This is a genomic window from Peteryoungia aggregata LMG 23059 (genome assembly GCF_030814435.1).
Taxonomy (GTDB): domain Bacteria; phylum Pseudomonadota; class Alphaproteobacteria; order Rhizobiales; family Rhizobiaceae; genus Allorhizobium; species Allorhizobium aggregatum.
Genome location: NZ_JAUSUW010000008.1, coordinates 171,434 through 213,344 on the forward strand (window position 1 = coordinate 171,434; position 41,911 = coordinate 213,344).

Below are 41,911 nucleotides of genomic sequence, written 5' to 3' on the forward strand. Positions count from 1 at the left end.
GAAGATCGTTTCTCCCTAAAGGTCAACGGCGACACGACCGGCTGGCGCCAGGCCGTGAGCGTGACGCCGGAAGGTTATGTACGCCACGACCAGCGACCGCTCGCCCGCGCCGCTCTGGCCCCGGCCACCCTCACCCCGGTCAATGGCAGCTTCACTGGCTTTGATCTTCTGCATCTGTCGGGTGGCGATGTGACCCTGGGAGCCCCCCTGCCCTCCGGCAACGGCCGTCCTCTGGTGGTATCGGCCTCGGGCCATTACCTGCTGTCACTCACGGTCTGCGCCATCAGCACCGCCAGCCACGCCGTTTATGTCAGCCGCAATGGCGCTTCAGACATCGCAAGCCATGTCGGTGGAGCCGGCACATCCAGCACCTCCGCTCTGGTCTGGCTCGACGCCGGCGACACGCTGACGCTACGCCATCAGGGCACGAGCCAGTTGGAATTCGGCTTCGGCAAGACAGAAATCAGCCTCGCCCTTCTATGATCTGATGCAGACATGACAAGGGCGCCGCAACGACGGCGGCGCCCTCTTCGGATGGGTCAGGTGGTCTTTCGATTAGAGCAACCGATAGCGACAGGCGCGGGCAACAGCCTGCATGCGGTTGACAGCTTCCAGCTTTCGCATGGCGCTCTTCAGGTAACTGACGACCGTATGGCTGGAGATTTCAAGAATGATGGCGATCTCGTCGCTGCTCTTGCCGGCGGCCGACCAGCGAAGACACTCCACCTCCCGCGCAGAAAGCTTCTCCTTCGGCCCGAGCCGCGGCACCAGCGCCTCGACGCCGGCATCAAGCAATTCCATCGCACTCAATTGCAGCATCGCAATTTCCTGGCGCTCAGGGGCCGTGTCGCGCCCTGAAAACACAAGTACATACTGCGTCTGGTTCCGGTCGTTGAGGCTGAAAACCAGCGATGCCGCGACATCGAACTGCTGGAAGATCGGCGCAAGTTGCAAACGCACTTCCGACCCGGCAGTCCCGAGGAATGGATTGTCACGCGTAAACAGCGGCAGGATAGACTGCTTCAGCCGGGCAACGAGCTGGCTGCCGGCATAGACTTCGGCTGCCTCATAGGCGAGCCGCAACTCGTCGGGCCAGGTGCAGGCGATCAGATTCGACGAGAATTCTGGGCTGTCCGCTTTGGGAAAGCGGGCCAGAAGACAGTGTCGGAACCCAAAGCTGCGCCCGAGATCGAAGAGGTCACGACCCCACGGCCCCGCGGCGAGCGCTTCGCTCTGAAAAACGGCATCACCGTCACCAAGACCGTGACCACGCGTCACATCAGTTGGCCTGAACATAAAACTCCTTTCGACCGGACATTTGTCCGATCGGGATCTGAATGTCTGTGAACATTGAATCGTTCCATGGTGGAACGGGTATCAGCTGGGCCTGTCGCCGATCTTGCGGCTCTAAAGAGAACCGGGTTGCACGACATTTCCACATCCGGACGAGGAAACAACCCCGGCCCGGGCATGCATTTGCGCCCAGATGCCACAGTTCTCAGGGCCGCACCAGTCACGGACCTCGCATAACTCCTATGCAAATGCCGCAAGTTTACTCAAGTTGCATCAAAAATAGCGAATCCCGGAGCGGCTGCGTCGCGAAAATTATTATCAAATGCTTACAATGGGCTTAGGCAAATTTTAAAGCATCGGTCCTAGTATGCGGGTGTGTGGTCTTGAGTTTGTATAGAGAGTCCAATGACCGAAATGATCCGCCCACGAGTGAAATATGTCATCGGCCCCGATGGCAGCCCCCTGACGATTGCCGATCTTCCGCCGGCCAATACGCGCCGCTGGGTGATCCGCCGCAAGGCTGAGGTTGTCGCAGCTGTGCGTGGTGGCCTGTTGAGCCTGGAAGAAGCCTGCGAACGTTATACACTGACCGTCGAGGAATTCCTGTCCTGGCAGTCGTCCATCAATGACCACGGCCTGCCGGGCCTGCGTACCACCCGCATCCAGCAGTATCGCCATTAGTTCCTTTGGTGCCGGCTGCCCGGCACGATAAGCCTTTTTGTAAAAGACCCATCCTGAACCGGCACGGCCCAGCCTGCCGGTTTCATGCATTCTGGGGGCGGGACGTCCTGCCGAGGGCACGCAAGGCGACAACGCCGAGGCTGGATCCCGCATAAAACCAGAGGCCCGGTTGCGTGAACGCCTGCGCCAGGCCACTCGTCTTTGTCGCGAAGATCACGATGGCGACCAGAAGCACGTCCATCATCGACCACTTCGACAGGACAGGCACCAGGCGATCAAGAAAACCCGTCTGCGCAACACCATCTCCTGCCACCTGCTCGGCGGCAACGAGCACAAGCTTGGCGAGCGGAAAGGCGATGGAGACGGTTGCGACAAGCACAGCAAGTGCCCCATCCCCGCCAGTCCACAGCGACAGGATCACCTCGAGCAGCGAGGCATCGGTTGAGAAGACGTAGAAGCTCTCGAAGCGCATGAGGGGCAGCGTTACGCCGAGCGCGAAGGATGCAGACGCGCAAGTGAGGAGGAACGCCTTCAACCAGACCAGCAACGAGGTTCCCCTTGCAGTTTCGAACGGTGCGTGTCCGGGCAGCGCCGTTGCCGGTTCGCAGAAGCAGATGTTAATCAGAAGCACCGAAACACGGCAACAGGAGGCGGCGATGCAGATCACCAGTGAGGAAGCAGGGTCCGGCGGACGATACACCGGTCGTGTCGAAGGCATCCCGGAACCGGCGATCATGACCTTCTCCCGCGCCTCCCCCACACTGATCATCATCGATCACACCGAAGTTCCGGGCGCGATGCGCGGGACCGGCGCGGGTCAGGCCCTGGCCGAGCACGCGGTCGCCGAAGCCCGCAGAGGCGGCTGGAAGATCATTCCTCTCTGCCCGTTCATGAAGGCCCAGATGGACCGTCACCCCGATTGGAACGACGCCCGCCAGTGATGATGGCGCGCCGTGAGCAGGCGCGCAAACGAACGAAGGCGGACGCAGAGCAACCCGCGACCGCCTTCTTCTTCGAAATCTCAACCAGTCTGAATAGCGCTATTCAGGCCCGGACACGCATCTGGCCATCACGCTCTTCGAGAGCCGCAGCCTTCTGGTATTCCGCTTCAGCCTCTTCCAGCGCCAGTTCTGCCGCTTCCTGCTGGACCTTCAATTCCCGAATCGAGACCTGAAGATTGTCCGCGCGCTGGCGAGCCGCCTTGGCGAAGGTGGGATAGGCGAAATGATTGGGATCAGAGATGCCCGATTTCTTTTCCTCGATGCCGATCTGAGCCTCAAGCTCCTTCGCCATCCGTTCGAACTCCGACATCATAGACTGCAACTGCTGCAATTGCCGACGCTTTTCGGTGACCTGAAAACCCTTCAGGCGTACCAGGCTCTCACGCGACTTCATACGCAATACTCCCGTGATGCGAGACCCCCGCCACACTTGCTACTCAACACGCCCGCCACCGATTCGTCCAAAAAAAGTCCGCGGCGTTAACAAAAAGCTACCTTTGGTAACCTTTCGTTTACGGGCATCGTTAATGATAAGGACGATCACTTAAGGGTCAGTAAATGCCAGAGCCCGAAAAGAGCTCCTGACAATGATGAGTCAAATGAATCGGTTACAGGGGTTTCCTGAGGCGCTGATTCAGGTGTGGCGATGACCGAAACACATGAAGAATCAGGAGACTGATATCTTTGCTTAATGAATTCGATACACCTTGCCAGAGGGAATCAGAATTTGTTAACCAATTGGTGGCAGCCTTCAAATCAGGCAACGACTGGATCCGTATCGCGTAGGGGGCCATCTTGACCTTTCGGCGGCGGTAAAGGGGATAAATATGCGGGTTCTACTCATTGAAGACGATAGCGCGACGGCGCAGAGCATCGAACTGATGCTCAAGTCGGAGAGCTTTAACGTCTACACTACCGATCTCGGCGAAGAAGGTGTCGATCTCGGAAAGCTCTACGACTACGACATCATTCTGCTCGACCTGAACCTGCCCGACATGTCCGGTTACGAGGTGCTGCGTACCCTTCGCCTGTCCAAGGTGAAGACGCCGATCCTGATCCTATCCGGCATGGCAGGCATCGAAGACAAGGTGCGAGGCCTCGGCTTTGGCGCCGACGACTACATGACGAAGCCGTTCCACAAGGACGAGCTCGTTGCCCGCATTCATGCGATCGTCCGCCGCTCGAAGGGCCATGCCCAGTCGATCATCATCACCGGCGAACTGATCGTGAACCTGGATGCCAAGACGGTTGAAGTTGGTGGCCAGCGTGTTCACCTGACCGGCAAGGAATACCAGATGCTGGAGCTGCTTTCGCTCCGCAAGGGTACGACACTGACCAAGGAAATGTTCCTGAACCATCTCTATGGTGGCATGGACGAGCCGGAACTGAAGATCATCGACGTGTTCATCTGCAAGCTGCGCAAGAAGCTCGCAAATGCCGCCGGTGGCGCAAACTACATCGAAACCGTCTGGGGCCGCGGCTACGTGCTGCGTGAGCCGGATGGCGCAGAATACATGGAAACGGCATAAGCCTTTTCCCAATCCCCTTGCCGGAGGCCCGCGTTCATGACGCGGGCCTTTTGCTTTTGGAGCTTCAACTGCCACCCGGGCGCCCGGAATGCGGCCACGAAAAAAGGCGGCACCGATGGCACCGCCTTTCAGATATTTGCTTGAGTTATTTGGCAGATCAGGCGGCGATCGCCTTGTCACCGAAAGTCTTGGTGAGGATCTCGCGATCGAAGGGCTTCAGCAGGAATTCGTTCGCACCGGCGCGCTTGCCCGCCATCATCACCTTCAGCTCGGCCTCGACGACGCAATAGTAGATCTGCACGGATTTGCCTTCCGGCAAAGCCCGCACGTTCGAGATGAGGTCCAGGGCATCGGACATGCCGGCATCAACGATCATCACATGCGGCAGTTCTCGTTCGCATCGCGTGAGAGCCTCGCGTCCGGAACCCGCTTCCGTAACCTGATAGCCAATCTCGGCGAGGATCTTCTTGCCGACCTTGCGAACGATGTCCGAGCTGTCTGCGATCATCAGGCGCTTCATGGTCGACTCCTCTCCCCTCTCAGGGGGATCTTTACGTGTCCCCATGATAGGGGTGCTCGCCTAAGGAAAAGTTACCGAATACTGCAGTCTCCCGTCCCGGTTCGGGACGAATCAGGCCGCAAGTTCGGCCGTGAAGGCGATTTCGCCTTCGCTCGGCACGCATTTCAGCTCCATGCCGCACTCGTCCGCGAGCAGCACGGTGTAATACGGCTGGATCGTATGAGCATCGACCGCCTCTTCGAGATGGCCGGAGAGGATCTCCTGGTATTTCGGCGGAACACGCAGCATGCGACCCTTGGCCACGATCTTGAACTTTGCATCCGTCTCCGGATTCTCCAGGGAAATGTCGAGCGAGCCGCCCCGCGGAATGGCGCCATAGGCGACGAGGAACAGATTGAGCAGCAACTTGACCCGGTTCTTGGCGATGATCGCCCGCGGACCGCTCCACGTCACCTCGGTCTTCTTTTCGGCCTGAGCGAAATCTTTCGCGGCCTTCTCGGCCTCGCCGGTATCGATGGAGGCGCCCACCGATCCGGATGCCCCGAAGGCCAGGCGGGCGAATTTCAGCCGGACGGAGGCGTTGAGCGCGCTGGTGCGGATCAGATCCATCGCATCCGCGTCTGCGCCGCCTTCATCGAGCAGCTCGAGGCCATTGTTGATCGCACCGACGGGCGAGATCACGTCATGGCAGACGCGGCTGCAGAGCAGCGCCGCGAGATCGGGACCTGCAAGCGTGAGGTTGGGGTTCTTCGCCATGGTCGTCTCCAGAAGATGTGGACCCTCAGCGCAACAGGCGGACGCACGTCCGCAGGCCGCGACTTGGTCGGATGCCGTTCGGCCATAATGACACCATATTTGGTAAACCGATTATTAAGACGATGCCCGCTAGGTTTAATTACCCCCAAGGAAGACGCCGAATCCGTCGGCTTCGCATTCAGGAGGCACCATGAACCCCTCGTCCAATCGCTCCCTGCCGGTTCTCCGGTCGCTGTTCCTGGCATTGCTGGCCATGGTCGGCCTTGCCCTCACCGAGCGCCCGGCCGAGGCCGCCGGAGAATATTCGATCCAGGAAGTTGTCGATGCCGGACATGGATTTTTCGGCGAGACGAGCGGCGCTCTAGCCAAGGTGATCGAACAGGCCTTTGAGCAGCACGGCCTGCCGAACGGCTACATCCTCGGCCAGGAAGGCTCCGGAGCCCTGATCGCCGGCCTTACCTATGGGGAAGGCACGCTCTACACCAAGAATGTCGGCCAGCACGACGTCTTCTGGCAAGGCCCCTCGCTTGGCATCGACTACGGCGGCAACGGCACCCGGACGATGATGCTGGTCTACGACCTCCCCGATGTCGACACGCTCTATGCCCGCTATGGCGGCGTCAGCGGTTCGGCCTATATCGTCGCCGGCGTCGGCATGACAGTGCTCAAGAGCCGCGACGTGATCCTGGTGCCGATCCGCACCGGCCTCGGCGCCCGCCTCGGCGTCAATGTCGGTTATCTGAAACTGACCCGCGCGCCCACCTGGAACCCCTTCTGAGGCTGCGCAGCTCCGGTCCTCAGGCTCACACAAGCTCGATCTGGTCTGTCGTTAGCCATATTGGTTGATGGCCCCCGCCGGACCGGGCGTTTGGCTTGCCGGGGGACCTGCGCCATGCTTAACTATCTGCTAATGCTTCCTGACTTGCTGTGGCGCGACCGTGATTGAATATGCCCTGATTTTCGGAATGGGATTTATGGCTGCGGCCCTGCTGGTGATGCTGATCGCCCCGGCGGTGCATCAGCGGGTCGTTCTCTATACGGAGAACAGGCTGAAAGCGACAATGCCGCTCAGTCCGCAGGAGATCCGCGCCCAGAAGGACATGGTGCGCGCACTTTATGCCGCCGAGAACGCCAGAACCCAGCATGAACTGACCCGTGAGCGGGAGAAGTCGATCGGCCTCAAGCTGCAAAACGAAATGCTCGGCAGCGAGGCAGCGCGCCTCGTCTCCGACAGCAAGGAACTGAAGATCCAGATCGAGGAGATGAGCACCGAAGCGGCCGATCTGCGCTCGAAGCTCCGTCGTGGCGACGTGGAGATCACCGCAATTCGCGAAACCTTGAAGCGGGTGGAAATCGCTGCTGCGGCCAAGGATGTCGAATTGGAGGACCGCGCCCACCGTATCGGACGACTGGCGAGCGATATTGACCACATGCGCATCGAGGCGATGAGCCGTGACACCGAAATCGACACGCTGAAGACCCGCATACAGGGCATGCGGGACGAGCGCGAGGAGTTGCGCCGCGAGAACAAGCTCCTGGCCAAACGCGCCAAGGATGCCGAAATGCGCCTGACCCAGGAGGAGCACAAGGTTTTGCGGCTTGAGGACATCCTCGCCCGTGACGCCGCTGAACGAGCCGATGCCGGTTCGCTGCTCGAGCGCCGCACACGCGAACTTGCCGACATCCGCGCCAAGCTGAAGGCAGCGAATGCGCAATTGCGCAATGTCCAGCGCGCGCTGCGGGAAGCGGGCATCGCCCTGCCCGAAACGAAAGACACAGCCATGGCAGAAGACCAGATCGCCAACTCCAACCTGGCCACCGATCCGGACGCTCTGGAAAACGACATCCGCCGCAGCCAGACAGTGCTGACCGAACGTCTGCTGAAAGCCAAGGCATCGACCGAGGATGATGCGTTGCGTGAGGAACTGGGCGATATCGCCGCCAAGATGATCGTCCTGACGGCCGTTCGGGAAGGCGAGCGGTCAGTCATCGGCGATATCGTTGCCGGACAGAAATCGGGAGACAGGCCGAAGAGCCTCGTCGATCGCGTCCTCGCCATGGAACCGTCAATCGGCCGCGCTTCGGGCATGGCAACGCCGGCTGAGTAAGGCAAACGATCAGCTTACAAGAGTTTGAAACGGGGCAAAGCGCAGAGCGTCAGCCGAGCCGCCCCATGGCGCGGGCAATGGCATAGAGCGCGATCCCGCTTGCGGTGCCGACATTCAGACTATCAAGCCCCGGCGCCTGTGCGATGCGCGCCGAGCGGAAACGATCAAGGATCGCTGCCGGGAGCCCCTCACCCTCCGTGCCCATGACCAGAGCCACGCGCCGTCCCGGAGCGATGGCGCCGATCTCCACCGTGCCAGAAGGCGAGAGCGCCCAGATCTCGAAACCAGCCTCCGCGAGGGTGCGGAGAACCTCCTCGGCGCCGCCCTGGCGTGCATACGGCACCGCCAGCACCGCGCCGACGGACACACGCAGCGCCTTGCGATACAGCGGGTCACAACACGTCTCGTCGAGCAGGACCGCATCGGCGGTAAAGCCGGCGGCATTACGGAAGAGCGCGCCGATATTGTCGTGATTGGAAATGCCACAGCCGACCAGCACAAGCGCGCTTTCCGGCAACGCGGCAATCAGCTGGGCGAGATCGGGCGGCGCAGCACGGCTGCCGAGCGCCAGCACCCCGCGATGCAGATGAAAGCCCGCAATCGCATCCAGCACGGCGGCCTCCGCCACATAGACGGGCAGATCATCCGGAAACTGCCCGATCAGATCGGAAAGGCCAGCCACTCGGTTCTTCAGGAGCAGGAGCTTTTCGGCACGGACCGCACCACCACTGCCATGCGCCTTGGCAAGCATCGACAGCACCACCGTGCCCTCGGCAATGAACTGGCCCTGGCGGCCGGTCAGGTCGCGCTCGCGGATCGCCGTGAACTCGGCGATCCTGACATCGGCGGGATCGGTGATCTCGATAAGGCGACCGGGCTCCACGGCCTGCCTCAGTTGCCGGCCAGCGTCACGTCGGCGATGATGCGTCCGAGCGCGAGATCGAAAACGAGCGCCTTGCGTTCGCCAGCAGCCGTTTCGCCATAGATCAGCATCTGGCTGCCCGAGAGCGAGGTCTGGAGGACGCGGAAGCCGGTCGGCAGATTGGCAGTCAGGCTGAGCGGCTGGTCGGACGGAACGGCGAAGGACGACGACGTCGTCGCGGCCACAGGTTCGGCGCCACCCTCATCGCGGGTCAGCTTGTAGAAGATCGACACCAGCACGGCGAGGAAGAGTACCGCCATGATGCCGCCCGAGATCAGCTGCAGCTTGACCATCTTGCGGCGAACGCCTTCCATGACCGGATCAAGCGGCTTGTCTTCCTGGTTCTCGTCGTCGATATGCGCCATCGCTGCTGCCGTTTCCCATCGTGTTCGCCCTGATCCCGACGCTTTCCCCGAGGCGAACGAACCGGAGAAAATCGCCGGGCGAACCGGCTGTCGATTGTCGAAGCCCCCGGTCTGTGCCAAATGGCAGCGACAAGGGCCGCAGCATCGGCCGCCGTGAGACGGGATGACATGATGACCGACCCCTTTAACGAAGCCGCCGCAGCAAGGAAAGAGCTGATTGCCGAGGACGATGCCTCAGGCCGCATCGACGCCTGGCTGACGGCAGCCCTCGGGGCCGAGTTCTCGCGCAATCGCGTCAAGGCGCTGATCGAACAGGGCGCGGTGCAGCTGAACGGCGCGCCGCTGGATTCTCCCAACCGCAAGATCAAGCCGGGCGACACTGTAGTCATCGACCTCCCCGAGCCCGAGGACCCTCAGCCGAAGGGCGAGGACATCCCGCTTGAGGTCCTCTACGAAGACAAGGACCTGATTGTCATCGCCAAGCCGCCGGGCCTGGTCGTCCATCCGGGAGCCGGCAACTGGAACGGCACGCTGGTCAATGCGCTGATCTATCATTGCGGCGACAGCCTCTCAGGCATCGGCGGCGTAAAGCGCCCCGGCATCGTCCACCGTCTCGACAAGGATACGTCGGGTGTCATGGTCGTCGCCAAGAACGATATCGCCCACCGCCATCTCGCCGACCAGTTTGCCGACCATGGCCGCACGGGCCCGCTGGAGCGCGCCTACCGCGCCGTGGTCTGGGGTCGCCCGCGCTCACTCGCCGGCACGATCGATGCGGCGCTGGGCCGCTCCGGCGCCGACCGCACCAAGCGCACGGTCAAGCGCGAGGACACCGACGACGCCCGCGAGGCGATCACCCACTACACCGTGCTCGAACGCTACGGCGAAAAGCCCGACGCCACCTGCCTCGCCTCGCTGGTAGAATGCCGCCTGGAAACCGGTCGCACCCACCAGATCCGCGTCCACATGGCCCATATCGGCAACCCGCTGGTCGGTGACCAGGAATACGGCGCCGCCTTCAAGACCAAGGCGAATCTCTTGCCTGAGGACGCCAAGCGCGCCGTCAACAAGTTCCACCGCCAGGCCCTGCACGCCTACCTCCTCGCCTTCGAGCACCCGACCACGGGCAAGACAATGCGCTTCGAGGCCCCCATCCCGGCGGACCTTCAGAAGGTCATTGATGCGCTGAAGGGCATGTGAGAGCACACTTCTGGTGCCGAAGCGTGGAGCCGGGGCGCGAGTATCGGCTTGCCAACCATGCAGAGCTGCTGTTGATTGGCATTCAAATGGCACGCATGCGGACTATCCAGAAGGACATTCACCGATGAGCTGGCGCATGCCGTCTGAAACCGCACGCCATGATCGGACCTGGATGGCCTTTCCCCGGGAGGGCACCACGCTTGGCAGTGGGGATGCGTGGAAAGAGACGGGCTACGCAGCGTGGACGGCAGTCGCGCACAGCGTCGCCGAATTCGAACCCGTCACCATGATTGTCGACCCATCCGAACGAGAACGCGCCCACCGAATGCTCGGCAGCCATATCGAGCAGGTCGAGATGCCGCTTGACGAGTTCTGGATGCGTGATTTCGGCCCGACCTTCGTGCTCGACGACGAACGCCCAACTGTCCTGGGTGCCGTCGACTGGGTCTTCAACGGTTGGGGCGATCACGGCTGGTCAGAGTGGAAGCAGTCGGCGGAGATCGCGCGGATGGTTACCGCCCATTGCGGTGCTGAACTTGTATCCAGCCTGCTGGTCAATGAGGGTGGCGGCATCCATGTCGATGGAGAGGGAACCGTGCTCGTGACCGATACGGTACAGCTCGATCCCCGCCGCAATCCCTATGCCGACAAGTCCCGCGTTGAAGCGGAACTTGCCCGCACGATCGGGGCATCCAAGGCAATCTGGCTGCCGCGAGGGCTGACCCGCGACTATCAACCCTTCGGCACCTCCGGCCATGTGGACATCGTCGCCACCATTGCCGCCCCGGGCTTGCTGCTGGTGCATCGACAGCCCAATGCAGACCATCCCGACCACGCGGTGATGAAGGAGTTGCGCGCCCATCTTGCCGGCACGACGGATGCCCAAGGGCGCAAATGGACGATTCTCGACCTCGATGCGCCAACAGAGATCCGCGATGAGGATGGTTTCGTCGACTACAGCTATGTCAATCATCTCGTCGTCAATGACGGCGTGATCGCCTGCGGTTTTGGCGACGAGAAGGCCGATGCTGCCGCCCGCGCCGTACTGGAACAGGCCTATCCCGGTCGCCGCGTAGTGACCGTCGATTCGCGCGCCATCTTCGCACGCGGCGGCGGCGTTCACTGCATCACCCAGCAGCAACCAGCTCTTCGGGGCGGAACCACAAGCGCGGCGTAGCGTTTTCGAACAACGTAAGCCTGACGCATCTCCGAAGCCATGCCCGTATTGACACTCCGTCACCGTGCTGCATGGGAACACATCCCTTGTATCGCCGTTTTGCCATACTTATCTGTTAGCTGGATTTCTGTGGGGAAGTGAGATCCACGGAGATCGGGCTCGCCGTTGCTTTGGGAGCTCAGAAGGAAAAGGGGTGCTTTATGGCCCGCAATACGCTGCCGACCATCACTGCCGGAGAAGCCGGCCTCAATCGTTATCTCGACGAAATCCGCAAGTTCCCGATGCTGGAGCCGCAGGAAGAATACATGCTCGCCAAGCGTTACGCAGAGCATGGTGACCGCGACGCCGCCCACCGCCTCGTCACAAGCCATCTGCGCCTCGTGGCGAAGATTGCCATGGGTTATCGCGGCTACGGCCTGCCGATCGGCGAAGTCGTGTCCGAAGGCAATGTCGGCCTGATGCAGGCCGTGAAGAAATTCGACCCCGAACGCGGTTTCCGCCTGGCGACCTATGCCATGTGGTGGATCAAGGCCTCGATCCAGGAATACATCCTGCGCTCCTGGTCGCTGGTGAAGATGGGCACGACCGCCAACCAGAAGCGCCTGTTCTTCAACCTGCGTCGCCTCAAGGGCAAGATCCAGGCGATCGAAGAAGGCGACCTGAAGCCCGACCAGGTCACCGAAATCGCGACCAAGCTGAAGGTGTCCGAGGAAGAGGTCATCTCGATGAACCGCCGCCTCTCCGGTGACGCTTCGCTGAACGCGCCCTTGCGCGCCGCCGAAGGCGAGAGCGGTCAATGGCAGGATTGGCTCGTCGACGACCATGACAGCCAGGAAGACGTTCTGATCGAGCAGGATGAACTGGAGACCCGCCGCAGCATGCTGAAGCGGGCGATGAGCGTCCTCAACGACCGCGAACGCCGCATCTTCGAGGCTCGTCGCCTGGCCGAGGATCCTGTGACGCTGGAAGAGCTCTCGGCCGAGTTCGACATCAGCCGCGAACGCGTCCGCCAGATCGAGGTCCGCGCCTTCGAAAAGGTCCAGGAAGCCGTTCAGAAGGACGCTCTGGAGCGCGCCAAGGCGCTGCGGGTCGTCGAAGCCTGATGGCGTCCAAGAACTTATAGAAGTGATGCAGAGCCGTCCGGAAAACCGGGCGGCTTTCTCGTTCGGGGTCTGGCTGGCGCCGCCGCCGCGACTATTCCGCAGCCAGTTGCTGCCGCGAAAACACGAAGAGCCCCAGACCGGCAAGAACCAGCCCCCAGGTGATCAGCACCGCAAGCCCCAGCATCGCCGGCACTGCGGCCCCGCCCGCCAGCAGCCAGTCCCTGAGCGCCTGCGCGGCATAACTCGGGAAGGGCATGCGGTCGGCATCAGCGCCGAGATAAAGCTGAAGCAGCGTCGAACCGATCGCCAGCAGGAACGCCGGGATGACGGCGGCAATCATCGAGCGGAAGACGATAACGAGCGCTGCAACCAGCGCCGCGAGCACTGAGAGTTCCAGGAATGCGATCCCGAATGCCACCACCAGCGTGATCAACGAGCCCGCGCCAACCTCAAGGGCTTGGCCCTGCAGAATGGCAAACAGCACACTCAGCACCATGTCGCCGACCACGGCCAGCAGGAGACCGAACGCCAGCCAGACAAGGCAGATCAGCAGCTTTGCGGCAAAGAGATGCGACCGCGCATGCCTGGGCACCAGCAACCTCCAGGTCGCGTATCGATACTCAAGGAAAAACACCGAGGCGATCCCAAGGGCAAAGAGCAGATGTCCGAGCGAGTTCCCGGACAGGCTGAGACTCTTCGCCGCCGAAAGGAAGACGTCGACATTCCCAGACTGCCGCCCCAGACGCAGATAGACGAAGCCAGCGATGACCAGCTTCACCAACAACGCAACAAGCGGTACGGCCAGGAAGCCCCAGAAGAGGGTGCCCGGCTGTCGCATAAGCTTGAGCATTTCGGCCTTCAGAAGGGGGTTCATGAGCGCGCCTCCCGCGTCTCGGACAGGAAGACGGTTTCGAGATCCGGCTTGATCCACTTGGCCTCATGAATGCGCACGCCTGCATTCGCGAGGGACAGGATCAGATCAGGGACCTCCGCCCGCTCGATCCGCACATAGACCCCACCTTCACCTGGTTCGGCTTTCTCTCCAAGACGGGCAAGCTCTCCAAGACGGGCAAGCAAAGCCTCCGGCGCCTCCACCTTCAGCCAGAAGCGTCCGTCACGGTCGAGCAGATCGGCAACGGCGCCCTCAGCGACGAGCACGCCCCGCTGCAGGATGGCAACCCGGTCACAGACCCGTTCCACCTCATCCAGCAGATGGCTGGAGAGGAGCACTGTCAGGCCGTCGCGATGCGCCAGTTCATGGATCAGGGCACGCATCTCCAGAATGCCGTCAGGATCGAGACCATTGGTCGGTTCGTCGAGGATGATCGCCTCCGGCTGGCCAATCAGAGCACAACCGATCCCGAGGCGCTGCTTCATGCCCAACGAGAAGCCGGAGACGGCCTTGTCTGCCGCCTTCTCCAGCCCAATTCGCCGCAGCACCGGTTCGACCAGCGCGGACGTGCCCGTGGCGCGCGCCAGCATCTGAAGATGCTCCCGGGCCGTGAGAAACGGATAGAAGCTTGGTGTTTCGATCAGCATGCCGAGACGGCTGCGATGCGTGGCCGTGGCAGTCTCGCCGAAAATCTGGACCTCGCCGCGATCGGGCCTCAGCAACCCGGCCAGAATTCTCAGGAGCGTACTCTTGCCGGCCCCATTCGGGCCGAGAAGGCCATAGACGACGCCCTGGGGAATGGAAAGGCTGAGGCCATCCAGCGCCTGCACGGCGCCGCCACCATGCCCGAAGCCCTTGCTGACCGACATGAAGGCGATTGCCGCAGCCCCACCCGGATCGACGGATCGACGCGCCACCACGCTCTGCGTCTGTACTGACATGGCATCTTCCCTGCTGTTGAGTGGGCATCCTCGCGGTCAGGATGGCGAAGGCCCGCACTCACGCGGTACTTCCGGCACCGTGATCCAGGCACAAAAAGAAAGATCCGCCGGACAACTCCCGGCGGATCTTGTGAAGAAGGCCGCGCGACCGACCGTCAGTTGGCCGGCGCAAGCGCTGCCCACTCCCGCATGACCTGGTCGAAGACATTGCCGCCCGTCGTACCCTTGTCCAGCGTGATCAGGGCCCGTCTGCCATTGCGGTAGGTGACGGGAATGTCGATCCAGCCGCGCGTGGACAGAAGCTCCATGTTGCGCTTCACCACATCCTCGAAGTCGTTCAGCGCCACCAGATAGGTGTCGTCGGTCACCTTGGCTGTCACCGCAACAAGCGGATCACCCCGGTCCTGTTCGGTACGCTTCATTGCAATCCGCTGGAGATTCTCGATCGCACCACCTTCAAAATCCGGCGGCACGGAGAAGACCACTTCGATGATGTGGCTCGCCGGCAGGGAATTGTCAGTGTTTCGCTTGACCGTCAGCAGCGCTGAAATGCCCCGCTCCGGCACGTTGATACGGCCCTGGATCTGAGGATCGGGCCGGCCGTCCGGGCCGTTTTCGCGGACTGCGGTCCAGCTGATCGAACCCGGGACAGCAACCGGCGTCGCCTGGCCGATACGCTCCTCGTAGAGGAACAGCTTTTCGCCACCGGCAACAGCGGCGGTATTGGCAGCCGTCCCCGGCGTTTGCGTTGGCGCGGCGCCATTGGTGGCCGCCGGCGCATCGTTCGGTTCAACGGTCGAGGCGACCGTCTGAGACGACACCGAGCGTCCCTCGGCTGGCGCGCCCTCGATCGGTGCAGAGCCTACGCCCTCGTCGATCTCCGTGCCGTCAGCCTGCAGCCGCTGGGTGAATTTCTGGTCGGTTGCGCCGTCGGCAGGCGGTGTGGCCGCAGTTTCGGCGGCAGGTGCTTGCGCTGCCGGCTCCGGCGTCGCAGGCGTGGCAGCCGGCGGTTCCGGCGTCGCTTCGGGCGGCGCAATTTCGCCGGTCAGGTTGGCAACCATGCCGCCAATGTCGTCACGCAGGCTCCAGGCCAGATAACCTCCGCCGGCGACAAGCGCGACCACCAGGCCTCCAACGATGACAGGCGCGAAGTTGCGGCGCTTCTTCGGCTCCAGGCGATAGGCCGGCTGCTGCCCATACCCGCTGACCAGTGCCTCCATGCCGTCGGCCTGGCCCGCGACATCAACCTGCGCGCCCTTGGCACTCGGTGCGAAGCTGTTGATGTGCTCGTCCCATTCGGAGGAAGCCAGGGCGCCCGCCGGGGCCGAAGAGCCAATCGCATCGCCCTGCGGCGTCTTCGCCGCATCGGCGTGATCCTGGAACCACTGACTGAAATCGTCGGGATCGACAGACGCAGCAGCGACAGGAGCAGCCGTCAGGCTGCCCAGCACCACCGGATCGGCCTCGGGAAGGCGCAGGCCTTCCGGGGCAATGAAATCGCCGTGGCTTTCGACATGCGCAGGCTCTTGATAGGCCGGGAATTCATCTGTCGGCGTATAGGACACCGAAGGACCGGCATCGATCTCGGGCAGCTCCGGCACGCGGTTTGCCGCCGTCTCCGTGACAGTGGGGATGTCCCAGCTCGCGACAGGGATCGAAGGCGCAGCATCCAGAGCCCTGCTTTGCAGCCAGTCCTCGACCGAATCGACACGGGGACCAACAGCCGGGCTCTCTGCAGGCCGTGAAGCCTCGATCTCGGGCAGTTCGTCGGCGACCGGCGCAACCGCTGCTCCATGAAGCGGCTCCGCATAAGTCATATCGATCTGCGGCGCCTCGGACGCAATGACGTTGTCCTGGAAAGGCTCGGCAGACGGCTGCTCCTCCCAGGCAGGCAAGGAGGGGCCGGGTTCTTCGGCCTGAGACCAGGCTTCCTCGGCCGTCGGCGCCGTGTTGAAGTGTTCCGGCACGACGAGCGATGCCGGTTCAACGGTGGGTTCCGTTTCTACGGGCGGCGCCGGTGCAGGCTCCTCGGCGACCTCTTCTTCCGGACGGCTATCATACAGCCCGGCATAATCGGTTTCTGCGGCGTCCTGACCGAAGTTCGGTTCGGCACGCCAGCCGCTGTCGGCCACCACCTCGGTTGCGATGGCAGGCGGCACCTCGTCAGCAACCGGCTCGTAAGCAGGCTGGTCCTCTACCGGCAGATCCGCTGAAGTCTCATCCGCGAAGGGGGCGTCGGCTACAGGTTCGTCACGCAGTTCCTCGGCAGGCTCTGGCGATGCCGCAGGTTCGGCCATATGGGCATCCGCCCAGTCATCGCCAGAGACAGCCGGAGCAACGGGTTCGGACGCATATTCATGGGGAGCCGCAGGCAGGGCGTCTGCGACAGGTTGCTCTTCGGCAACCGCTGCGACCTCATCCATTTCGGCTGCGGGTTCAGACCAGGCAGGCGCGGCAACCACGACAGGAGCCACGGCTGCAACCGGCATGGCCACCTGCGGAGCCTCGTCAACAGCCGGCAAAGCCTCTGCATGTTCCGCCTCGACATCCCGAATGGCCGCATCGAGCTTGTCCAGCTGGCGCTGCAGCATGTGCTCGGGCGGGCGCGGTGACATGTTCTCGAGCTGCCGAACGACAGCGGCGCGTGCCTTTTCATAGACCCGCGCGCGCATCTCCGGAGTATTGTTCGAGAGCCCGTCAACGGCCCGTCGAATCACTGCGATAAAGTCAGCCATCAGCACTTTCTCTAAGGTGCCGGCCCGCTGAGAGCCGGCAAAACTTTACTAAATTCCGAGATTAGTCCTCGAAGGGGTCCGTCACAAGTATTGTGTCGTCGCGTTCGGGACTTGTCGACAGGAGGGCGACCGGAGCACCGATCAGCTCTTCCACCTGGCGCACATACTTGATCGCCTGGGCCGGCAGATCCGCCCATTTCCGGGCTCCGACGGTCGATTCCTTCCAGCCTTCGAGCGTGATGTAGACAGGCTCGACTCGCGCCTGGGCCGCCTGCGCGGCAGGCAGATAGTCGATTTCCTGACCATCAAGCTTGTAGCCGACGCAGATTTTCAGCTCTTCCAGACCATCGAGAACGTCGAGTTTGGTGAGCGCAATGCCAGTGATTCCATTGGTGGCGACCGACTGGCGCACGAGCGCTGCATCGAACCAGCCGCAACGACGCTTGCGCCCCGTGACGGTGCCGAACTCATGGCCCTTCTCGCCCAGGAACTGTCCGACTTCGTCATGCAGCTCCGTCGGGAACGGCCCCTCGCCGACGCGCGTCGTATAGGCCTTGGTGATCCCGAGGATATAGCCGAGCGAACCCGGGCCCATACCGGAACCGGCAGCGGCCTGGCCAGCCACGGTGTTGGACGAAGTCACGAAGGGATAGGTGCCGTGATCGATGTCGAGCAGCGAGCCCTGCGCGCCTTCGAACAGGATGCGCGAGCCCTTGCGGCGCTCCTTGTCGAGCAGCACCCAGACCGAATCCATGAAGGGCAGCACGCGATCAGCGATCGAGGTCAGCTCTTCCATGATCGTCTTGTGCTCGATTTCGGCCACGCCGAAACCGCGACGCAGGGCATTGTGGTGGGTGAGAATCCGATCAACCTTGCCGTCAAGCGCATCGAGATCAGCCAGATCCATGACGCGGATCGCGCGACGACCGACCTTGTCTTCGTAAGCCGGGCCAATGCCGCGGCGAGTCGTGCCGATCTTGGTGCCGCTGTTGGAGGCCGCATCCTCGCGCATGCCGTCGAGTTCGCGGTGCAGCGAGAGAATGAGCGTGGCGTTTTCAGCGATTCGCAGATTGTCAGGGGTCACTTCGACGCCCTGATCCTTCAGCCGGCCGATTTCGGCGATCAGCGCATGCGGATCGACGACCACGCCATTGCCGATGACGGCCTTCTTGCCGGGTCTTACGACGCCCGAGGGAAGCAGGGACAATTTGTAGGAAACGCCGTCGATGACGAGCGTGTGGCCGGCATTGTGTCCGCCCTGGAAGCGAACCACGATGTCCGCACGTTCGGAGAGCCAGTCGACAATCTTGCCCTTGCCCTCGTCACCCCATTGCGAACCAATCACCACGACATTCGTCATCACATAATCCTGTATAATGCGCAGCGCCTGCGCCTACCCAAACCCGCGCATCTATACTGTGTTGTTTTTGGGAAATCGACCCGTCTTGACGGTCGATTTGGCTTTTTGCGTGACAAAGCATGCCCCCTCGCCTATTTCGAAGGCAATTCGCGCCACGCGGAACCGGGAGGAAACGGGTTCGGCGGTCGGTGCCGGCCTGCAGGGAAGAGACGCCTTTGCCCATCCGCGCATACAGCTTTCTCGTCATCACCACCCTTCTCTGGGGCGGCAACACCATCGCCGGCAAGCTGGCCATCGGCCATGTCAGCCCCATGGTGCTGAGCTTCGGCCGCTGGGCACTGGCAACGCTCATCATCGCATCCATTGCAATCCCGCAGATCCGCAAGGACTGGGACGTGCTGAAGGCAAACTGGAAGCTGCTCGCCTTCTACGGGGCCGTCGGCTACGCCGCCTTCAACGGCTTCCTCTACACGGCTCTCAAATATACCAGCGCCGTCAATGGTGCGATCGAACAGGGCGCAATCCCCGTTCTGATCTTCGTCATCAACTTCCTGCTCTTCCGCATCGCGGTCTCGGCGGTCCAGATCCTCGGCTTCCTGATCAGCTTCGTCGGCGCGGCCGTCACAGCCTCGCATGGCAATCTGCAGACCCTTTTGACCCTGACGTTGAACTATGGCGACCTGCTGATGCTCTTTGCCGGCATTGCCTATGCGATCTACACCGTTTCGCTGCGCTGGAAACCGCCGGTGCATTGGAAGAGCCTGATGGCCGTGCCGGCGCTTGCCGCCGCCGTCACCTGCCTGCCGCTTCTCTGGTGGGAAGCGGGACGCGGCGAACTGATCCTGCCCGACACGCGCGGTTGGCTGATCATCCTCTATGCCGGTCTCTTCCCCTCGCTGATTTCGCAGATCCTCTACATCAAGGGCGTGGAAGGCATTGGCGCCAACCGCGCCGGGCTCTTCATCAACCTCGTCCCGGTCTTCGGCACGCTTCTGTCGATCACCATCCTCGGTGAGACCCTCGAAGTCTTCCACATCGTGGCACTCGTGCTCGTGCTCGGCGGCATCGCCATTGCCGAATGGGGCAAGCCGGCATCGAAACCGGCCGCCTGAAACGCCTCCATCGGCAGCTAGGGTTGCGGTCCGACTGACAGGATTTCGACGCGACCGCCCTCCAGCCGTGCCGCCGTCAGACGCCCCGTGTGATAGCAATGCGTATCGAGGCTGACACGATTCGGACCGGTAAAGGCCTCCCGCATCGGCGTATGTCCATGAAAGACGCGGACGGGGAGACCCGGCCCGAGATCGAGAAACGACCGGCGGATCCACATCAGATCATCGTCGGTCTGCTCCGAAAGGGGACGACCGGGGCGAATGCCGGCATGGGCAAAGACATCGCGTCCCATGGTCAGAAGCACCGGCAATCCGCGCAGGAACTCCATATGACTTCCGGGAACCGCGTGCCGGGCCGCCTCGCGCAACTGGTGGTTCGAGCCATTCAGGTTACCCGCTGCATCCACATCCAGCCCGTAGGACCGCAGCGTTTCCACGCCGCCATGATCCAGCAGCCAGTCACCGGCAGGGTCACCTTCCAGATAGGACAGGAAAGCATCGTCATGATTGCCGCGCAGGCAGACACGGTCGAAACCGACCGGCGCCGAAGCCGTGAGATGATAGAGGACCGCAGCCGATTTCGGCCCGCGATCGACGTAATCACCCAGCATGACGATGAGCTTTTGGCCATCGACGGAGGCAGCGTCCTCATGGATGAGATCCTCCAGCGCCAGTAGCTGATCGAGACAACCATGGACGTCACCGATTGCGTAGACACGCATGTAATCGGCCGGCTCAAGCACCAGCCGCGGCGGCCTGCCGCTTGCCGTAAGGCCAAGAGCATCGTCGACCATCGGGGGTTCCCTTCCTCTAGCACTCTGCTTCCGCAGAGAAGCGCAGACAAACGAAAAAGGCCAGAACGGAACCGTGCTGGCCTTCGATTACCATATGTCGTGTGTCAGGGCGTGGTTGTCGGAGGTGTGCCCGGGGCCGGTGTACCCGCACCATCGGCCGGAGCCGGTACTGTCGGAGCGGGGGCGGTCGCCGGCGGTGTCGCTGGCTGCGCGGTCGGCGGAATAGCCGAGCCAGCGGGCGGCAGTGCGGGTTCAGCCGGCGGCGTGGCCGTATCGGTCGGCGGCCGCGCCGTCGTTGCGTCAGCCGAAGGCGCTGGCTCGGTCGTTTCCGTTGTCGTGGTCGTCGTGTCGGCAGCGTCATCGCCACGGAACACAAAGAATGCGCCTGCCGCTATCACGACAAGCAGGAGAACGGCGACACCCCAGGTAGCGCCGCTGCCGGCGGCAGTCTGTTGGGTGACCTGGGGACGCTGGTCGAGGCGGGGATCAGAACGTTGGTCCATGGTATTTCCTCCTGGGTTGAGAGACGGGGCGCCGCATCACGCAGGGTCCCGCTCGTCTTGGATCTCACGTCAGACGTCACGGCTCGACGCCGACGACCACGTAGGTCTGCGGATCGACGATGACGATCGGCTGCTCGACAATCACGGGCAGAGCGGGGATCGGCTGTTCCCGGCCATAGGTGGCCATCGCCGCTGACGGGGGAGCAAAGGCCGCAGCGGCAATGGCGTCGGTCACGGCACAGCCCGAATCCGTCTTCATGGATTCATCCTCTCCGTTTGCTGCCATTGACGGAAAGAACACATCCGCGTGGGAATTGTTCCGGAGACAGATATGGAAGGGTCGCAGCTCTCACCGGCAATACTCTGCGCCGGCGCACCAGTATCAGAGCGGCGGATGAGACGACGTCGCCCGGTTGCGCTGCACCTCGTAGACGATATGCCCGAAGAGTGCCGCAAGAACGATCGGTCCGCCGATCAGCGTCGCAGGAGATGGCACCTCGTTGAGGACCAGCCAGACCCAGAGCGGCGTCAGCGGCACTTCGAGCGCCGTGAGCAGGCTCGCATCTGCGGCCGGCAATCGCCGTGTCGAAGCGGTGTAGAAAATCAGGCCCATGGCATTCTGCACGATGGCGAAGACGATGATAAGCTTTAGGTCGACGGCAGAGACAGTGAGCGGGGCTGCGAACCAGAAGGTCACAAGCGAGCACAGCCAGGCCGAGCCGGCCATGGCCGGTAGCATCGGCACGTCTCGATGCTTGCGCATCAGCGTCGCCATCGCGGCAACCGACAACGTCATGATGGCGGCAAGAAACTTGCCGAACAGACCGCCGCCTTCGCCGTGACCGTCGGTGAGCATCACCAGCACACCGACCAGCGCCACGCCGCTTGCGACCAGGGTGGAGCGGCTCGGACGCTCGCCGATGAAGACGAAGGCCAGCGCCGCAGTAACGAACGGAACGGTGGCATAGATCACCATCGCATCGGCGATCGCCGTGTAATACATCGAGCCTATGCCGGTGATCATGCTGGTCGCCGAGAAGATCATCGTCCATACGCTCGGCCAGCCCATGCGCCGCAGGATGCTCAGGACGCGACCGCGTTCAAGATAGACAAACACCAGAAAGACGCAGGTTCCGGAGAACAGCCCGCGCCAGAAGAGCATGGTCATCAGGTCGGCGCCGATATGGCGGATGAACAGGCCCGAGGAGGACCAGGCGAGTGCGGAGATCGCACCAAAGGCCACGCCGAGGCGGTATTGTCGTTGATCGTCGAGGGTCATGCAGGTTTTGCCACGCTCCGGGCCGCTCCGTCAGCCGCCCCAGCCGACGATTCCCTTGATCTCGAGAAAATCGTGAATGCCCCAATCGGCATATTCTCGGCCATTGCCGGATTGCTTGTAACCACCGAACGGGGCGGACGTGTCCCAGTCGGGGTAGTTCAGATAGACTGAGCCGGCCCGCATCCGGGCGGCGACCCGCCGCGCATGGTCGATGTCCTGCGACTGCACATAGGCGGCCAGCCCATAAACGGTGTCATTGGCAATTGCGATCGCCTCTTCCTCCGTTTCGTAAGGCAGGATCGACAGCACAGGTCCGAAGATCTCCTCCCGCGCGACTGTCATGTCCGGCGTGACGTGACCAAACACCGTCGGGCGCACGTAATAGCCGCGGTTCAGACCATCCGGCCGCCCGAGTCCGCCGGTAACGAGCAGGGCCCCCTCCTCGATCCCGATTTCAATGAGACGCTGGATCTTGTCGTACTGGATGTCGCTGACAACAGGCCCCAGAACGGTGTCCTCGGCCTGGGGATCACCCACCTTGTGGGCTTCAGCTGCCTCCCGCGCGATATGCAATGCATCGTCATGCCAGGCGGCTGGCACGAGCATGCGCGTCGGCGCGTCGCAGGATTGGCCGGAATTGCCGAAGCAACCCTCGACACCCTTGCGCACCGCCGTTTCAAGATCCGCATCCGGCAGGATGATGTTGGCGGACTTGCCGCCGAGTTCCTGCGCCACGCGCTTGACCGTATCTGCCGCCGTCTTGGCGACAATGATCCCGGCCCGCGTCGAGCCGGTAAAGGACACCATGTCGACATCGGGATGGCCCGCCATAACCTGCCCGACCTCTGGACCGCGACCATTGACCAGGTTGAACACCCCCTTCGGCGTGCCGGCTGCCTCCATTACCTCGGCAAAGATCAGGCCCGAGATTGGCGCGATCTCCGAGGGTTTCAGCACCACCGTGCAGCCCGCCGCGATCGCCGGCGCCACCTTGCAGACGATCTGGTTGAGCGGCCAGTTCCAGGGCGTGATCAGGGCGCAGACACCGATCGGCTCCTTGACGATCCGTGTCGTACCGCGCTGTTCGGAGAATTCGAACGCCTTGAAGGCAGCAATCGTCGCCTCCAGATGCGCCCTGCCCGCCCAGGCCTGCGAATCCCGGGCAAAGGCAAGTGGCGCTCCCATTTCAAGGCTCACCGCCTGGGCAATGTCCTCGAAGCGCTCGATATAGATCTCTAAGATGCGCTCCAGCAGCGAAAGCCGCTCGGCGCGATCGGTGACGGAGAAGCTGACGAAGGCGGCCTTGGCTGCTGCCACGGCCCGATCGACATCCACCTTGCTGCCCACCGAAATCGTCGTGAACGGCTCCTCGGTCGCAGGATTGATCACATCGAGCAGGGCGGGCACCGCAGGGTCGACCCACATGCCGTCTATGAAGAACTTCAAATGCTTGGACATGCGGGCTCCAGTGGAGAAGAATGTTGTGGGTTGGCACTATTCGCCACAAGCCCGGACACGGCAAGTGAGCAAGGGGGCGCAGACGGTGTATCCCCAACCAGAATGGGGAGATCAGCGTTCCAGGCCATCGAGCAACCTGGACCAGGCGATATAGGCGGCCACCCCGATGCGCCGGAACCGATGCAACGGGATGGGCCGGATCGGCGTGAGCGGCAAGGGAAGGCAACCGGCATCGCCAGTCGCCAGGTAGCGAGCGACAGGCTCGCCGAGTGAGAGCATCAGCCCGACACCGCGTCCCTGGCATCCTGCCGCCATGATGAGGCCCGCCTCGGGTTCGTGCAGATGCGGAAACTGGTCGGGTGTCATCGCGACACGTCCGAACCAGCGATGTTCGATGCGCATGGAGGCGAGCATCGGATACAGCCGATGCAGCGCCCGCTCCAGATGCGCCCAGTCCTGCGCCGTCTTCGGCGCCCGCATCGGCCCACGGCCGCCCAGCACCAGACGACCATCCGGACTGCGCCTGTAATAGACGAGAATTCGGCGGCTGTCTGACACGGCCTGGCCGCCAGGCAGGATGAAATCGAACTCCGCCGGCAGCGGCTCCGTCGCGATCTGGAAGGAATTCATCCATACGAAGCTTCGCGCGAGCTTCGGCACCAGCGAGTCAGAACAGGCATGGGTCGCGACCAACACCTTTCTCGCCCCGATCGAACGTCCGCCAACCGTCCGGATCCGCCACGTATGGCCGTCGCGCACCAGCGAAGTGACGGCATCGTTCAGCACCAGATCTGCCCCGGCATCCGTCGCGATGCGGGCCAGTTCATGGACGAGGGCCAGCGGGTTGACCACACCGGCGCGCCGATCGATCCAGCCACCACGATACCCCTGCGCGCCGGTCAGGAGTTCGACTTCGGCACGGTTCAACAGGGCGACATCGGCGCCATGCGCACGCCATTGACGATTGCGCTGCACGGCCGTCTGCAATGCCGTCTCGGTGTGCGCCGCCTGGACCCAGCCGTTCCGCTGGTGCTCCACCTCGAGTTTCTCTTTTGCAATGAGATCGAAGACGACATCCGCAGTGCGCGAGGCAAACCCCGTCAGTCGGTTTGCGGCGGCCTCGCCGAGCAGAGCACGGAGTGTCTCGGGGTCCTGCTTCAGGCCGGGGATCACCTGGCCGCCATTCACCCCGGAAGCCCCCGCGCCGATGGCACCCGCCTCGATCACCTGCACCGACAGGCCGGCGCGCGCGGCATGCAGCGCGGTCGACAGCCCCTGAAAGCCCGCACCGACGACCACGAGGTCGACATCGCCTTCGGCGAACCGACAGACGATCGGCGAAACGGGGCGTCGCCAGACCGGGGAAACCGGCACTAAGGGCTGCATGAAGCTTAAACCTGCGGCACGATTGGAAATATCGTGGAGCAATCTGCATTGCGTCAAAACAAGAGACAATAAACGTCAGGCTGTATTTTGTCGCACCGGTAGAATGATGAAATTCTTACTTAAGAAAAGATCGAAATATTTTTCATGAAGTCGTATCAAGGCGTTTCAGGCAATTGCCAGTCGATGGTCTTTCTCTCATGCGCAAGCAGATAATCATTGGCCTGGGAAAAATGGCGGCAACCGAAGAAGCCGTTGTGTGCGGAAAGCGGCGAGGGATGCGGCGCCCTGAGCACCAGATGGCGTCCACGGTCAACGAAGGCAGCCTTCTTCTGCGCATACGATCCCCAGAGCATGAAGACCACATGTTCACAGTCCTCGTTCACAGCCCGGATCACCGCATCGGTGAACTGCTCCCATCCCTGCCCCTGATGTGAGGCGGCGCGCGCCTCCTCGACCGTCAAGACGCTGTTGAGCAGCAGCACGCCCTGACGCGCCCAGTGCTCAAGGAAGCCGTAGCGTGCCGGTGGGATGCCGAGATCGCTCTGCATCTCCTTGTAGATGTTGACCAGCGAAGGCGGGATACGCACGCCGGGCCTGACGCTGAAGCAGAGCCCATGCGCCTGCCCTGCCCCGTGATAGGGATCCTGCCCGAGGACGACCACCCTCACCTCGTCGAGGGGCGTCAGATCGAGCGCACGAAAATACTCGGCCCCCTTCGGAAAGATGGTCTTGCCCGCCGCCTTTTCCCGCTGCAAGAACCCCTTGAGGTCGCTCATGTAGGACCGGTCGAATTCCTCCCCCAGCACGGCCTTCCAGCTGTCCTCGAGCCTGACCTCCGCTTCCGCCATTGCCGCCGCTCCCTGTTCTCGCTTACATGGAGACGGACGATAGAAGCCCCATGCCGGGATCTGTCAACATCGAGACGAGCGGAGCACACAAGAGAACCGTGAAGCCCTTCCTCAGACTCTGGCGCCGTCACAGCATCCTCACCTCTACCTTCGTGCTGGCAATGGCGCTTGCGATCTTCTTTGCCGGTCGTACAGTCTTCTTCGTCGTCTACTGGAATGATCCGGCGCGCCAGGACCTGCCGCCCGAACCCTGGATGACGATCGGCTATGTCGCCCATTCCTGGCATGTACCGGTCGAGGAGCTCGCACGTGACCTGAACTTGCCGCCCCCGCCAAAGGATGGCCCCCGTCCTTCGCTTGAGCGCCTCGCCGACGAGCGGGACCAGAGCTTCGAGGATTTCAAGGCGGAGATCGAGGCATCGCTTGCCGAACTGCGCCGACAGGATCCGGGGAAATGAGCCTGACCGAGACGCTGCTCGCGTCGCTTCCCTCCTATGGGCTTTCCGTTCTCGGCCTTGTGGTCTGCGTGAGCTGCCTCGGCGCACCGCTGCCGGCCTCGATCGTCATGATGCTGATGGGCGCCTTTGCCACCGCCGGCGATTTCACGCTCTGGATGGTCATCGCGGTAGCGCTCGGCGCCGCCGTCCTCGGCGACCAGCTCGGCTACATCCTGGGTCGCACCGCCGGAAAGCGGCTGGTTCCGATCGTCGCCCGCAATCCGGCGCGCAGCCGGGCGATTGAACGGGCGAAGCGGGAAATGGACGAGCGCGGCACCGTTGCGGTTTTTCTGACGCGTTGGCTGCTGTCGCCGCTCGGCCCCTATCTCAACCTGATGGCAGGTGCATCCGGCTTCTCCTGGCTGCGCTTCACCTCTGCCGGCATCGTGGGCGAAGCCGTCTGGGTCGGCCTCTATACCGGCCTCGGGGCCACCTTCAGCGACAGCGTGACGGAGATCGCCGAGATCAGCGGCAGCATCAGCGGCTTTCTCGCAGCCGCTGCCGTTGCCGCGATCCTCGGCTTCAAGCTGCTGCACGCTCTGCGCTCAAAGGAATGACCCGGGCGTCCTGCGGCCGCGAGGCTTCGCCGAACTGTCACAGAGCGGTGCTATCCGGAAGAGAAAACCCGGAGATCCGCCATGACACTGTTGATCTGGTTCGCTGCGATCGCGCTCTTGATCCAAGTCGCAAGCATCGCCTTGGCGATGGGCGCCAGGTTACGTCACCGGAACGCGTCCGCACAGTATGCAGCACGCCCGTCGGTCACGCTGATCCGCCCGATCTGCGGCCTGGAAAACAATCTCGAGCGATGCCTGCGCTCGTCCTTCCAGCTCGACTGGCCATATTACGAGATCCTCTTCTGTGTCGCCCGGGCCGACGATCCGGCCGCAGCACTCGCCCGCCGGCTGATGGCCGAACATCCAGGCATCCCCTCTCGCCTGCTGGTCGGCGAGGACCTGTTCAGCGTCAATCCGAAGATGAACAATGTGGTGAAGGGCTGGCGCTCTGCCCGTCACGACTGGATCGTCATGACCGACAGCAACGTGCTGATGCCGTGCGATCACATTGCCCGCATGATGGAACGCTGGGACAGCCAGACGGGCCTGGTCTGCTCGCCTCCGGCCGGCACCGAACCCGAGAATTTCGGCGCCCATCTCGAAAGCGCCTGGCTCGACAGCTTCCAGGCGCGCTGGCAGATCCTTGCAGATTCCGTCGGCTTCGGCTTCGCGCAAGGCAAGTCGATGCTGTTCAGCCGGCAGCTGATCACCCATCTCGGCGGCTTCGAGCGCCTCGGCGAAGAAGTGGCGGAAGACGCTGCCGCAACACTGTTGATCCGTAGCGCCGGTCTCAAGGTTCGCCTCGTACACGAGCCCTTCCCGCAGCCGTTGGGAGAACGCGACATCTCCGCCGTCTGGAAGCGCCAGCTGCGCTGGGCCCGCTTGCGCCGCGCCTCTTTCCCGCTCTACTTCCTGCCGGAAATCTTGACCGGTGCTGCCCTGCCGATAGCGGCAATGATCACACTCGTGGTGACCGGCGCGCTGCCCCTCGCTGCACCCTTTGCCTATCTCGCCATCTGGTATGGTGCAGAGATCGCTCTGTCTCGCACCTATGGCTGGCCGAGCAACTGGCGCATTCTGCCCGCCATGCTCCTGCGTGACCTGTTCTTGCCGGCACTCTTCATCGCCGCCTGGTTCGGCAGTGGCTTCGAATGGCGTGGCAACCCCATGACGGTCGCCGACAACGACAATGGTCGCACCGCCCGCCTACGAAAGGCCGTCGTCCGGACCCGCGACAAGGCCCGCGCTCTGGTCGCCGCCCGCAGCCACTGAGCCTCGCCTTCCCACGAAAAGGCGGGCAGGACCGCATGTCGCGATCGCTGCCCGCAAGAGGGAGGTAGTCTGAACCGCTCAGATCGTGCCTTGGCCCATCTGCTCGGCGATGTAATCCGCCTGGCGGATCGCGAGAGACACGATCGTCAGGGTCGGATTTTCTGCGGCACCCGTGGTGAACTGGCTGCCGTCTGAGACGAAGAGGTTGCTGATGTCGTGGCTCTGGCCCCACTTGTTGACGACGCCGTCCTGCGCCTTCTCGCTCATCCGGTTTGTGCCGAGATTGTGGGTAGACGGATAGGGCGGTGTCGGGAAGGCACGGGTAGCACCCACGGCCTCGTAGATCGCCACGCCCTGCTGGTAGGCATGGTTTCGCATCGCCTCGTCATTCGGATGATCGGTAAACCAGACATCCGGGATCGGCATGCCATATTTGTCCTTGAGCTCGCCATGCAGCTTCACCGCATTCTGCTCCTGCGGCATGTCCTCGCCGACGATCCACAGACCCGCCATATTGGCATATTGGTCCATCGCAGATGCAAACGAGCGCCCCCAGCCGCCAGGATCGAGGAAAGCTGCCATGAAGGGCACGCCGAGCGCCAGTGTCTCCAGCTCATAGCCGCCGACGAAGCCGCGCGAAGGGTCGTGACGGGCCTCGTCCTGGATGATTCCGGCCATGGTCGTGCCACGATAGAAATGCACCGGCTTGTCGAAGACGGCATAGACCGAACCCGTCGTGTGGCGCATGTAGTTCTTGCCGACCTGACCGGACGAGTTGGAAAGCCCATCCGGGAACATTGACGACGCCGAGTTCAACAGCAGGCGCGGGCTTTCGATCGAATTGCCGGCCACGCAGACGATGCGCGCCTTCTGGCTCTGCAGATTACCATCCTTGTCGGCATAGACGACGGCATTGACCTTGCCGTTTGCGTCATGCTCGATCTTGATGACATGCGACTGCGGCCGCACTTCGAGCTTGCCGGTCGCCTCGCCTTTCGGGATTTCCGTGTAGAGCGTCGACCACTTGGCGCCCCATTTGCAGCCCTGGAAGCAGAAGCCGGTCTGCTGACAGCTCATGCGATCATCGCGATCCGCCGAGTTGATCGCCATATTGCCGGTGTGACATTCCTTGTAACCCAGCTTGTCAGCTCCGGCCTTCAGGATCTTGAAATTGTTGTTGCCGGGCAGGCCCTCGATGCCGTTGGTGCGGGTAACGCCCATCTTGTCTTCGGCCTTGGCATAGTATGGCTCGAGATCGGCAAGCGTGATCGGCCAGTCGAGCAGATTGGCGCCCTCGACCTTGCCGTAATTCGTCAGCGTCTTGAACTCGTGCTCCTGGATACGGAGCGATGCACCCGCCCAGTGGGTGGTGGTGCCGCCGACGGCCTTGACGATCCAGGCCGGCAGGTTGGGGAAGTCCTTCGACACCCGCCAGCCGCCACCAGTGGTGCGGTTGTCGAGCCAGGCGAGCTGGGAAAAGCTCTCCCATTCGTCATTGATGAAGTCCTCGTATTCGATGCGGGCACCGGCTTCGAGCACGACCACGTCGATGCCCTTCTGGGCAAGCTCGTTGGCGAGTGTGCCGCCGCCTGCACCGGAGCCGATGATGACGACCACGCTGTCGTCGTTGAGATCATAGGGCGCTGCCATGTTTTCCTCCCGGGAAATCGGTCAATTTGGGTAAGCGCCGCCGTTCCCATCCGCGATGGGCCTCCTTCCGGCGACGATGAATGCGTGTCTGGGGTAGGTAGCTCAGAGCCAGGTAATGTCGTCGAACCCGCGCTCGATATAGCCGCCCTTGGAATAGGACTCGCCCTCGTAGCCGAAGATCGGCCAGATCTCCTTCTGGTTATAGAGGCTGACCACGAGGTCGCCGCGCACCGCCTGGAAGAAGGGCGTCGTCTCGATGTCGCGCAGGATCGCCACGCGATCGTCCTCCCAGCCGAGGCCACGATATCCGCCGGCACCCGCTCTGCTGTCGAGATCGGCGATGCCGTCCTCGATCAGCGCCTTGTGCTTCTCATCCTTAGCAGCCATCGTGTCCTGCCCCTTGACGGCTGCCGCGTAGAAGCGCTCGGCGACCTGGTCATGCGGGTAGATGTCGCGCGCCATCTTGATGAGCGTCGCGAGCGTGTCCGGCTTCAGGGCGGTCGCCTCCAGGCCCCAGGCCTGGTCGGGACAGATCACCGCAGTCCCGGTGACCATCAGCACGGCACTCGCCGCACCGGTCTTCAGAAGCTGGCGACGGGACATGCCCCCGGTCTTGTCGAGTATCGTAACCACGTCATTCTCCTCCCATGAGATGAAGTGCGACGGCTTAGGCCGCCACCCCAGGCAGGCGCGATGATCGCGCCAACCGTCTGCGAAACTAGAAAGGCCGGGAACTCCTCTTCCCCGGCCTCCCGATCATTTGTACCGACCGTGCCGCTGCAGGACCTCGATCTTGTAGCCATCGGGATCAGTGATGAAGAAGAAGCGGGCGAGCAATGCCCCGTCCCGGTTGAATTCGACGATCTTGTTCGGGTTCAAGCCGAGATCGGTCAGCCGCTTGTGCTCGGCGTCGAGATCCGAAACGCTTAAGGCCAGATGGCCGTAGCCATTGCCAAGGTCGTAGGCCTCCTCGCGGCCCTTGTTGACCGTAAGCTCAAGCTCGAATTCGCTCTCCGCATTGCTGAGATAGATCAGGGTGAAGGTCTCGAAATCGAGACGTTCTGCGACTTCCAGACCGAATGCCTGGACATAGAAGGAGACGGACCGGACCTCCTCCAGAACACGGATCATCGAATGGATCATTTTCGCCAAGGGGCTGCTCCTCGCATACTGACAAATGTCATGTCCGGAGAATGTCGCGATTTGCCGGAAGGCTGGTAGCAGCCCATTACCGCAGGTGATTTTTTTCGCCGGAACACGTGTCCATTCTTTGCATACGGGCGAGGCAGTTTAGAAAAGACGGAAATTGACCGGAGCCGCGACGCGCAACATAATGCTCAAAAGACCGAAGAACGAAAAAACGAAAACCAGGGAGGAGCATGCCATGTGTGAAGTCTTCGCAGGACAGGACCCGGCCCGCTATCGCGCGGTCAACCGCTCCGTCCGCATCGGTGGTCATTCCACCAGCATTCAGCTTGAAGCCGCTTTCTGGGTGCTGATCGACGAGATCGCCGCCAGCCAGAATTTTTCGACATCCCGCTTTCTCTCGACGCTTTACGATGAGGCGCTCGAGATCAACGGCTCGGTCTCGAACTTTGCCTCGCTGCTCAGAACAAGCTGTCTCATCTATCTGATGAGCAAGGCCCAGCATCCGGGCGAGCCGCAGCAGTTCCACATCATCGCAGCCGAATAGCGAGAATCAAAAAGCGCGGCCCGACAAATGCCGGGCCGCGCTTCTGTTCCGATCACCGTCTTGGGTCGGTGCGGAAGATTACTCCGCCGGCTGCAGTTCCGGCTGGATATCGTCCTCTTCGAGAACCTTGCCGCCGAGGGCGGCATGGAACAGCGTCTGATCGAGCTCGCCTTCCCAGCGGGCAACAACGACGGTCGCGACCGCATTGCCGATGAAGTTGGTGATCGCGCGGCATTCCGACATGAAGCGGTCGATGCCGAGGATCAGTGCCATGCCGGCAACCGGCACGGACGGCACGACCGAAAGCGTTGCGGCGAGCGTGATGAAGCCCGCACCGGTAATGCCGGCAGCCCCCTTCGAGCTCAGCATGGCAACGGCGAGAAGCAGGATCTGGTCGCCGAGCGACAACGGAATATCCGTCGCCTGGGCGATGAACAGCGCAGCAAGCGTCATGTAGATATTCGTGCCGTCGAGGTTGAAGGAATAGCCGGTCGGAATGACCAGGCCGACGACCGAGCGCTTGCAGCCGGCCTTTTCCATCTTGCTCATCAGGCCCGGAAGGGCAGCTTCCGAAGAGGATGTTCCGAGAACCAGAAGCAGCTCTTCCTTGATGTAGCGGATGAGCGCCAGGATCGAGAAACCGTTGTAACGGCAGACAGCACCGAGGATCACGGCGACGAACAGGAAAGACGTCAGATAAAACGTACCGATCAGCATGGCGAGGTTGGTGACCGAGCCGATACCGTATTTGCCGATGGTGAAGGCCATGGCGCCGAAGGCACCGATGGGGGCGGCCTTCATCAGGATCGCGACCAGCTTAAAGACCGGCGCAATCACCGCCTGCAGGAAGTCTGTGACCGGCTGGCCACGCTCGCCGACCAGCGCCAGCGAAATGCCGAACAGGATCGAGAAGAACAGGACCTGAAGGATGTCGCCATCCGCAAAGGCGCCGACGATGGTCGTCGGGATGATGTTCATCAGGAAGCCTGTGATCGACGAGTCATGCGCCTTTTCGGTGTAGGTCGCGACAGCCGCCGCATCGAGCGTCGCGGGGTCGATATGCATGCCCGCACCCGGCTGCACGACGTTTGCGACAACAAGGCCGACGACCAGCGCCAGCGTCGAGAAGGTGAGGAAGTACAGCATCGCCTTGCCAGCGACGCGACCGACCTTCTTCATGTCGGTCATGCCGGCAATGCCGGTCGCGACCGTTAGGAAGATGACCGGCGCGATGATCATCTTGACGAGCTTGATGAAGGCATCGCCCAGCGGCTTCAGCTGCGCGCCGATCTCGGGATAGAAATGGCCAAGCAGGATGCCGGCTGCGATCGCGGCCAGAACCTGGACATAGAGATGCTTGTAAAAGGGCTGACGGCCCTCGGGCGCGTGCCCAGTGGTATCGATATGCATGCTTTCCTCCATGGGGCGCCCTGACGGAACAAGTTCCGGCCTCCCGGGCGGTTGCTGATCTAAATGGGGAGCGGCACATGGCCGCTTGGAGAAATGGTCAGCAAGGCGCGTGCCAGATCGAGGAAAAAGACATAAGAATCTGTTTTAATTGACGCTTTAAGTCTGAGACAGTTGAATCACCACATGAAGATGTGCGGTTTTCCACACGCAAGCACTCTGCTATAGTGCGAAAGAACGCACAACGAGATCGCAATCTCCATGGCAATAGTCCACCGAAACCACCGCCTCCTGTGGCTTGCCTACGGCCTTGCCGCGATGGCCATCCTGGCGTCCGGTCTGTTCTATGCCGGCGAGCGGGCGCGGCATGCAGCCCTCGACGCGCTGGCCGAAGATGTGATGTCCGATGCCGAGTTGAAGCGGGCGCTGCTGCTGGCCGTGCTCGACCGCTCGCGCACCCTGCCACTTGTCCTGGCAAATGACGGGGAACTGGTCGATGCCCTGGCTGCACCTTCGGCGGAGGCGATTGCCGGCCTCAACGAAAAGCTCGAAGCCCTGCCCCCCGGGACCGGCGCCTCGGTGATCTACGTCATCGGTCTGGACGGAACCGCGATCGCGGCCAGCAATTTCCGCCAGCCCGACAGCTTCGTCGGCAGCAACTATGCGTTCCGCCAGTATTTCACCGGCGCCATGACCAGCGGCACCGCCGAACAATATGCGCTGGGCAGCGTCAGTCGCAGGCCGGGCCTTTACCTCTCCCGTCGGGTGGAGGATGATGCCGGACGCCCGCTGGGCGTGGTCGTCGTCAAGGTGGAGTTCGACGCGCTCGAAGCGAACTGGCAGCGCTCCGTCCGCACGACCTATGTGACCGACACCAGGGGCATCGTGCTGATCACCAGCCGCCCCGACTGGCGCTTTTTCACCATGGCCGACATCCCCCAGGAGGACCGCCTCACCATTCGCGAAAGCCTGCAATTCGGCGAGGCGCCGCTGGAAACCCTGCCGATATGGTCCCTGGACCCGGAAGATGGCCATACCTTCGTCGCGACGGAAGAAGTCCGAGGCATGCCGCATGAGACCAATCTCTCCATCGAACTGGATGTCCCCGGCAGCGGATGGCGCATGCATGTGCTGGCACCGAGCGCCGAAGCGGAACGCGCTGCCATCTGGCAAGGGCGCCTGACCGCCCTCGCGATCGTCGCCCCGCTTCTGGCGCTGGGCGCCTGGCTGATCCATCGCAGCGGCAGCACAGCCCGCCGCACTGCAGAGGCGAAGGCCGCCCAGGCGGAACTGGAACGCCAGGTGTCCCTGCGCACAGTCGAACTCACCGAAGCCCGCGACCGCCTTGAGGCCGAGATCGCCGAGCACCGCGCCACCGACATCCGCCTGCAAGGCGTGCAGCAGGATCTCGTCCAGGCGAACCGGCTGGCGATCCTCGGCCAGGTCGCAGCCGGTGTGGCGCATGAGATCAACCAGCCGGTGGCGACGATCCGCGCCTATGCCGACAATGCCAAAGCCTTCCTTGATCGCGGCAACGGTGAGACGGCGAAGGAGAACCTCGGCCTGATCGCCGAACTGACCGACCGCATCGGCGCGATCACCGGCGAGTTGAAGGGCCTCGCCCGCAAGGGCCGTCAGGCGGCCGAGCCGGTCGAGCTGAAAGCCGCCATCGACGGCGCCCTCTTCCTGTTGAAGAGCCGATTTGCCGGCAGCTTCGATCGCCTCACCATTGGCGACATTCCCAAAGGGCTGATGGTGCTTGCCCAGCGCATCCGCCTCGAACAGGTACTGATCAATCTCCTGCAGAACGCGCTCGAAGCCATTGACGGCACAACAGATCCCGCGATCACCATCCGGCTCACGCGCCTCACCGACGGCGAACTCGATCTCGCCGTCAGCGACACGGGCCCCGGCCTGCCGGATTATGTCAGGGATCACCTGTTCATCCCCTTCACCACCTCCAAGGACGGTGGCCTCGGCCTCGGCCTGGTGATCGCCCGGGACATCGTCGGGGAATACGGCGGACGGCTTTCGGTCGAGACGAGCGCGGCGGGCACCACCTTCACCATCACCCTCAAGAGGGCTCGGGCATGAGCATCGACATCATCCTCGTCGACGACGATCAGGCGCTGCGCCGCGCCACCCGCCAGACGCTAGAACTGGCCGGTTATGCCGTGCGCGATTTCACCGCCGCCCCCCAGGCGCTCGCCCAGCTGTCACTGGACAGCGAGGCCATAGTCGTCACCGACATCCGCATGGCCGGCATGGACGGGCTGGAGCTCTTTGCCCATATCCGCGCCCTCGACCCGGATCTGCCCGTCCTGCTGATCACCGGCCATGGCGATGTCGACATGGCGGTGAAGGCCCTCCACGACGGCGCCTATGACTTCATCGCCAAGCCCTTCCCCGCCGACCGCCTCGTCCAGAGCGTCGCGCGCGCCACCGAGAAACGCCGGCTGGTTCTCGAAAACCGCCGCCTGCGCGAGGCGGCAAACACGACGCCCGACGATCTGCCGCTGATCGGCCAGACGCCGGCCATGGAGTATCTGCGCCAGACGCTCCGCCAGATCGCCGATACCGATGTCGACGTCTTGATCGCCGGCGAGACCGGCAGCGGCAAGGAAGTGGTGGCAACGCTTCTGCATCGCTGGAGCCGCCGCAGCAGGGGCAATTTTGTTGCCCTGAACTGCGGCGCGCTTCCAGAGACAGTCATCGAAAGCGAACTCTTCGGCCATGAAGCCGGCGCCTTCACCGGCGCCCAGAAGAAGCGCATCGGTCGGATCGAACATGCCAGCAGCGGCACGCTGTTTCTCGACGAGATCGAGAGCATGCCGCTTTCCACCCAGGTAAAGATGCTGCGGGTTCTGGAAATGCGGGAAGTCAGCCCGCTTGGCACCAACGAAAACAGGCCCGTCGACCTGCGCGTCGTCGCCGCCGCGAAACTCGATCTCGGCAATCCTACCGAACGCGGCGAGTTCCGCGAGGACCTCTATTATCGCCTGAACGTCGTGACGATCTCGATCCCGCCGCTCAGGGAGCGCCGCGCCGATATCCCGCTGCTCTTTGCCCATTTCGCCACCCGGGCTGCAGAGCGCTTCCGCCGCGAAATTCCCAGCATGACGACCGATGTGCGCCGCCATCTCGAAAGCCACGACTGGCCAGGCAATGTGCGGGAACTCTCGCATTTCGCCGAACGGGTCGTGCTTGGCATCACGCCGCCGCCGAAAGCGGTGTCACCTGTTGCGGGATCTGACTTGACCCTGCCGGAGCGGATGGAGCGCCACGAGGCAGCTCTCATCCGCGAGGCCTTGAAAGCGAACAAGGGTGATGTGCGCTCGACGATCGACGCGCTCGGCCTTCCGCGCAAGACCTTCTACGACAAGCTCCAGCGCCACGGCATCAACCGCGCCGATTACGAATAGCCACCCGCACCCTTGGCAGGGGCAGACGCAGCGCCGCCTGCATTCCGCATCTCGGCCGCCATGGAGGCGGCCGCGCGCGCGAGCAGCCCCGTATCCGTGCCATTCGCCATGAAGCGCACGCCGGCGCGGCGCGCGAGTGCGATCATCTCCGCGTCGCCGGTCATGATGCCAGCCGGCTTGCCGGAAGCCTTGATCTTGCCGATCAGCGCCTCGACCGTCTCCATCACCTCAGGCACGGTCGCCTTGCCGCGATAGCCCATGTCGGCAGAGAGATCGGCAGGCCCGATCAGCACGGCATCGACGCCTTCGGTCGCGAGGATCGCCTCAGCATTCTCGACACCCAGCCGGCTCTCGATCTGCGCGATCAGGCAGACCTCATCATTGGCCGTATCGGCATAGTCGCTCACCCGGCCGAAATCCGATGCGCGCCCAAGGCTTGCCCCCATGCCGCGAATGCCGAAAGGCGGGTAACGCAGGGCCTTGGCAAGCATCTTGGCCTGTTCAGCCGTCTCGACCATCGGGATCATCAGCGTCTGGGCGCCGATATCGAGCGCCTGCTTGATCATCCAGGGCTCGCCGACCGGAAGCCGCACCACCGGATGCGCCGGATGGCGAGTGACGGCGGCAAGCTGGGCTGCGATCAGCGGAATGTCGTTCGGCCCGTGTTCGGCATCGATGAGGATCCAGTCGAAGCCGGCCCCGGCGCAGATTTCCGCCGAATGCGGATTGGCGAGCGCCACCCAGAGGCCGGTCAGGAGACCGGTTTCTTCACGCAGCGCTTTCTTGAAGAGGTTCACGGGGGCGGGCATGGGCAGTCTCCTGGAACAATTACGATCCGGCAGCCTGGCCGGCGACCACAAGATATCCCCGGAAGCGGGATCAACCGCAAGCCTCGTTCTCCATCTCCGGTACGGCGCGACATTGAACCTTCAGGCTCAGCCGTGATACGGGCAGCCGAACTCTTGAAGCGCAGGAAATGACCCATGCTCCCCTGGATCCAGCTCGACACGGCCAAGATACCCGGCGGCGGCGAATTGCGCCTGAAACAACGCGGCACGGAATTCTCCATCATGCTCGGCACCAACGAGCTGATGAACAGCCGCCTCAGCGGCTCCGAAGAAGCGCTCGCCACGCTCGCCTTCGAGCGGATCGCGACCCACAAGCGCCCGCATATCCTGATCGGCGGCCTCGGCATGGGCTTTACCCTGCGTGCCGCCCTTGCTGTTTTGCCTCAGGATGCGAAGGTGACCGTCGCCGAACTCGTGCCCGCCGTCGTCGATTGGGCACGCGGACCCATGGCCGAGATCTATGCCGGCAGCCTCGACGACCCGCGCGTGGCGATCCATGTCGGTGATGTCGGCACGCTGATTGCCAAATCCAAAGGTCAGTTCGACGCCATCCTGCTCGATGTCGACAATGGCCCTGATGGCCTCACCCGTGAAGCGAATGACGGCCTCTATTCCCATGACGGGTTACGCAAATCCAAATCCGCGCTGACCCGCGGCGGCATGCTCGGCGTCTGGTCACAAGGCCCCGATCAGCACTTCACGCGCCGCTTGAAGGACTGCGGCTATGGCGTGGAGGAGATTCCGGTCCGCGCCGGGAGAACAGGGCGCGGCAAGAAGCATGTGATCTGGATGGCGAAGAACGGCCCGCTGGCTCAGAAGGGCTGAGTACCGTCCCCACGGCGCCAGATCCGACAGGCAAATCAGGCCCTCATTTCCCGCTGGGACGGATCAGCGTCCTGAGTTCGATCAGCCGCTCCAGCGAGGCGAGCGTCTCATCCGGCTTTACCATCGAATAGACGATATGCAGCAGTTCGAGCGCAATCAGCGAGGGCGCATGCAGGGCGAGCCGTTCGGTCTTGGCCCGAGGCAGGATCAGCACTTCTTTTGCATGGCTGCGCAGCGGCGTATCGGCCTTGCCGATCACCATGACGATCGGCACGCCGAGCCGCTCCGCCTCGGCAATCGTTGCCATCGCCTCCCGGTGCGAACGCCCATGCAGTAGCATGATCAGCAGATGCCCTGGTTCGAGGACCAGCAGCTGTTCGGCAAGCGCGATGCCGGTGGCGTTCAGCGCCCGGCTTGGAATACCGGAGCGGGCAAACAGCCGCGCGCCGTATTCGGCGATGATCCCCGAGGCGCCGATGCCGAAGATCGCCACGGCCTTTGCTTCACCGAACAGCGCGGCGATGCGATTGAGGGCTGCACGGTTATCGGCAGACGAGAGGTGCTCGACCGTCGCCGCCGTCGAATTGAGCGCAAAATCGATGGCGTCGCCCACTTGCCCGTCAATATCCCGCAGCGTCGACGCCATCTTCTCGATCGGTGAATCGGTCTCGCCGAGCCAGGCCTCCAGCACGTCCTTCAGCTCCCGGATGCCGCTGAAGCCGAGCGCCTGGATGGCCCGGATGACGGTGGCATCGGAGGCGCCGACGGCAAAGCCGATCTCCAGCGCCGAAAGTCCCAGCACCCGGTGCCTGTTGGCGTCGATGAATTCCAGCACCTTCAGAAGCGCCGGCGACAGCGTCTGCCGCCGCTTGGCGAGCTGCTCGCCCAGGCGGTCCTTCAGTCGCTTCGGTTCGGTTTCTGTCGACATCCAATAATCCTCAACCGGTGCCTCGCGTGTCGCCTATGCCCGGGCAATATCATCACCGGCCAATAAACATGAATGTAGTAGTCCACAATCAATAGCCTTAAAAAAACGCATTGGGGAGACCGGAACCCGGCGCATCGGTCTTCCAGGCGCGTTTTGCGCCCCGGATTGGCGGTTTCTGCGTCCCCTGGAAACGCCTCTTCGGTGACAGGAGCAGGGCGATAACTTGACTACTACATTCAGCTATCCGATCAGGCCGCATCCTTTTCTCCTTGCTGCGAAGTCCTCCGATGAAATCCACCTCTCTCTCCGCGCTCATCCTGTCGCTCACCGTCAGCGTCTCGCCTCTGGTCGTGCCCCATACGGCGCTCGCCCAGGATGACGAGAGCACCGAGCTCGGTGTGATCGTGGTCGATGCCGATGGGCAGAAGGCGAAAAGCTACAAGGCATCGCGCAATTCGTCGGCAACGCGCAGCGACACGCCGGTCACAAAAATCCCGCAGGCGATCACCACCGTCACGCCGCAGGCGCTGAAGGACAAGTCGGCGAATTCGCTCGACGACGCGCTGTCCGATGTCAGCGGCATCACCCAGGGCAACACCATTGCCGGCGCCAATGATGCGATCATGCGCCGTGGCTTCGGCGAAAGCCGCGACGGCTCGATCCTTACCGACGGCTTGAACACCGCTTTGCCGCACAGCTTCAATGCCACGACCGATTATGTCGAGGTCCTCAAAGGCCCGGCCTCCACCCTCTACGGCGTGCTTGATCCCGGCGGCATGGTCAATCTCGTGACGAAGAAGCCGGAAGATACGTTTTCAGCCGAAACCTGGTCGAAATTCTACGCCTATGGCGCCGGGCGTTATTCGAAGAAGGCCGGTTTCGATGTGACGGGCCCGGCCGGCGACAGCGGCTTTTCCTATCGCCTGATTGCCGAAGGGGAGAATGGCGATTACTGGCGCAATTTCGGCGACAAGAAAAACTGGCTGATTGCCCCCTCCCTGAAATGGGAGCGCGACGGCACCGAAGTCGTCCTCTCCTATACGCACAACGACTATCTGACGCCCTATGAGCGCGGCACGGTCTATGATGCGACGACCGGCACCTTCCTCGACATCAGCCCCCGCCAGCGGCTGGACGAGGCCTGGTCCGAAATCGATGGCGCATCCGACCTGTTCAAGGCCTCGGTCAAGCAGCAGCTCGGCGGCAACTGGGTCGCCAGCGTCAACTATGCCTACAGCAAGGACAGTTTTTCCGCCGACCAGACCCGCGCCACCGCCTACAATGCGACGACCGGCATCCTCACCCGCCGCTCCGACGTGCGCGGCTATTACGACACGACGGTCCATTCGCTGAGAACAGACCTGACCGGCAGCGAAGACCTCATGGGCTTCGAAAACGAATTCCTCTTCGGAATGGCCCTGCGCAAGGAAGACATCGCCCGCGCTGCGCTCCAGACCTGCAATCTGAACAACCGTCTCAACGTCAACAACCCCGTCTATGGCGCAATTTCCCCTTGCACCTACAATGCGGCGACCGCCGCCGAAGAATACCAGCACATGCGGACCCAGGCTGTTTATGCTCAGGACCGCGTGCATCTCACCGACCAGCTGATCGCCGTCGCCGGCCTGCGCCTCGAGCATTATGACATCACCGCCGGCAGCGGCTCGACCGAAAACAGCGATACCAACGGCAATGCCCTGATCCCCAATGCCGGCCTGGTCTGGGAAGTCCGCCCCGATTCCTCGCTTTATGCCAATGTCGCCCGCACCTTCCGCCCCAACAGCTCGATCAACAACCCCTATGGCAGTCTCGATCCGGAAGAGGGTATCTCCTACGAACTCGGCTCCAAGCTCGATGTCACCGACTGGCTAAGCGGCACGCTCGCCGTCTTCTATGCCGAGAAGAAGAACGTCGCCTATGCCCTGGCACCAGGCGTCTACAGCACCGCCGGCCTCGTCCGCTCCAAGGGCGTGGAACTCGATCTCGCCGGCCAGCTGACCGATGAATTGCAGGTGATCGGCAGCTATGGCCTGACCGATGCGGTCGTGGTCGAGGACGAGGACCCGCTCCTCCTCGGCAACAACCTCGCCAATGTCGCCCGCCACACCGCATCGCTGCGCATCGCCTATGACTACGGCGAGGTCTTCGATGGCGCAGGATCCCTGCGCTTCGGCGGCGCCATCAAGGGCGTCGGCCGCCGCGCCGGCGATGCCGACAACAGTTTTGACCTGCCGGGTTACGGCACCGTCGACCTCTTCGCCAGCTATACCATCGAGCGCGAGCATCCGATCGAGATCCAGCTGAACCTCAACAACATCTTCGACAAGACCTATTACACCTCGTCGATCGGCAGCAACGCGCTCGGCATCGCCGTCGGCCAGTCCTTCAATGCAGCACTTTCGGTCGGCATGAAGTTCTGATCCCGCGCGACATGGCGGTTACCCCTTGCGGCCGGCAGGGCATGCGTTCTGCCGGCATCCGCACTGTCTGGATGGCGCGAGCGAGCATATAAAAGCCTCCAGACCTCGTGAGAGAGGCGGCCGGCAGGTCAGACGGTGCCGATTTCTCGAAGTTTTGTCGTGCGCCCCCTCTGTCACTGCGTGACATCTCCCCCACAAGGGGGGAGAGCGGAGCGTCTCGTCTGCCGCTACCTCTGCAACGCCAAAGGGGAAACGCCACGCTGGCGGGTTAGCCAGCCTCCCCCCTTGTGGGGGAGATGTCCGCCCTTCGACAAGCTCAGGAGGGCAGAGGGGGGGGGGGGGGGGGGGGATTTATAAAACCTACAACCCCCCCAACACACCCCCCCGCGCCGCCAAAACCCCCCCGACAAATTAAAAACAGGGAGCCAC

Annotated in this window: 42 protein-coding genes (1 of these 42 only partly in view); 18 read left to right on the forward strand and 24 right to left on the reverse strand. The window is 62.6% G+C overall.

What is annotated here, in order from left to right; translation table 11 throughout:
* On the forward strand, positions 1-483 hold the end of the coding sequence (locus J2045_RS15200; protein WP_307374227.1) for a DUF2793 domain-containing protein. 543 nt of this gene lie to the left of the window's left edge; the window shows 483 of its 1,026 coding nt (coding positions 544-1,026); its start codon lies off the left edge, out of view; its stop codon occupies positions 481-483.
* A gap of 72 nt (positions 484-555) precedes the next feature.
* Here the strand turns inward: J2045_RS15200 and J2045_RS15205 are convergent, their stop codons facing one another.
* Positions 556-1,296, reverse strand: a complete 741-nt coding sequence (locus tag J2045_RS15205) for a helix-turn-helix transcriptional regulator (protein ID WP_307374230.1) — start codon at positions 1,294-1,296, stop codon at positions 556-558.
* 402 nt (positions 1,297-1,698) lie between these two features.
* On the opposite strand from J2045_RS15205, the gene sciP reads away from it, so the two are divergent.
* On the forward strand, positions 1,699-1,974 hold the full coding sequence (gene sciP / locus J2045_RS15210) for a CtrA inhibitor SciP (protein WP_006725852.1): 276 nt from the start codon (positions 1,699-1,701) through the stop codon (positions 1,972-1,974).
* Positions 1,975-2,056: 82 nt separating this feature from the next.
* Here sciP and J2045_RS15215 read toward each other — a convergent pair whose 3' ends face one another.
* The gene (locus tag J2045_RS15215; RefSeq protein WP_307374234.1) at positions 2,057-2,521 is read right to left on the reverse strand and encodes a paraquat-inducible protein A; all 465 of its coding nucleotides are present in this window, start codon (positions 2,519-2,521) and stop codon (positions 2,057-2,059) included.
* 109 nt (positions 2,522-2,630) lie between these two features.
* On the opposite strand from J2045_RS15215, the gene J2045_RS15220 reads away from it, so the two are divergent.
* On the forward strand, positions 2,631-2,915 hold the full coding sequence (locus tag J2045_RS15220) for a GNAT family N-acetyltransferase (RefSeq protein WP_307374236.1): 285 nt from the start codon (positions 2,631-2,633) through the stop codon (positions 2,913-2,915).
* Between the two features lie 103 nt (positions 2,916-3,018).
* Here the strand turns inward: J2045_RS15220 and J2045_RS15225 are convergent, their stop codons facing one another.
* Positions 3,019-3,369 (reverse strand): flagellar export protein FliJ, encoded by a 351-nt coding sequence (locus tag J2045_RS15225; RefSeq protein WP_102018277.1) that lies wholly within the window; start codon positions 3,367-3,369, stop codon positions 3,019-3,021.
* Positions 3,370-3,802: 433 nt separating this feature from the next.
* On the opposite strand from J2045_RS15225, the gene ctrA reads away from it, so the two are divergent.
* Complete coding sequence (gene ctrA / locus J2045_RS15230) at positions 3,803-4,504, forward strand: response regulator transcription factor CtrA (RefSeq protein ID WP_054148338.1); 702 nt, start codon at positions 3,803-3,805, stop codon at positions 4,502-4,504.
* Between the two features lie 157 nt (positions 4,505-4,661).
* On the opposite strand, the gene J2045_RS15235 is transcribed toward ctrA, so the two are convergent.
* Both J2045_RS15235 and chpT read right to left on the reverse strand, forming a co-directional pair.
* Positions 4,662-5,024, reverse strand: coding sequence for a response regulator (locus J2045_RS15235; RefSeq protein WP_307374239.1), 363 nt, complete (start codon positions 5,022-5,024; stop codon positions 4,662-4,664).
* Between the two features lie 111 nt (positions 5,025-5,135).
* The gene (gene chpT, locus J2045_RS15240; protein ID WP_166600863.1) at positions 5,136-5,780 is read right to left on the reverse strand and encodes a histidine phosphotransferase ChpT; all 645 of its coding nucleotides are present in this window, start codon (positions 5,778-5,780) and stop codon (positions 5,136-5,138) included.
* A gap of 190 nt (positions 5,781-5,970) precedes the next feature.
* Between chpT and J2045_RS15245 the strand changes: the two genes are divergently transcribed.
* Both J2045_RS15245 and J2045_RS15250 read left to right on the forward strand, forming a co-directional pair.
* Positions 5,971-6,558 carry a DUF1134 domain-containing protein gene (locus J2045_RS15245; protein WP_307374242.1) on the forward strand — a complete coding sequence of 196 codons (588 nt, stop codon included), beginning with the start codon at positions 5,971-5,973 and terminating at the stop codon, positions 6,556-6,558.
* A 196-nt stretch (positions 6,559-6,754) separates the two neighbouring features.
* Positions 6,755-7,888, forward strand: a complete 1,134-nt coding sequence (locus J2045_RS15250) for a coiled-coil domain-containing protein (RefSeq protein WP_307374244.1) — start codon at positions 6,755-6,757, stop codon at positions 7,886-7,888.
* Between the two features lie 49 nt (positions 7,889-7,937).
* On the opposite strand, the gene J2045_RS15255 is transcribed toward J2045_RS15250, so the two are convergent.
* Positions 7,938-8,771, reverse strand: coding sequence for a TrmH family RNA methyltransferase (locus tag J2045_RS15255; RefSeq protein WP_307374246.1), 834 nt, complete (start codon positions 8,769-8,771; stop codon positions 7,938-7,940).
* Between the two features lie 8 nt (positions 8,772-8,779).
* Positions 8,780-9,175 (reverse strand): hypothetical protein, encoded by a 396-nt coding sequence (locus tag J2045_RS15260; protein ID WP_307374249.1) that lies wholly within the window; start codon positions 9,173-9,175, stop codon positions 8,780-8,782.
* Positions 9,176-9,346: 171 nt separating this feature from the next.
* On the opposite strand from J2045_RS15260, the gene J2045_RS15265 reads away from it, so the two are divergent.
* The 3 genes from J2045_RS15265 (at position 9,347) to rpoH (ending at position 12,655) form a co-directional block, all read left to right on the forward strand.
* Entirely contained in the window at positions 9,347-10,375 is a 1,029-nt protein-coding gene (locus J2045_RS15265) for an RluA family pseudouridine synthase (protein WP_307374251.1), read from the forward strand.
* Between the two features lie 124 nt (positions 10,376-10,499).
* Positions 10,500-11,552 (forward strand): agmatine deiminase family protein, encoded by a 1,053-nt coding sequence (locus tag J2045_RS15270; RefSeq protein ID WP_307374253.1) that lies wholly within the window; start codon positions 10,500-10,502, stop codon positions 11,550-11,552.
* Between the two features lie 200 nt (positions 11,553-11,752).
* Positions 11,753-12,655 carry an RNA polymerase sigma factor RpoH gene (gene rpoH / locus J2045_RS15275; RefSeq protein ID WP_166600869.1) on the forward strand — a complete coding sequence of 301 codons (903 nt, stop codon included), beginning with the start codon at positions 11,753-11,755 and terminating at the stop codon, positions 12,653-12,655.
* 91 nt (positions 12,656-12,746) lie between these two features.
* Here the strand turns inward: rpoH and J2045_RS15280 are convergent, their stop codons facing one another.
* The 4 genes from J2045_RS15280 to J2045_RS15295 all read right to left on the reverse strand — a co-directional run bounded on the left by J2045_RS15280 (position 12,747) and on the right by J2045_RS15295 (position 18,583).
* Positions 12,747-13,529 carry an ABC transporter permease gene (locus tag J2045_RS15280; protein WP_307374256.1) on the reverse strand — a complete coding sequence of 261 codons (783 nt, stop codon included), beginning with the start codon at positions 13,527-13,529 and terminating at the stop codon, positions 12,747-12,749.
* Positions 13,526-14,488, reverse strand: coding sequence for an ABC transporter ATP-binding protein (locus J2045_RS15285; protein ID WP_307374258.1), 963 nt, complete (start codon positions 14,486-14,488; stop codon positions 13,526-13,528). The genes J2045_RS15280 and J2045_RS15285 overlap by 4 nt, the downstream gene beginning before the upstream one ends.
* 155 nt (positions 14,489-14,643) lie before the next feature.
* Positions 14,644-17,223: a hypothetical protein gene (locus J2045_RS15290; RefSeq protein ID WP_307374260.1), complete on the reverse strand. Its 2,580-nt coding sequence runs from the start codon at positions 17,221-17,223 to the stop codon at positions 14,644-14,646.
* A 61-nt stretch (positions 17,224-17,284) separates the two neighbouring features.
* Positions 17,285-18,583 carry an adenylosuccinate synthase gene (locus J2045_RS15295; protein WP_307374263.1) on the reverse strand — a complete coding sequence of 433 codons (1,299 nt, stop codon included), beginning with the start codon at positions 18,581-18,583 and terminating at the stop codon, positions 17,285-17,287.
* A gap of 215 nt (positions 18,584-18,798) precedes the next feature.
* On the opposite strand from J2045_RS15295, the gene J2045_RS15300 reads away from it, so the two are divergent.
* On the forward strand, positions 18,799-19,695 hold the full coding sequence (locus J2045_RS15300; protein ID WP_307374265.1) for a DMT family transporter: 897 nt from the start codon (positions 18,799-18,801) through the stop codon (positions 19,693-19,695).
* A gap of 17 nt (positions 19,696-19,712) precedes the next feature.
* On the opposite strand, the gene J2045_RS15305 is transcribed toward J2045_RS15300, so the two are convergent.
* The 7 genes from J2045_RS15305 to ung form a co-directional block, all read right to left on the reverse strand.
* Positions 19,713-20,489, reverse strand: coding sequence for a metallophosphoesterase (locus tag J2045_RS15305; RefSeq protein ID WP_307374267.1), 777 nt, complete (start codon positions 20,487-20,489; stop codon positions 19,713-19,715).
* A gap of 104 nt (positions 20,490-20,593) precedes the next feature.
* Positions 20,594-20,992 carry a hypothetical protein gene (locus J2045_RS15310; protein WP_307374269.1) on the reverse strand — a complete coding sequence of 133 codons (399 nt, stop codon included), beginning with the start codon at positions 20,990-20,992 and terminating at the stop codon, positions 20,594-20,596.
* Positions 20,993-21,068: 76 nt separating this feature from the next.
* The gene (locus J2045_RS15315; RefSeq protein ID WP_307374271.1) at positions 21,069-21,251 is read right to left on the reverse strand and encodes a hypothetical protein; all 183 of its coding nucleotides are present in this window, start codon (positions 21,249-21,251) and stop codon (positions 21,069-21,071) included.
* Positions 21,252-21,374: 123 nt separating this feature from the next.
* Positions 21,375-22,271 carry a DMT family transporter gene (locus J2045_RS15320; protein ID WP_307374273.1) on the reverse strand — a complete coding sequence of 299 codons (897 nt, stop codon included), beginning with the start codon at positions 22,269-22,271 and terminating at the stop codon, positions 21,375-21,377.
* 30 nt (positions 22,272-22,301) lie between these two features.
* Positions 22,302-23,729, reverse strand: coding sequence for an aldehyde dehydrogenase family protein (locus J2045_RS15325; protein WP_307374275.1), 1,428 nt, complete (start codon positions 23,727-23,729; stop codon positions 22,302-22,304).
* A gap of 111 nt (positions 23,730-23,840) precedes the next feature.
* Complete coding sequence (locus J2045_RS15330; RefSeq protein ID WP_307374277.1) at positions 23,841-25,115, reverse strand: NAD(P)/FAD-dependent oxidoreductase; 1,275 nt, start codon at positions 25,113-25,115, stop codon at positions 23,841-23,843.
* A gap of 155 nt (positions 25,116-25,270) precedes the next feature.
* Positions 25,271-25,963 (reverse strand): uracil-DNA glycosylase, encoded by a 693-nt coding sequence (ung, locus tag J2045_RS15335; RefSeq protein WP_307374280.1) that lies wholly within the window; start codon positions 25,961-25,963, stop codon positions 25,271-25,273.
* A gap of 50 nt (positions 25,964-26,013) precedes the next feature.
* Here ung and J2045_RS15340 point away from each other — a divergent pair, with 50 nt between their 5' ends.
* The 3 genes from J2045_RS15340 to J2045_RS15350 all read left to right on the forward strand — a co-directional run bounded on the left by J2045_RS15340 (position 26,014) and on the right by J2045_RS15350 (position 28,289).
* Complete coding sequence (locus J2045_RS15340) at positions 26,014-26,421, forward strand: hypothetical protein (protein WP_307374282.1); 408 nt, start codon at positions 26,014-26,016, stop codon at positions 26,419-26,421.
* The gene (locus tag J2045_RS15345) at positions 26,418-27,017 is read left to right on the forward strand and encodes a DedA family protein (RefSeq protein WP_307374283.1); all 600 of its coding nucleotides are present in this window, start codon (positions 26,418-26,420) and stop codon (positions 27,015-27,017) included. The genes J2045_RS15340 and J2045_RS15345 overlap by 4 nt, the downstream gene beginning before the upstream one ends.
* An 81-nt stretch (positions 27,018-27,098) precedes the next feature.
* Complete coding sequence (locus J2045_RS15350; protein WP_307374285.1) at positions 27,099-28,289, forward strand: ceramide glucosyltransferase; 1,191 nt, start codon at positions 27,099-27,101, stop codon at positions 28,287-28,289.
* A 78-nt stretch (positions 28,290-28,367) separates the two neighbouring features.
* On the opposite strand, the gene J2045_RS15355 is transcribed toward J2045_RS15350, so the two are convergent.
* From J2045_RS15355 to J2045_RS15365, 3 genes are all read right to left on the reverse strand, one after another.
* On the reverse strand, positions 28,368-29,939 hold the full coding sequence (locus J2045_RS15355; RefSeq protein WP_307374286.1) for a GMC family oxidoreductase: 1,572 nt from the start codon (positions 29,937-29,939) through the stop codon (positions 28,368-28,370).
* 102 nt (positions 29,940-30,041) lie between these two features.
* The gene (locus J2045_RS15360) at positions 30,042-30,572 is read right to left on the reverse strand and encodes a twin-arginine translocation signal domain-containing protein (RefSeq protein ID WP_307374288.1); all 531 of its coding nucleotides are present in this window, start codon (positions 30,570-30,572) and stop codon (positions 30,042-30,044) included.
* Positions 30,573-30,695: 123 nt separating this feature from the next.
* Positions 30,696-31,091: a VOC family protein gene (locus J2045_RS15365; RefSeq protein ID WP_307374290.1), complete on the reverse strand. Its 396-nt coding sequence runs from the start codon at positions 31,089-31,091 to the stop codon at positions 30,696-30,698.
* A gap of 232 nt (positions 31,092-31,323) precedes the next feature.
* On the opposite strand from J2045_RS15365, the gene J2045_RS15370 reads away from it, so the two are divergent.
* Entirely contained in the window at positions 31,324-31,632 is a 309-nt protein-coding gene (locus tag J2045_RS15370; protein ID WP_298462879.1) for a ribbon-helix-helix domain-containing protein, read from the forward strand.
* Between the two features lie 78 nt (positions 31,633-31,710).
* On the opposite strand, the gene J2045_RS15375 is transcribed toward J2045_RS15370, so the two are convergent.
* Positions 31,711-33,042, reverse strand: a complete 1,332-nt coding sequence (locus tag J2045_RS15375) for a dicarboxylate/amino acid:cation symporter (protein WP_307374291.1) — start codon at positions 33,040-33,042, stop codon at positions 31,711-31,713.
* A gap of 258 nt (positions 33,043-33,300) precedes the next feature.
* Here J2045_RS15375 and J2045_RS15380 point away from each other — a divergent pair, with 258 nt between their 5' ends.
* Both J2045_RS15380 and J2045_RS15385 read left to right on the forward strand, forming a co-directional pair.
* Positions 33,301-35,133, forward strand: coding sequence for a sensor histidine kinase (locus J2045_RS15380; RefSeq protein ID WP_307374293.1), 1,833 nt, complete (start codon positions 33,301-33,303; stop codon positions 35,131-35,133).
* Positions 35,130-36,461 (forward strand): sigma-54-dependent transcriptional regulator, encoded by a 1,332-nt coding sequence (locus J2045_RS15385; protein ID WP_307374295.1) that lies wholly within the window; start codon positions 35,130-35,132, stop codon positions 36,459-36,461. The genes J2045_RS15380 and J2045_RS15385 overlap by 4 nt, the downstream gene beginning before the upstream one ends.
* Here J2045_RS15385 and J2045_RS15390 read toward each other — a convergent pair.
* The gene (locus J2045_RS15390; protein ID WP_307374296.1) at positions 36,452-37,270 is read right to left on the reverse strand and encodes an HpcH/HpaI aldolase family protein; all 819 of its coding nucleotides are present in this window, start codon (positions 37,268-37,270) and stop codon (positions 36,452-36,454) included. The genes J2045_RS15385 and J2045_RS15390 overlap by 10 nt on opposite strands.
* Before the next feature lie 174 nt (positions 37,271-37,444).
* On the opposite strand from J2045_RS15390, the gene J2045_RS15395 reads away from it, so the two are divergent.
* Positions 37,445-38,134, forward strand: a complete 690-nt coding sequence (locus J2045_RS15395) for a spermidine synthase (protein ID WP_307374298.1) — start codon at positions 37,445-37,447, stop codon at positions 38,132-38,134.
* A gap of 43 nt (positions 38,135-38,177) precedes the next feature.
* Here the strand turns inward: J2045_RS15395 and J2045_RS15400 are convergent, their stop codons facing one another.
* Positions 38,178-39,062: a MurR/RpiR family transcriptional regulator gene (locus J2045_RS15400; protein ID WP_307374300.1), complete on the reverse strand. Its 885-nt coding sequence runs from the start codon at positions 39,060-39,062 to the stop codon at positions 38,178-38,180.
* Positions 39,063-39,349: 287 nt separating this feature from the next.
* Between J2045_RS15400 and J2045_RS15405 the strand changes: the two genes are divergently transcribed.
* The gene (locus J2045_RS15405; protein WP_307374302.1) at positions 39,350-41,482 is read left to right on the forward strand and encodes a TonB-dependent siderophore receptor; all 2,133 of its coding nucleotides are present in this window, start codon (positions 39,350-39,352) and stop codon (positions 41,480-41,482) included.
* Positions 41,483-41,911: the final 429 nt, after the last annotated feature.

Coding starts and splice junctions, on each gene's coding strand:
- J2045_RS15205 (WP_307374230.1), bottom strand. CDS start 1,296: ATGTTCAGGCCAACTGATGTGACGCGTGGTCACGGTCTTGGTGACGGT.
- sciP (WP_006725852.1), top strand. CDS start 1,699: ATGACCGAAATGATCCGCCCACGAGTGAAATATGTCATCGGCCCCGAT.
- J2045_RS15220 (WP_307374236.1), top strand. CDS start 2,631: ATGCAGATCACCAGTGAGGAAGCAGGGTCCGGCGGACGATACACCGGT.
- J2045_RS15225 (WP_102018277.1), bottom strand. CDS start 3,369: ATGAAGTCGCGTGAGAGCCTGGTACGCCTGAAGGGTTTTCAGGTCACC.
- ctrA (WP_054148338.1), top strand. CDS start 3,803: ATGCGGGTTCTACTCATTGAAGACGATAGCGCGACGGCGCAGAGCATC.
- J2045_RS15235 (WP_307374239.1), bottom strand. CDS start 5,024: ATGAAGCGCCTGATGATCGCAGACAGCTCGGACATCGTTCGCAAGGTC.
- chpT (WP_166600863.1), bottom strand. CDS start 5,780: ATGGCGAAGAACCCCAACCTCACGCTTGCAGGTCCCGATCTCGCGGCG.
- J2045_RS15245 (WP_307374242.1), top strand. CDS start 5,971: ATGAACCCCTCGTCCAATCGCTCCCTGCCGGTTCTCCGGTCGCTGTTC.
- J2045_RS15250 (WP_307374244.1), top strand. CDS start 6,755: ATGGCTGCGGCCCTGCTGGTGATGCTGATCGCCCCGGCGGTGCATCAG.
- J2045_RS15260 (WP_307374249.1), bottom strand. CDS start 9,175: ATGGCGCATATCGACGACGAGAACCAGGAAGACAAGCCGCTTGATCCG.
- J2045_RS15265 (WP_307374251.1), top strand. CDS start 9,347: ATGACCGACCCCTTTAACGAAGCCGCCGCAGCAAGGAAAGAGCTGATT.
- J2045_RS15270 (WP_307374253.1), top strand. CDS start 10,500: ATGAGCTGGCGCATGCCGTCTGAAACCGCACGCCATGATCGGACCTGG.
- rpoH (WP_166600869.1), top strand. CDS start 11,753: ATGGCCCGCAATACGCTGCCGACCATCACTGCCGGAGAAGCCGGCCTC.
- J2045_RS15280 (WP_307374256.1), bottom strand. CDS start 13,529: ATGAACCCCCTTCTGAAGGCCGAAATGCTCAAGCTTATGCGACAGCCG.
- J2045_RS15285 (WP_307374258.1), bottom strand. CDS start 14,488: ATGTCAGTACAGACGCAGAGCGTGGTGGCGCGTCGATCCGTCGATCCG.
- J2045_RS15290 (WP_307374260.1), bottom strand. CDS start 17,223: ATGGCTGACTTTATCGCAGTGATTCGACGGGCCGTTGACGGGCTCTCG.
- J2045_RS15295 (WP_307374263.1), bottom strand. CDS start 18,583: ATGACGAATGTCGTGGTGATTGGTTCGCAATGGGGTGACGAGGGCAAG.
- J2045_RS15305 (WP_307374267.1), bottom strand. CDS start 20,489: ATGGTCGACGATGCTCTTGGCCTTACGGCAAGCGGCAGGCCGCCGCGG.
- J2045_RS15310 (WP_307374269.1), bottom strand. CDS start 20,992: ATGGACCAACGTTCTGATCCCCGCCTCGACCAGCGTCCCCAGGTCACC.
- J2045_RS15315 (WP_307374271.1), bottom strand. CDS start 21,251: ATGAAGACGGATTCGGGCTGTGCCGTGACCGACGCCATTGCCGCTGCG.
- J2045_RS15320 (WP_307374273.1), bottom strand. CDS start 22,271: ATGACCCTCGACGATCAACGACAATACCGCCTCGGCGTGGCCTTTGGT.
- J2045_RS15325 (WP_307374275.1), bottom strand. CDS start 23,729: ATGTCCAAGCATTTGAAGTTCTTCATAGACGGCATGTGGGTCGACCCT.
- J2045_RS15330 (WP_307374277.1), bottom strand. CDS start 25,115: ATGCAGCCCTTAGTGCCGGTTTCCCCGGTCTGGCGACGCCCCGTTTCG.
- ung (WP_307374280.1), bottom strand. CDS start 25,963: ATGGCGGAAGCGGAGGTCAGGCTCGAGGACAGCTGGAAGGCCGTGCTG.
- J2045_RS15340 (WP_307374282.1), top strand. CDS start 26,014: ATGCCGGGATCTGTCAACATCGAGACGAGCGGAGCACACAAGAGAACC.
- J2045_RS15345 (WP_307374283.1), top strand. CDS start 26,418: ATGAGCCTGACCGAGACGCTGCTCGCGTCGCTTCCCTCCTATGGGCTT.
- J2045_RS15350 (WP_307374285.1), top strand. CDS start 27,099: ATGACACTGTTGATCTGGTTCGCTGCGATCGCGCTCTTGATCCAAGTC.
- J2045_RS15355 (WP_307374286.1), bottom strand. CDS start 29,939: ATGGCAGCGCCCTATGATCTCAACGACGACAGCGTGGTCGTCATCATC.
- J2045_RS15370 (WP_298462879.1), top strand. CDS start 31,324: ATGTGTGAAGTCTTCGCAGGACAGGACCCGGCCCGCTATCGCGCGGTC.
- J2045_RS15375 (WP_307374291.1), bottom strand. CDS start 33,042: ATGCATATCGATACCACTGGGCACGCGCCCGAGGGCCGTCAGCCCTTT.
- J2045_RS15380 (WP_307374293.1), top strand. CDS start 33,301: ATGGCAATAGTCCACCGAAACCACCGCCTCCTGTGGCTTGCCTACGGC.
- J2045_RS15385 (WP_307374295.1), top strand. CDS start 35,130: ATGAGCATCGACATCATCCTCGTCGACGACGATCAGGCGCTGCGCCGC.
- J2045_RS15390 (WP_307374296.1), bottom strand. CDS start 37,270: ATGCCCGCCCCCGTGAACCTCTTCAAGAAAGCGCTGCGTGAAGAAACC.
- J2045_RS15395 (WP_307374298.1), top strand. CDS start 37,445: ATGCTCCCCTGGATCCAGCTCGACACGGCCAAGATACCCGGCGGCGGC.
- J2045_RS15400 (WP_307374300.1), bottom strand. CDS start 39,062: ATGTCGACAGAAACCGAACCGAAGCGACTGAAGGACCGCCTGGGCGAG.
- J2045_RS15405 (WP_307374302.1), top strand. CDS start 39,350: ATGAAATCCACCTCTCTCTCCGCGCTCATCCTGTCGCTCACCGTCAGC.